This window comes from Pseudomonas sp. YuFO8 (genome assembly GCF_035065025.1).
Lineage (GTDB): Bacteria > Pseudomonadota > Gammaproteobacteria > Pseudomonadales > Pseudomonadaceae > Aquipseudomonas > Aquipseudomonas putida_AE.
The window spans coordinates 164,037-216,241 of record NZ_JAXDEQ010000006.1; the positions used below are offsets into that span (position 1 = coordinate 164,037).

44 protein-coding genes, 1 tRNA gene and 1 pseudogene (1 of these 46 only partly in view) are annotated in these 52,205 nt (G+C 61.1%); 20 read left to right on the forward strand and 26 right to left on the reverse strand.

The annotated features are described in order from the left end of the window. The 3 genes in view from SOP95_RS08165 to SOP95_RS08175 are tightly spaced (at most 52 nt apart) and all read right to left on the reverse strand, a layout consistent with a single transcriptional unit that may run on beyond the window. A protein-coding gene (locus tag SOP95_RS08165; RefSeq protein WP_274073560.1) for a tripartite tricarboxylate transporter permease crosses the window boundary here: on the reverse strand, window positions 1–1,328 show its 5' portion. 202 nt of this gene lie to the left of the window's left edge; only the first 1,328 of its 1,530 coding nucleotides appear in the window; its start codon is at window positions 1,326–1,328; the stop codon falls past the left edge of the window. Next, window positions 1,325–1,858 (reverse strand): tripartite tricarboxylate transporter TctB family protein, encoded by a 534-nt coding sequence (locus SOP95_RS08170; RefSeq protein WP_323606768.1) that lies wholly within the window; start codon window positions 1,856–1,858, stop codon window positions 1,325–1,327. Before SOP95_RS08170 ends, SOP95_RS08165 begins: the two co-directional genes overlap by 4 nt. Window positions 1,859–1,910: 52 nt before the next feature. Beyond that, window positions 1,911–2,927 (reverse strand): Bug family tripartite tricarboxylate transporter substrate binding protein, encoded by a 1,017-nt coding sequence (locus SOP95_RS08175; protein WP_274073562.1) that lies wholly within the window; start codon window positions 2,925–2,927, stop codon window positions 1,911–1,913. Window positions 2,928–3,511: 584 nt separating this feature from the next. On the opposite strand from SOP95_RS08175, the gene SOP95_RS08180 reads away from it, so the two are divergent. The 5 genes from SOP95_RS08180 to SOP95_RS08200 all read left to right on the forward strand — a co-directional run bounded on the left by SOP95_RS08180 (window position 3,512) and on the right by SOP95_RS08200 (window position 9,714). Beyond that, the gene (locus SOP95_RS08180; RefSeq protein ID WP_323606769.1) at window positions 3,512–4,468 is read left to right on the forward strand and encodes an amidohydrolase family protein; all 957 of its coding nucleotides are present in this window, start codon (window positions 3,512–3,514) and stop codon (window positions 4,466–4,468) included. After that, window positions 4,465–5,469, forward strand: coding sequence for a 4-hydroxythreonine-4-phosphate dehydrogenase PdxA (locus SOP95_RS08185; protein ID WP_323606770.1), 1,005 nt, complete (start codon window positions 4,465–4,467; stop codon window positions 5,467–5,469). The genes SOP95_RS08180 and SOP95_RS08185 overlap by 4 nt, the downstream gene beginning before the upstream one ends. Before the next feature lie 320 nt (window positions 5,470–5,789). Next, on the forward strand, window positions 5,790–6,965 hold the full coding sequence (locus SOP95_RS08190; protein WP_274073565.1) for an L-rhamnonate dehydratase: 1,176 nt from the start codon (window positions 5,790–5,792) through the stop codon (window positions 6,963–6,965). Window positions 6,966–7,016: 51 nt separating this feature from the next. Then, a complete protein-coding gene (araD1, locus tag SOP95_RS08195) occupies window positions 7,017–8,012 on the forward strand; it encodes an AraD1 family protein (protein ID WP_274073566.1) in 996 nt (331 codons plus the stop codon). A 121-nt stretch (window positions 8,013–8,133) separates the two neighbouring features. After that, complete coding sequence (locus SOP95_RS08200) at window positions 8,134–9,714, forward strand: aldehyde dehydrogenase (NADP(+)) (protein WP_274073567.1); 1,581 nt, start codon at window positions 8,134–8,136, stop codon at window positions 9,712–9,714. Window positions 9,715–9,824: 110 nt separating this feature from the next. Here SOP95_RS08200 and SOP95_RS08205 read toward each other — a convergent pair whose 3' ends face one another. Next, window positions 9,825–10,730 (reverse strand): DMT family transporter, encoded by a 906-nt coding sequence (locus SOP95_RS08205; RefSeq protein WP_274073568.1) that lies wholly within the window; start codon window positions 10,728–10,730, stop codon window positions 9,825–9,827. A gap of 157 nt (window positions 10,731–10,887) precedes the next feature. On the opposite strand from SOP95_RS08205, the gene aceK reads away from it, so the two are divergent. From aceK to SOP95_RS08220, 3 genes are all read left to right on the forward strand, one after another. Continuing rightward, complete coding sequence (aceK, locus tag SOP95_RS08210) at window positions 10,888–12,606, forward strand: bifunctional isocitrate dehydrogenase kinase/phosphatase (RefSeq protein WP_323606771.1); 1,719 nt, start codon at window positions 10,888–10,890, stop codon at window positions 12,604–12,606. A 169-nt stretch (window positions 12,607–12,775) separates the two neighbouring features. Next, the gene (gene hrpA / locus SOP95_RS08215) at window positions 12,776–16,687 is read left to right on the forward strand and encodes an ATP-dependent RNA helicase HrpA (protein WP_323606773.1); all 3,912 of its coding nucleotides are present in this window, start codon (window positions 12,776–12,778) and stop codon (window positions 16,685–16,687) included. A gap of 328 nt (window positions 16,688–17,015) precedes the next feature. After that, entirely contained in the window at window positions 17,016–18,137 is a 1,122-nt protein-coding gene (locus SOP95_RS08220) for a beta-ketoacyl-ACP synthase III (protein ID WP_274073571.1), read from the forward strand. Between the two features lie 238 nt (window positions 18,138–18,375). Here the strand turns inward: SOP95_RS08220 and SOP95_RS08225 are convergent, their stop codons facing one another. Beyond that, window positions 18,376–19,695 carry a putative porin gene (locus SOP95_RS08225; RefSeq protein WP_274073572.1) on the reverse strand — a complete coding sequence of 440 codons (1,320 nt, stop codon included), beginning with the start codon at window positions 19,693–19,695 and terminating at the stop codon, window positions 18,376–18,378. A gap of 283 nt (window positions 19,696–19,978) precedes the next feature. Between SOP95_RS08225 and SOP95_RS08230 the strand changes: the two genes are divergently transcribed. After that, entirely contained in the window at window positions 19,979–21,103 is a 1,125-nt protein-coding gene (locus SOP95_RS08230; RefSeq protein ID WP_323606774.1) for a GNAT family N-acetyltransferase, read from the forward strand. A gap of 18 nt (window positions 21,104–21,121) precedes the next feature. Here the strand turns inward: SOP95_RS08230 and aqpZ are convergent, their stop codons facing one another. From aqpZ to SOP95_RS08255, 5 genes are all read right to left on the reverse strand, one after another. Then, on the reverse strand, window positions 21,122–21,820 hold the full coding sequence (aqpZ, locus tag SOP95_RS08235) for an aquaporin Z (RefSeq protein ID WP_274073574.1): 699 nt from the start codon (window positions 21,818–21,820) through the stop codon (window positions 21,122–21,124). 173 nt (window positions 21,821–21,993) lie between these two features. Then, a complete protein-coding gene (locus tag SOP95_RS08240; RefSeq protein ID WP_323606776.1) occupies window positions 21,994–23,826 on the reverse strand; it encodes an ABC transporter ATP-binding protein in 1,833 nt (610 codons plus the stop codon). Between the two features lie 93 nt (window positions 23,827–23,919). Next, window positions 23,920–24,477: a peptidylprolyl isomerase A gene (locus tag SOP95_RS08245; protein ID WP_008060092.1), complete on the reverse strand. Its 558-nt coding sequence runs from the start codon at window positions 24,475–24,477 to the stop codon at window positions 23,920–23,922. A 3-nt stretch (window positions 24,478–24,480) separates the two neighbouring features. Continuing rightward, on the reverse strand, window positions 24,481–25,284 hold the full coding sequence (locus SOP95_RS08250; RefSeq protein WP_274073576.1) for an alpha/beta fold hydrolase: 804 nt from the start codon (window positions 25,282–25,284) through the stop codon (window positions 24,481–24,483). Window positions 25,285–25,298: 14 nt separating this feature from the next. After that, on the reverse strand, window positions 25,299–26,222 hold the full coding sequence (locus SOP95_RS08255; protein WP_110964427.1) for a LysR family transcriptional regulator: 924 nt from the start codon (window positions 26,220–26,222) through the stop codon (window positions 25,299–25,301). 50 nt (window positions 26,223–26,272) lie between these two features. Here SOP95_RS08255 and SOP95_RS08260 point away from each other — a divergent pair, with 50 nt between their 5' ends. The 3 genes from SOP95_RS08260 to SOP95_RS08270 all read left to right on the forward strand — a co-directional run bounded on the left by SOP95_RS08260 (window position 26,273) and on the right by SOP95_RS08270 (window position 28,530). Further along, entirely contained in the window at window positions 26,273–26,587 is a 315-nt protein-coding gene (locus tag SOP95_RS08260; protein ID WP_274073577.1) for a 3-phosphoglycerate kinase, read from the forward strand. Between the two features lie 150 nt (window positions 26,588–26,737). Next, entirely contained in the window at window positions 26,738–27,337 is a 600-nt protein-coding gene (locus SOP95_RS08265) for an FMN-dependent NADH-azoreductase (protein WP_323606779.1), read from the forward strand. Between the two features lie 326 nt (window positions 27,338–27,663). Further along, the gene (locus SOP95_RS08270) at window positions 27,664–28,530 is read left to right on the forward strand and encodes a carboxylate/amino acid/amine transporter (RefSeq protein WP_274073579.1); all 867 of its coding nucleotides are present in this window, start codon (window positions 27,664–27,666) and stop codon (window positions 28,528–28,530) included. Between the two features lie 74 nt (window positions 28,531–28,604). Here the strand turns inward: SOP95_RS08270 and SOP95_RS08275 are convergent. Together SOP95_RS08275 and SOP95_RS08280 are read right to left on the reverse strand one after the other, a co-directional pair. Beyond that, window positions 28,605–28,680 (reverse strand) — tRNA-Phe (locus tag SOP95_RS08275). An 84-nt stretch (window positions 28,681–28,764) separates the two neighbouring features. Then, the gene (locus SOP95_RS08280; RefSeq protein WP_323606781.1) at window positions 28,765–30,063 is read right to left on the reverse strand and encodes a mechanosensitive ion channel family protein; all 1,299 of its coding nucleotides are present in this window, start codon (window positions 30,061–30,063) and stop codon (window positions 28,765–28,767) included. A gap of 193 nt (window positions 30,064–30,256) precedes the next feature. Between SOP95_RS08280 and SOP95_RS08285 the strand changes: the two genes are divergently transcribed. Further along, entirely contained in the window at window positions 30,257–31,597 is a 1,341-nt protein-coding gene (locus SOP95_RS08285) for a DEAD/DEAH box helicase (RefSeq protein WP_046816823.1), read from the forward strand. Window positions 31,598–31,694: 97 nt separating this feature from the next. Here SOP95_RS08285 and SOP95_RS08290 read toward each other — a convergent pair whose 3' ends face one another. Together SOP95_RS08290 and SOP95_RS08295 are read right to left on the reverse strand one after the other, a co-directional pair. Continuing rightward, window positions 31,695–31,970 (reverse strand): hypothetical protein, encoded by a 276-nt coding sequence (locus tag SOP95_RS08290; RefSeq protein ID WP_274073581.1) that lies wholly within the window; start codon window positions 31,968–31,970, stop codon window positions 31,695–31,697. A 69-nt stretch (window positions 31,971–32,039) separates the two neighbouring features. Then, window positions 32,040–32,774, reverse strand: a complete 735-nt coding sequence (locus SOP95_RS08295) for a DUF899 domain-containing protein (protein WP_274073582.1) — start codon at window positions 32,772–32,774, stop codon at window positions 32,040–32,042. A gap of 176 nt (window positions 32,775–32,950) precedes the next feature. Here SOP95_RS08295 and SOP95_RS08300 point away from each other — a divergent pair, with 176 nt between their 5' ends. Then, window positions 32,951–33,340, forward strand: a complete 390-nt coding sequence (locus SOP95_RS08300; protein WP_274073583.1) for a transcriptional regulator — start codon at window positions 32,951–32,953, stop codon at window positions 33,338–33,340. Window positions 33,341–33,421: 81 nt separating this feature from the next. Here the strand turns inward: SOP95_RS08300 and SOP95_RS08305 are convergent, their stop codons facing one another. The 3 genes from SOP95_RS08305 to SOP95_RS08315 form a co-directional block, all read right to left on the reverse strand. After that, window positions 33,422–34,291 carry a DUF6279 family lipoprotein gene (locus tag SOP95_RS08305; RefSeq protein ID WP_323606782.1) on the reverse strand — a complete coding sequence of 290 codons (870 nt, stop codon included), beginning with the start codon at window positions 34,289–34,291 and terminating at the stop codon, window positions 33,422–33,424. Between the two features lie 77 nt (window positions 34,292–34,368). Next, window positions 34,369–35,091, reverse strand: coding sequence for a TorF family putative porin (locus SOP95_RS08310; RefSeq protein WP_274073585.1), 723 nt, complete (start codon window positions 35,089–35,091; stop codon window positions 34,369–34,371). A gap of 206 nt (window positions 35,092–35,297) precedes the next feature. Beyond that, window positions 35,298–35,486, reverse strand: a complete 189-nt coding sequence (locus tag SOP95_RS08315) for a hypothetical protein (protein ID WP_172668627.1) — start codon at window positions 35,484–35,486, stop codon at window positions 35,298–35,300. A gap of 348 nt (window positions 35,487–35,834) precedes the next feature. On the opposite strand from SOP95_RS08315, the gene SOP95_RS08320 reads away from it, so the two are divergent. The 3 genes from SOP95_RS08320 (at window position 35,835) to SOP95_RS08330 (ending at window position 37,940) form a co-directional block, all read left to right on the forward strand. Continuing rightward, a complete protein-coding gene (locus tag SOP95_RS08320) occupies window positions 35,835–36,671 on the forward strand; it encodes a CvfB family protein (protein ID WP_008060121.1) in 837 nt (278 codons plus the stop codon). 33 nt (window positions 36,672–36,704) lie between these two features. Continuing rightward, entirely contained in the window at window positions 36,705–37,637 is a 933-nt protein-coding gene (locus SOP95_RS08325) for a DMT family transporter (RefSeq protein ID WP_274073586.1), read from the forward strand. Between the two features lie 174 nt (window positions 37,638–37,811). Continuing rightward, window positions 37,812–37,940, forward strand: a complete 129-nt coding sequence (locus SOP95_RS08330) for a PA1414 family protein (protein WP_007914492.1) — start codon at window positions 37,812–37,814, stop codon at window positions 37,938–37,940. A 77-nt stretch (window positions 37,941–38,017) separates the two neighbouring features. On the opposite strand, the pseudogene SOP95_RS08335 reads toward SOP95_RS08330, so the two are convergent. From SOP95_RS08335 to speB, 6 genes and pseudogenes are all read right to left on the reverse strand, one after another. Further along, window positions 38,018–38,182, reverse strand: a pseudogene (locus SOP95_RS08335) (acyl carrier protein); the annotation flags it as partial. Next, window positions 38,179–38,904 carry an MBL fold metallo-hydrolase gene (locus tag SOP95_RS08340; RefSeq protein ID WP_274073587.1) on the reverse strand — a complete coding sequence of 242 codons (726 nt, stop codon included), beginning with the start codon at window positions 38,902–38,904 and terminating at the stop codon, window positions 38,179–38,181. The gene SOP95_RS08340 and the pseudogene SOP95_RS08335, both read right to left, overlap by 4 nt. An 86-nt stretch (window positions 38,905–38,990) precedes the next feature. Continuing rightward, window positions 38,991–40,370 (reverse strand): sodium:solute symporter, encoded by a 1,380-nt coding sequence (locus tag SOP95_RS08345; protein WP_274073588.1) that lies wholly within the window; start codon window positions 40,368–40,370, stop codon window positions 38,991–38,993. Window positions 40,371–40,526: 156 nt separating this feature from the next. After that, a complete protein-coding gene (locus SOP95_RS08350) occupies window positions 40,527–42,038 on the reverse strand; it encodes a purine-cytosine permease family protein (RefSeq protein WP_323606783.1) in 1,512 nt (503 codons plus the stop codon). A 54-nt stretch (window positions 42,039–42,092) separates the two neighbouring features. Then, window positions 42,093–42,515: a YybH family protein gene (locus SOP95_RS08355; protein WP_077047813.1), complete on the reverse strand. Its 423-nt coding sequence runs from the start codon at window positions 42,513–42,515 to the stop codon at window positions 42,093–42,095. 9 nt (window positions 42,516–42,524) lie between these two features. Further along, the gene (gene speB, locus SOP95_RS08360; RefSeq protein ID WP_110752643.1) at window positions 42,525–43,475 is read right to left on the reverse strand and encodes an agmatinase; all 951 of its coding nucleotides are present in this window, start codon (window positions 43,473–43,475) and stop codon (window positions 42,525–42,527) included. Window positions 43,476–43,822: 347 nt separating this feature from the next. On the opposite strand from speB, the gene SOP95_RS08365 reads away from it, so the two are divergent. After that, window positions 43,823–44,716 (forward strand): LysR family transcriptional regulator, encoded by an 894-nt coding sequence (locus SOP95_RS08365; protein WP_323606787.1) that lies wholly within the window; start codon window positions 43,823–43,825, stop codon window positions 44,714–44,716. Between the two features lie 5 nt (window positions 44,717–44,721). Continuing rightward, window positions 44,722–45,318 carry a tRNA-uridine aminocarboxypropyltransferase gene (locus tag SOP95_RS08370; RefSeq protein WP_323606789.1) on the forward strand — a complete coding sequence of 199 codons (597 nt, stop codon included), beginning with the start codon at window positions 44,722–44,724 and terminating at the stop codon, window positions 45,316–45,318. A 137-nt stretch (window positions 45,319–45,455) separates the two neighbouring features. On the opposite strand, the gene SOP95_RS08375 is transcribed toward SOP95_RS08370, so the two are convergent. The 3 genes from SOP95_RS08375 to SOP95_RS08385 all read right to left on the reverse strand — a co-directional run bounded on the left by SOP95_RS08375 (window position 45,456) and on the right by SOP95_RS08385 (window position 50,421). Next, window positions 45,456–46,820, reverse strand: a complete 1,365-nt coding sequence (locus tag SOP95_RS08375) for an HlyD family type I secretion periplasmic adaptor subunit (RefSeq protein WP_274073591.1) — start codon at window positions 46,818–46,820, stop codon at window positions 45,456–45,458. A 9-nt stretch (window positions 46,821–46,829) separates the two neighbouring features. Continuing rightward, window positions 46,830–48,989: a type I secretion system permease/ATPase gene (locus tag SOP95_RS08380; RefSeq protein ID WP_323606791.1), complete on the reverse strand. Its 2,160-nt coding sequence runs from the start codon at window positions 48,987–48,989 to the stop codon at window positions 46,830–46,832. A gap of 73 nt (window positions 48,990–49,062) precedes the next feature. Further along, window positions 49,063–50,421 (reverse strand): TolC family outer membrane protein, encoded by a 1,359-nt coding sequence (locus tag SOP95_RS08385; RefSeq protein WP_323606792.1) that lies wholly within the window; start codon window positions 50,419–50,421, stop codon window positions 49,063–49,065. A gap of 525 nt (window positions 50,422–50,946) precedes the next feature. Between SOP95_RS08385 and SOP95_RS08390 the strand changes: the two genes are divergently transcribed. After that, window positions 50,947–52,205 (forward strand): retention module-containing protein (locus tag SOP95_RS08390; protein WP_323606794.1); only part of this gene is annotated, 1,259 nt, incomplete at its 3' end.

Here is a 52,205-nt window from a genome sequence, read left to right on the forward strand (position 1 = left end):
AATACCGCCGCCAGTACCAGTGGCGCAATCGGATAGCCGAGTTTCTTGAACAGATAACCCAACGCGCCGAAACCGAGCATCAGCACCACGTCGAAGAACGAGTTGTGTACCGAGTAGGCACCGATGGCGCAGACCATGATGATGATCGGCGCGATGATCGAGAACGGAATGCGCAGGATCGAGGCGAACAGCGGCACGGTGGCCAACACCACGATCAGGCTCACCACGTTGCCCAGGTACATGCTCGCGATCAGGCCCCAGACAAAGTCATGCTGCTCGACGAACAGGGTTGGCCCAGGGTGCAGGCCCCAGATCATCAAGCCGCCGAGCATCACCGCTGCGGTGGCGGAACCGGGAATACCCAGGGTCAGCATCGGCAGCAAGGCGCTGGTGCCGGCGGCGTGGTCGGCGGTTTCCGGAGCGATCACGCCTTCGAGTTCACCCTTGCCGAAGTTGTCGCGGTTCTTCGAGAAACGCCGCGCCAGGCTATAGCTCATGAACGAAGCGGCGGTCGGCCCGCCCGGGGTAATGCCCATCCAGCAACCGACCAGGGTGCTGCGCACAATGGTCCACCAGTAGCGCGGCAACTTGGCCCAGGTGCGCAAAATCACCATCGGCGTGATGCGCGCGTGTTCGCCACGGAACACCAGGCCTTCCTCCACGGTGCAGAGGATTTCGCCGATACCGAACAGGCCGATCACCGCCACTTCGAAACTGATGCCGGTCATCAGGGTCGGCTGATCGAACGTCAACCGCAGGTTGCCGGACACGGTGTCCATGCCGACCGCCGCCATGGCGAAACCGATCATCATCGCCACCACGGTTTTCAGCGGCGGGTTCTTGCTCATGCCGATGAAGGTGCAGAACGCCAACAGGTACACCGCGAAGAACTCCGGCGAACTGAACGACATGGCGAAGGCGGCAATCTTCGTCGAGAGGAAGGTCAGCAGCAACACTCCCGCCAGTGCACCCAGCAACGCCGAACTGAACGCGGCGGTCAGGGCTTCGGCGGCACGGCCTTCGCGGGCCATCGGGTAGCCGTCGAACGTCGTCGCCACCGATGAGGGCTCACCGGGAATATTGAACAGGATCGAAGTGATCGAGCCGCCAAACAGCGCACCCCAGTACATGCACGACAGCAGGATGATCGCCGACACCGGCGACATGGTGAAGGTCAGCGGCAGCAACAGTGCCACGCCATTGGGGGCGCCGAGGCCGGGCAACACGCCGACCAGGATGCCCAGCAGCACGCCGATCACCATCAGGCCGATGTGGCCTGGGGTCAGGATCAGGTTCATGCCTTGCAACAGGGAATCGAATTCGCTCATTTGAAGTTTCTCCCGGCCAGGGCAATCCAGTCGCCCAACGGGCCGGCATCCAGCGGGACCTTGAACCACAGCGCGAAAATCAGGTAACTGGCGAGTACCGCGCCGAGGGATATACAGGCAATCATCAGTTTGCCGTAAGGCTTGGCGCGGTCCTTGTCACGCCACATGAACCAGGCGATGAAGCACGCCGAGGCGACATAGATGCCGGTCAGTGGCATGGCCGCGACGAACAGTGCAATCGGGATGAACACCGACAGCACTTGCCTGAACGCACTGCGACTGACGAATGCAACGCTCAGCGCTTGCCAGCGCACCAGGGTCAGCACAAAGTTGGCCACGCTCGCGGCGCTCAGCATCAGGCCGATGTAGAAGGGGAAGTAACCCGGCTCGGGGCCGGCATCGCCCCAGCCGATACCCTGTTCGACACTGCCGAACATCACCACCACGCCGATCAGCGCCGTGAAGAGGGTCAGGCCGAGCTCGACCCAACGGGTGCCGACCAGCGCGGGTGAATCCGAAGAATGGGACATGAAGACACCTCCAGCAGATGACGACCGCCCGCAGGCGAGCGGCCGTGACAACTTAGTTTTTCAGCCAGCCGGCTTCCTTGAAGACCGGGGTGACGCGGGCGGTGTCTTTTTCGATGTAGGCGGTCAGCGGCTCGCCCTCGAGGAAGGTCGGCACCAGCGCGTTCTGCTTGACGTAGGCCTTGAACTCCGGGGTTTCGGTGACCTTGCGCATCAGCTCGACATAGAACGCGCGTTGCTCGGCGGAAATGTCGCCAGGCATGAACACGGTGCGCGGGAAGCGGTATTGATCGATGCCCAGGCCTTGTTCGTGGCAGGTCGGTACGTCGGCCCAGGATTTGTCGCCGGCGACTTTTTCGGTGTAGGCCATGCGCTCCTTACTGAACACGCAGAGCGGTTCGACCTGATCGCCGCGCCATTGGCTGATGCTTTCGCTGGGGTTGTTGACGTTGGCGGCGATGTGCTTGCCGGCCAGCTGGGTCGCGGCCTCGCTACCGCTCTTGAACGGGATGTACACCAGTTTACTGTTGGTGGTCTGGTTCAGCAGCAGGGTCAGGGTCTGGTCGACATCCTTGGACTGGCTGCCACCCATGCGCAGTTTCGACGGGTCGGCCTTGACCGCTTCGTAGAAGCTTTTCGCATCCTTCCACGGTGCGCCTTTGTAGCTCCAGAGAATGAAGTCATCCTCGGCCACGGCGGCAATCGGCGTCAGCTCCTGCCATTGGTAGCCGAGCTTGGACACCAGCGGCAACAGGTAGATGTTGTTGGTGCCGATCACCAGCTTCTCGGCATCGCCCTTGTTCATTTTCATGTCGAGGAAAGCCTCGGCGCCGTTGCCGCCACCCTTGTTCAGGACGATGGTATTAACGTCGAGCAGTTTATGCGTGGTGATGATCGACTGGATCAGGCGACCGAGTTGGTCGGTACCGCCACCGGGGCCACCGGCAACGACGATTTCGACGTTCTTGTCCGGCTGCCAGGCGGCTTGAGCGAGCGCGGGAAGGGCGCCGGCGGCGATCAGGGTGCAGCCAAGAAACAGACGGGAAGTGCGACGGACGAATGCATTTCGCATGGGAGGGCCTCGTTTCTGTGTTTTTGTAATTGTTATGAGCGACTTGTTTGAGCGGTAAAGCCGCAAGCCTGGAGTGAGTGTGGGAAGAGGCAGCCCCCGCGTCTAGTCAAAACAATACATACACCGATAGCCTGGGGTTATAGCTAGTCAAACGAAGCAGGACTTCTGTAGGAGCAAGCTTGCTCGCGATGGACTCACGAGCGCTGCGCTAATTCAGGAAACACGCGTTTTCGTTGACGATCATCGCGAGCAAGCTCGCTCCTACAGAAAAGAAAGGTCCAACATTGAAAGATCGTTGAAAGCACGGCGTGCCATAACCCGAAGCTATCGCCTGATTTCAAGTTTTGATTAGACGGTTATCACCGGGCCTTCGATAGTGCTCATCAACACCGTGAAAAACGCGGCACAGGTTAATGTCTGCAACTGTACAACAATAAAAATTGAGGGACGCGCAATGGCTCGTCACCAGTGCGGTGTGATTATGCAAATGAGCAGTGGATTTGCCCCGGTGCCGGGATTCTTCGCGGTGTGCTCGGCAGTGTTTGTGCTGGCTACGTTGTTCATCAGTCTCGACGAGGTGCGCCATGGGTGAACTGTGGAACGGTCCCATCATCGATGCCCATCATCACTTCTGGGACCCAACGATCAACGACCATCCGTGGTTGGCGCCGGAGGCGAACATCCCGTTTCGCTACGGCGATTACTCCGCGATCAAGCGCCGTTATTTGCCCGACGATTACTTCGCCGATGCCGGCGACCAGCGAGTCGTGCAAACGGTGTATGTCGAGACCGAATGGAACCCGCAGGACCCGATTGGCGAAACCCGTTTCATCGAGCAACTGGCCGCCCGCTACGGCGTGCCGAATGCGATCGTCGCGCAAGCCTGGCTCGACCACCCGGACGCCATTGCCGTGCTGCGCGAGCAGGCCAGTCACAAGTGCGTGCGCAGCGTGCGGCATAAGCCCGGCGGACCGACGTCACCCGCGCAGTTCGGCCGGGTGCGCAGCCTGATGAGCGACGAGCACTGGCGGCGCGGTTATGCCGCGCTGGAGGGCTTGGGCCTGCACTTCGATCTGCAAACCCCCTGGTGGAACTTGCCCGAAGCTGAGCGACTGGCCCGGGATTTCCCCGGTATCACCCTGATTCTCAACCACGCCGGCTTGCCCAGCGACCGCAGCGCTGAAGGCCTGGCCGGTTGGCGCGCCGCGATGGCGCGGCTGGCGCAGTGGCCCAACGTGCAGGTCAAGATTTCCGGCCTGGGCCAGGCGGGCCGGGCGTGGCGCGCCATCGACAACGCCTGGATCGTGCGCGAAATCATCGCGATGTTCGGCACCAAGCGGGCGATGTTCGCCAGTAACTTTCCGGTGGACAGCCTGTGTGGCTCGTTCAACGACATCTACAGCGGTTTCAAATCCATCGTCGCCGATCTGCCAGTGGCCGATCAGGAGCGACTGTTCTACAGCAACGCGCAGCGCATCTACCGCTGCGAACCTTGCGCCATTGACCGGGCGCGGCCTGAATCCTTGAGGAGTGAAGCATGAACAAGACAACCATCGCGATGGTCCTGGGCGACCCCGCGGGCATCGGTCCGGAACTGATCGCACGCTTGCTCGGAGAGCCCGATGTACGCAGCCAGGCGAATGTGATCCTGATTGCCGACGAAGCGGAAATGCGGCGAGGCATGCGCATCGCCGGGCTGGAGTTTCCCTATCGCCGGGTGGAGTCGCTGGAGCAGCTGTCATTCATGGACGACACGCCGCTGTTCTACGATTTTCGCGGCGACACTGTCGGTGAATTCCCGCGCAGCGAGTCCAGTGTCATTGGTGGTCGCTACAGCCTCGACACCCTGGAAGTCGCCCTGCGCCTGACCGAGGCCGGGACCACCGACGCGATATTGTTCGGGCCGCTGAACAAGACTTCGTTGCACATGGCCGGCATGGCCCACAACGATGAGTTGCACTGGTTCGCCGAGCTGCTGGATTTCCACGGGCCGTTCTGTGAATTCAACGTGCTCGACAATCTGTGGACTTCCCGTGTGACCTCCCACGTGGCGTTGGCTGAAGTCCCGGGCCTGCTTAGCCAGGCGCGGGTGGTGGAAGCGATTCAACTGATCGACACCGCGCTCAAGCGCAACGGCCTGGAAAAACCGCGCATCGGCGTCTGTGGATTGAACCCGCACAACGGCGACAACGGCTCGTTCGGTCGCGAAGAGCTGGACATCATCGGCCCGGCCGTGCGTTCGGCCCAGGCACTGGGGATCGCGGCGGAAGGGCCGTATCCGGGGGACACGATTTTTCTCAAGGTCCAGGGTGATGCCAGCGCCTTTGACGCGGTGGTGACGATGTACCACGACCAGGGGCAGATCGCGATCAAGTTGATGGGCTTCTCCCGTGGTGTCACGGTCCAGGGCGGCCTGCCCATCCCGATCACCACGCCGGCCCACGGCACCGCGTTCGATATCGCGGGGCAGGGCAAGGCCAACGTCGGCGCGACTCGCCAGGCGTTCGAGATTGCCTGCCGGATGGGTGGCAACAGCTACTGATTTTCAAAAACACGCAATACCCCTGTAGGAGCTGGCTTGCCAGCGAAGACGGCCTGACAGACACCCCTGAGGTGCCTGTCGGGCCGCTTTCGCTGGCAAGCCAGCTCCTACAGTTTTATGTATTGCCCCGATAACTCGATCTAGGGGATTACTGCTTTTTCCTATCACCCCAGGTTATCGCCGGATACGCATAAGTGATTATCCGCACCCTCGGGCGCTGGCTACAGTCGCTCCATCGAATGCCTGGAACCGCCAACCGAGCGGCTCCACGCAGCGACACAACAATGACAAGAAGCCGGCAGCGCAAGGAAACCGTATTCATGAAAATCAAAGCGATCCGTACCCGCGTATTCGAGTGGAAAGGCAAAGTCGTCCCACCTCAAGCGCACTTCTGCACCAACGCCAGCGACATCCTGTTCGAGCGCGGCGACGCCATGGGCTCGTTCCGTTTCCACGGCTGGCTGGTGGTGGAAGTCGAGACCGACACCGGTCTTGTCGGCATCGGCAACTGCGCCCTGGCGCCTCGTGTGGCCAAGGAAATCATCGACACCTACCTGGCACCCATCGCGATTGGCGAAGACCCGTTCGACAACGAATACATCTGGCAGAAAATGTACCGCCAGAGCCACGCATGGGGCCGCAAAGGCATCGGCATGGCGGCCATCTCGGCGATCGACATCGCCATCTGGGACATCATGGGCAAGGCGGTCAACAAGCCGGTGTTCAAACTGCTCGGCGGCCGCACCAAGGAAAAGATCTGGACCTACGCCTCCAAGCTCTACGCCAACGACAACCTCGACCTGTTCCTCGAAGAGGCCCAGGGCTATCTGAACCAGGGCTTCACCGCGCTGAAAATGCGCTTCGGCTACGGCCCGAAAGACGGTCCGGCGGGCATGCGCAAGAACATCGAACAAGTGCGCGCCCTGCGTAACCTGGCCGGCCCCGACGTCGACATCATGCTCGAATGCTACATGGGCTGGACCCTGGAATACGCCCGCCGCATGTTGCCCAAACTGGCCGAGTTCGAGCCGCGCTGGCTGGAAGAACCGGTGATCGCCGACGACATCGAGGGCTACATCGAGCTGAAAAAAATGGGCATCATGCCGATCTCCGGCGGCGAGCACGAGTTCACCTCGTACGGCTTCAAGGACCTGCTGGAACGCCGTGCGATCGACGTGATCCAGTACGACACCAACCGCGTCGGCGGCATCACCGCCGCGCGCAAGATCAACGCCATGGCCGAGGCCTGGTCGGTGCCGGTGATCCCCCACGCCGGGCAGATGCACAACTACCACCTGACCATGTCCACCACGGCGTCGCCCATGGCCGAGTTCTTCCCGGTGTTCGACGTCGAAGTCGGCAACGAACTCTTCTACTACGTATTCAAGGGCGAACCGCAACCAGTCAACGGCTACATCCAACTCGACGACGACAAGCCGGGCCTGGGCCTGGAAATCTCCGATGAGTATTTGAGCGACTTCAACATCATCGAGTGACCTTGAGGCGCCGTCATCCGGCGGCGCCGTCCATGACTTTGCGGAGGCGACATGCGCCTGATTCAATTTGAAAACACTGCCGGGGAACGCCAGGTCGGGCTGGTCGACGGGGCACAGGTCCAGGTGCTTAAAGGCACCCGCAGCACCCGTGAACTGGCACTCGCGGCGATCCGCGGCCAACGCAGCCTGCAGGAAGAAGTCGCCCTGCGCGGCACCGAACCGGGCCCGGACTACGCCCAGCTGTTGCAGCAGCGCCAGGTGCTGCCACCGCTGGACCACGAGGACCCGGCCCACTGCCTGATCAGCGGCACCGGCCTGACCCACCTGGGCAGCGCCTCGGCGCGGGACAAGATGCACCAGCAGGAAGGTGCCGTCGAAACCGCCATGACCGACACCATGCGCATTTTCAAATGGGGCCTGGAGGGCGGCAAGCCCGCGGCCGGGCAGGTCGGTGCGCAGCCGGAATGGTTCTACAAGGGCGACGGCAGCATCGTCGTGCGTCCCGGCGCGGACTTCCCGGTGCCGCCCTTTGCCGAAGACGCCGGCGAAGAGCCGGAGCTGACCGGGCTCTACGTGATCGGCGACGACGGCCTGCCGTATCGCGTCGGTTATGCCCTGGGCAATGAGTTCTCCGACCATGTCATGGAGCGGCGCAACTACCTGTACCTCGCCCATTCGAAACTGCGCTGCTGCTCCTATGGCCCGGAGCTGCGCGTCGGCGAATTGCCCAGGCACCTGGAGGGCACCAGCCGCATCAAGCGCGATGGCAAGACGATCTGGGAAAAGGAGTTTCTCAGCGGCGAAGACAACATGTGCCACAGCCTGGCCAACCTCGAATTCCACCACTTCAAGTACGCGCAGTTCCTGCGTCCCGGTGATGTGCACGTGCACTACTTCGGCACCGCCACGCTGTCGTTTGCCGATGGCATCAAGACCCAGCCGGGGGACCGCTTCCAGATCAGCCTCGATGAGTTCGGAGCGCCGCTGGTGAACGGCATCGGTGAAAGTGCCCAGCCGTTGGCAATCGGTCAGGTGCGCACGCTTTAACCCCTGTAGGAGCCGGCTTGCCGGCGAAAGCGATTTTTCACGCGACGTTGATGTTTGCCGTGCCATGGCCTTCGCCGGCAAGCCGGCTCCTACAGGTCTGTAATCGATCAAGGAATCCGCAATGACCACGATACTTGGACACAACTACATCGGCGGCCGCCGCAGCGCCAACGGCAACTTGCACCTGCAAAGCCTCGACGCGACCACCGGTGAGCCTTTGCCCGGCACCTTCTTCCAGGCATCCGAAGCCGAGGTGGATGCCGCCGCCAAAGCCGCCGCCGCGGCGTACCCGATCTACCGTAATCTCAGTGCAGAAAAGCGCGCGACCTTCCTCGATGCCATCGCCGATGAAATCGATGCCCTGGGCGATGACTTCGTCGCCACCGTGTGCCGCGAAACCGCATTACCGGCCGGGCGTATCCAGGGTGAACGCGCTCGCACCAGCGGCCAGTTGCGCCTGTTCGCCAAGGTCCTGCGTCGCGGTGATTTCTACGGTGCGCGCATCGACCGGGCGTTGCCGGATCGCCAGCCATTGCCACGCCCGGACCTGCGTCAATACCGCATCGCCCTGGGCCCGGTGGCGGTGTTCGGCGCCAGCAACTTTCCGTTGGCATTCTCCACCGCCGGTGGCGATACCGCCTCGGCCCTGGCCGCCGGATGCCCGGTGGTGTTCAAGGCCCACAGCGGGCACATGGCAACCGCCGAGTGGGTGGCGGACGCAATCATCCGCGCCGCCGAGCGCACGGAAATGCCCGCGGGGGTGTTCAACATGATCTACGGCGGTGGCGTCGGTGAGTGGCTGGTCAAGCACCCGGCGATCCAGGCCGTGGGTTTCACCGGCTCGCTCAAGGGCGGCAATGCCCTGAGTCACATGGCCGCGACCCGGCCACAGCCGATCCCGGTGTTCGCCGAGATGTCGAGCATCAACCCGGTGTTCCTGCTGCCCGAGGCGCTGGCCGTCCGGGGTGAACAGATCGCGGCGCAGCTTGCCGGTTCAGTGACCCTGGGCTGTGGCCAGTTCTGCACCAACCCTGGCCTGGTCATCGGCCTGCGTTCGCCGCAGTTCAGCACCTTTCTCGAAACCTTTTGCGCGAGCATGAACCAGCAACCTGCGCAAACCATGCTCAATGCTGGCGCGCTGGCCAGTTACAGCCGAGGCCTGGGCGAGCTGCACGAACATCCGGGGCTGACCCATCTGGCGGGCAAGCCGCAGCAGGGCAGTCAGGCGCAGCCGCAAGTGTTCAAGGCCGATGTCAGCCTGTTGCTCAAGGGTGATGAACTGCTTCAGGAAGAAGTGTTCGGGCCGACCACCATCGTCGTGGAAGTCGAGAGCCGTGCGCAGTTGGCGCAGGCGCTGCAGGGGTTGCGCGGGCAACTGACCGCGACCTTGATTGGCGAGGCGGATGAGCTGCTGGAGTACCGCTGGCTGGCGGAGATGTTGCAGGAAAAGGTCGGGCGGATTTTGCTCAATGGTTATCCGACCGGGGTCGAGGTGTGCGAGGCGATGGTGCATGGCGGGCCTTATCCGGCAACGTCCGATTCGCGCGGGACCTCGGTGGGGACGTTGGCGATCGATCGCTTCCTGCGCCCGGTGTGCTTCCAGAATTACCCGGATGCGTTGTTGCCCGAGGCGTTGCAGAACGCCAATCCGCTGGGGATTCGGCGGTTGGTGGATGGGGAGGTGAGTCAGTCAACCTTGTAGTGTCTGGATGACCGCTATCGCTGGCAAGCCAGCTCCTACAGGTTTTGCGGCGTGCTCGAAACCTGTAGGAGCTGGCTTGCCAGCGAAGGCGTCATCAAGCTCACCACAAATTACCTGGCTCCCACCTCAATTGCCTTCACCGCAGGCTTCAACACCAGCCACAACGCCGCCGCAATCAACACCCCGCCATACACATGCGCCATCGACAACGGCTCACCCAGCAACAGTGCGCCCCACAACACCCCGAATGGCGGGATCAGGAAGGTCGTGGTCATCGACCTCACCGGCCCGACCGAGCTGAGCAAGCGGAAGTAAACGATGTACGCCAGCGCAGTACAGACCAGCCCCAATCCCAGCAACGACAACCAGACATCCCAGCCACCCCAGCTCGCCGGCGGCTGGCTGATCACGCTGTAGCCGAACAGCGGCAGCAGGAACAACGTCGCCCCGAGCATGCTGCCCAGCGCAGACAAACGGCTGTCGAGCCCACCGGCCTGATCCAGCCAGCGGCGTGCTAGAAAACCGGCAAAGCCATAACAGGTGGTGGCGAGCAGGCAGGCGAGGGCGCCCATCAGCAATTGCATATCGAATGCCACCGGGCCCGCGCGCGTCAGCACGCCAACGCCGAACAAGCCGAGAAATACCCCGCCGAGCTTGGCGCCGGTGAGTCGCTCATGGAAGAACAGGCCGCCGATCAACACGCCCATCAGCGGTGTGGTGGCGTTGAAAATGGCCGAGTACCCAGCCGGCAGCACCTGGGCGGCTACGGAATACAGGGTGGCCGGAATCCCCGAGTTGATCACCCCGAGCAGCATCACGGTCTTGAGTTTGCCTTTGAAATCCCAACTGATGCGCATCAGCCCGAGGATCAGCAACAGGCCGGTAGCGGCAATCGACACGCGGAAAAAGGCCGTGGGGATGGTACCAATCACCGGGGCGATGATGCGCATGAACAGAAAGCTCGCACCCCAGATGGCCGCCAGTGACAGTAAACGGACAATATCGACGGGGTTCACGCTGCTCTCCTTCCTTTATGGGGACGAGAGTGTTGCCGAGCGGCTGATCGATGGCAACCGAAAAACCGGCAAATAACCCGGGCGCAAAATTACGCTTCTCCTGCACCCGCTTCACTGGCTAAGCTCAGGGCTCACGAATTCCCGCAGAGGTCTCACCATGCCGCAGCAATGGCCAGCCGCCGATATCGCCCGAATGATCCTCGATGGCTTTGACGATTACCGCGAGCATTTCCGGCAGATCACCGACGGTGCGCGGGCCCGCTTCGAGCAGGCCCAGTGGCAGGAGACGCAGGTCGCGTCGGCCGCGCGGATCAATCTCTACGAAGAAAAAGTCAGCGAAACCGTGGAACGGCTGCGCATCGCGTTCGACAGTGACACCCTGGACGTCAGTTGCTGGCCGCTGGTCAAGAGTGCCTACATCAGCCTGATCGACCTGCGTTTCGACGATGAATTGTCCGAGACCTGGTACAACTCGATTTTCTGCGGGCTGTTCAGCCATGACCTGATCAGCGACGGCTGCATGTTCATCCACACCACGCGGCCGAGCCTGCGCCGGGCCCGCGCTGCGCAAACCCGCACCTACAAACCCCAGGGCCAGTTGGCGGGCATGCTGGCGAGCATCTTTGCCGACTATCGCTTCAGCGAGGAATACGCCGACCTGCCCGGCGACCTGCGCCGCCTTGAAGCGCAACTGCGCGAGAACCTGCCGGACTGGGTGTGCAAGGACCCGGAGCTTGGCGTCGAACTGTTTTCCTCGGTGCTCTACCGCAACAAGGGCGCCTACCTGGTGGGGCGCATCTACACCGCCGATGAGCAATGGCCGCTGGCGATCCCGCTGCTGCACCTGGAGGGGCGCGGTATCCAGATCGACGCGCTGATCACCGACGAAGCGGACGTGTCGATCATCTTCTCGTTCACCCGTTCCTATTTCATGGTCGATGTGCCGGTGCCGGCAGAGTTCATCGGTTTCCTCAAGCGCATCCTGCCGGGCAAGCACATCGCCGAGCTGTACACTTCGATCGGTTTCTACAAGCATGGCAAGTCCGAGTTTTATCGGGCGTTGATCAACCACCTGGCCAACACCGACGACCAGTTCATCATGGCCCCCGGCGTGCGCGGCATGGTCATGAGCGTGTTCACCCTGCCGGGGTTCAACACCGTGTTCAAAATCATCAAGGACCGCTTCTCCCCGTCAAAAAACGTCGACCGCGCGACTGTGATCGAGAAGTACCGGCTGGTAAAAAGCGTCGACCGCGTCGGGCGCATGGCCGACACCCAGGAGTTCGCCGATTTCCGCTTCCCGCTGAGCAAGTTCGACCCGGCGTGCCTGGAAGAACTGCTGGACGTCGCGCCGTCCACGGTGTCGGTGGAAGGCGACACGGTGCTGATCCGCCACTGCTGGACCGAACGGCGGATGACCCCGCTGAACCTGTACCTGGAAAACGCCAACGACGCGCAGGTGCGCGAGGCACTGGAGGATTACGGCCTGGCGATCAAGCAACTGGCGGCGGCGAACATCTTTCCCGGTGACATGCTGCTGAAGAACTTCGGCGTTACCCGTCACGGACGGGTGGTGTTCTACGACTATGACGAGATCTGCTTCCTGACCGAGGCCAACTTCCGCCACATCCCGCAACCGCGTACGCCGGAAGATGAAATGGCGTCCGAGCCGTGGTATTCGATCGGACCGCTGGATGTGTTCCCCGAGGAATTCCCGCCGTTTTTGTTTGCCGATTCGGGGCAGCGCAAGTTGTTCGATCAGTTGCATGGCGAGTTGTACAACGCTGACTACTGGAAAAGCCTGCAGGAGGCGATTCGGGCAGGGAAGGTGATCGATGTGTTTCCGTATCGGCGTAAAGGCCACGATACCGAGTAACCCCATCCCCCCTGTAGGAGCCGGCTTGCCGGCGAAGGCAATCCTGAGCCTTGCATCGCCAGTGCCGACGCCTTCGCCGGCAAGCCGGCTCCTACAAGGGATCTCGTTCGTCCTTCAAATCTGCGACAATCCCCGACCTGCGCCACTAGACGACTGAATTGCGTACCCGATGACCGACGAATCGCCCTCCATCGACAAACTGCTGAAAAACCTCGATCACGCCATGCTTGCCGACCGCCACCGGCTGCGGCGGCAGTTGCTTGAGCTGCGCAAGAAACCTGACGAGGCCAAGCTGGCCCAGTGGGTGGCGCGGATGCAGGCGTCCTGTGACCAGGTGCTGGCCCGCCGCGCCAGCCTGCCGGTGATTCGTTACGACGACAGCCTGCCGATCGCCGCCAAGCGCGACGAAATCAAGAAAGCGCTGGAAAAGCACCAGGTGCTGATCATCGCTGGCGAAACCGGTTCGGGTAAAACCACCCAGTTGCCGAAGATCTGCCTGGAAATCGGCCGCGGGCAACATGGCCTGATCGGCCACACCCAACCACGGCGAATCGCCGCACGTAGCGTGGCGGCCCGGGTGGCCGAAGAACTCGGCACGCCGTTGGGCGCGCTGGTCGGCTATCAGGTGCGCTTCGAGGATCAGAGCGATTCCAACACCCTGATAAAACTGATGACCGACGGCATCCTGCTGGCGGAAACCCAGAACGACCGCTATCTGGAACGCTACGACACCATCATCGTCGACGAAGCCCACGAACGCAGTCTCAACATCGACTTCCTGCTCGGCTACCTGAAAACCCTGCTGCCGCGTCGTCCGGACCTGAAAGTCATCATTACCTCGGCGACTATCGACCTGGAGCGTTTCTCCAAGCATTTCGACGATGCGCCCATTGTCGAAGTCTCCGGCCGTACCTTCCCGGTGGACACTTGGTATCGCCCGCTGACCCTGGAACAGGATGAGGAGGGCAACCGCGTCGAGGACGACCTGACGGTGGATCAGGCGATCCTCGCCACCCTCGACGAAATTGCCGCCTACGAGCGCAGCGAACGCCGTAGCCCTGGTGACGTGCTGGTGTTCCTGCCCGGCGAGCGCGAGATTCGCGACGCCGCCGACATGCTGCGCAAGGCCCAGCTCAAGCACACCGAGATCCTGCCGTTGTATGCGCGTCTGTCGCCGGCCGAGCAGCAGCGGATTTTCCAGTCGCACCCGGGCCGTCGCGTGGTGCTGGCGACCAACGTTGCGGAAACCTCGCTGACCGTGCCGGGCATCCGTTACGTGATCGACAGCGGCACCGCGCGCATCAGTCGCTACAGCTATCGCGCCAAGGTCCAGCGCCTGCCCATCGAAGCCATTTCCCAGGCCAGCGCCAACCAGCGTAAAGGCCGCTGCGGACGGGTCGAGCCGGGTATCTGCGTGCGCCTGTACAGCGAAGAAGATTTCCTCGGTCGGCCGGAATTCACCGATCCGGAAATCCTGCGCACCAACCTCGCCGCCGTTATCTTGCAGATGCTGCACCTGCGCCTTGGCGAGGTCAGCGCATTCCCGTTCATCGAGCCGCCCGATGGCAAGGCGATCAGCGACGGCTACAACCTGCTGCAAGAACTCTCGGCGGTGGACCGCAACAGTCAGTTGACCCCGCTCGGTCGGCAACTGGCGCGACTGCCGGTGGACCCGCGCATGGGCCGCATGCTGCTCGAAGCGGCCAAGCTCGGCAGCCTGCAGGAAGTGCTGATCGTCGCCAGCGCCATGTCGATCCAGGACCCGCGCGAGCGTCCGCCGGAGCGCCAGCAAGCCGCAGACCAGGCCCACGCGCAATGGAAAGATACCGACTCGGACTTCGCCGGGCTGGTCAACCTGTGGCGTGGGTTCGAAGAGCAGCGCCAGGCGCTGACCGCCAGCCCGCTGCGTAACTGGTGTCGCAAGAATTTCCTGAATTACCTGCGCCTGCGTGAGTGGCGCGACTCCCATCGCCAGTTGAGCCTCATCTGCCGCGACATGCAGCTGAGCCTTAACAAAGAGCCGGCGGATTACCCGAAACTGCACAAGGCAGTACTGGTGGGCTTGCTCAGCCAGATCGGCCAGAAAACCGAAGACGGCGATTACCTCGGCGCGCGGCAGCGGCGTTTCTGGATTCACCCGTCGTCGGGTATCGGCAAGAAACGCCCGCAGTGGCTGATGACCGCTGAGCTGGTGGAAACCACCAAGCTGTATGCGCGGATGGTGGCCAAGATCGATGCCGACTGGATCGAGCCGCTGGCCGGGCACCTGATCAAGAAAAACCACTTCGAACCCCATTGGGAGAAGAAGCGTGGCCAGGTCGTGGCCTTCGAGCAGATCACCCTGTTCGGGCTGATCGTGGTCGGCCGCCGGCCGGTGCATTACGGCCCGATCGATCCGGTGGTGTCCCGTGAACTGTTCATCCGCGAAGCGCTGGTGCGTGGCGAAATCCAGTCGAAAGCCAAGTGCCTGACGGCCAACAAGCAGTTGCTGGAACAACTCGACGAACTGGAGGCCAAGGCCCGTCGCCGGGACATTCTCGCCGACGAAGAAACCCTCTACGCCTTCTACGACGCGCGGTTGCCGGCAGAGATCCACCAGACCGCGACGTTCGACAGCTGGTATCGGATCAACAGCCAGAAAGACCCGCAGCTGCTGATCATGCGCGAAGAGGACGTGCTGGCGCGCGAAGCCAGTGAAGTCACCGCCCAGCATTACCCGGACACGCTGCACATCGGCGACCTCGAATTGGCCCTGAGCTACCACTTCGAACCGAACCACCCGCGCGACGGCGTGACCCTGCGGGTACCGGCACCACTGTTGCCGATGCTGCCGCCGGAACGCCTGGAATGGCTGGTGCCGGGGGTGATCGAAGCCAAGTGCATTGCCCTGGTGCGCAACCTGCCCAAGGCCTTGCGCAAGAATTTCGTGCCGGTGCCGGATTTCGTCAAGGCCGCGTTGCAGCGCATGACCTTCGCTGAAGGTTCATTACCCCAGGCCCTGGGTCGGGAGTTGCTGCGCATGACCGGCGCCCGGGTCAGCGATGAAGCCTGGAGCGAGGCCGCGCAGCAGGTCGAAAGCCATCTGCGGATGAACCTGGAAATCGTCGACGCCCAGGGCAAGTTCCTCGGCGAAGGGCGCGACCTGGCCGAACTGACCGCGCGTTTCGCCGAAGCCAGCCAGGCTGCCCTGGCCGTGCCGCAAACCGCGAAAAGCCAGCAGCCGGTCGAGCCGAAAGTGTTTGCCGCCGTGGCCGAGAAAACCCAGCAGAAGATCGCCGGGCTGTCGATGACGGTCTATCCGGCGCTGGTGGAAGAGGCGGGGACAGTCAAGGAAGGACGTTTCTCGACCCCGGCCGAAGCCGAGTTCCAGCATCGCCGCGCCTTGCAGCGCCTGCTGATGCAGCAACTGGCGGAGCCGGCGAAGTTCCTGCGTAGCAAGTTGCCGGGCCTGACCGAGCTGGGCCTGCTGTATCGCGACATGGGGCGTGTCGATGCATTGGTGGAAGACATTCTGTTGGCCAGCCTCGACAGCTGCATCCTCGACGGTGAAGACCCGCTGCCACGGGATGGCGCCGGATTGGCCGCGTTGGCCGAACGCAAGCGCGGGGCCTGGACCGAACATGCCGAACGCGTGGCCAGGCTGACCCTGGAAATCCTCAAGCACTGGCACGGCCTGCAAAAACGCTTCAAGGGCAAGATCGACCTGGCGCAAGCCGTGGCCCTGAACGACATCAAGCAGCAGCTCAGCCATCTGGTGTATCCGGGGTTTGTCCGGGAAACGCCGATGCAGTGGCTCAAGGAACTGCCGCGCTACCTCAAGGCCATCGAACAGCGTTTCGAAAAAATCGGCGCCCAGGTGCAACGGGATCGGGTCTGGAGCGGCGAGTTGTCCGGCCTCTGGACGCAATACCAGACCCGCGCCAACAAACACGCCCAGGAAGGCAAGCGCGACCCGCAGCTGGAGTTGTACCGCTGGTGGCTGGAGGAATACCGGGTTTCGCTGTTTGCCCAGCAGTTGGGGACTAAAGTGCCAATCTCCGACAAGCGCCTGAGCAAGCAGTGGAGTCAAGTCGAAGCCTGACCGGACCCTTGTAGGAGCTGGCTTGCCAGCGAAAGCGTCCTTGAGCCCTGCATCGCCCATGAAGACGCCATCGCCGGCAAGCCGGGCTCCTACAGGGTTTGCGTCGTTCTTTAAGCGGATTCGACATTCAGCAAAAAGGCGCCAAAATCCAAGGTTTATGGCAAACTTCGCGCCTATAAACACCGGCCCCGCGATTTTGAGCCTTCGCCGCCGCGGGCAGGCCGGAATACAGCGATGCCAGGTTTGCGTCCACGGATGGGAATAGACCCTTTGTGCATTGGTACGTTTGTACCAATGCTTTCTGCCTGAACAGATCAGAGACACGACCATGCATAACGTCGTCATCAGCGGCACCGGCCTGTACACCCCGGCCAACAGCATCTCCAACGAAGAGCTGGTGCAGTCTTTCAATGCTTATGTCGCTCAATTCAACGCTGACAACGCCCAGGCCATTGCCCGTGGTGAAGTCGAGGCGTTGACCGAGTCCAGCGCAGCCTTCATCGAAAAAGCCTCTGGCATCAAAAGCCGCTTTGTCATGGACAAGGAAGGCATTCTTGACCCGCAACGCATGGCGCCACGCTTGCCGGAGCGTTCCAACGACGAATGGTCGGTGCTCTGCCAGATGGCCATCGGCGCCGCCGAACAAGCCTTGCAACGCGCCGGCAAAACCGCCGCGGACATCGACGGCGTGATCGTCGCCTGCTCCAACCTGCAACGCGCCTATCCGGCCATTGCCATCGAAGTCCAGGAAGCGCTGGGCATCCAGGGTTTCGGTTTCGACATGAACGTGGCGTGCTCTTCGGCCACCTTCGGCATCCAGGCCGCGGCCAACAGTGTCCAGTTGGGCCAGGCCCGGGCGGTCCTGATGGTCAACCCGGAAGTCTGCACCGGTCACCTGAACTTCCGCGACCGCGACAGCCACTTCATCTTCGGCGATGCCGCCACCGCGGTAATCATCGAGCGCGCTGACCTGGCCACCTCCAGTCACCAGTTCGACATTGTCAGCACCAAACTGCTGACCAAATTTTCCAACAACATCCGCAACAACTTCGGCTTCCTCAACCGCGCCGCGGAAGAGGGCATCGGAGCCAAGGACAAGCTGTTCGTGCAGGAAGGCCGCAAGGTGTTCAAGGAAGTCTGCCCGATGGTCGCCGAGCTGATCGCTGCGCACCTGGAAGAGAACCAACTCAACGTCAATGACGTGAAACGCTTCTGGCTGCACCAGGCCAACCTCAGCATGAACCACCTGATCGTCAGGAAGCTGCTGGGACGTGAAGCCACCGAGCAGGAGGCGCCGGTGATTCTCGATACCTATGCCAACACCAGTTCGGCAGGTTCGGTGATTGCGTTCCACAAGCACCAGGATGATCTGGCTGCCGGCTCGCTGGCGGTGCTCAGCTCGTTTGGTGCGGGTTATTCGATTGGTAGCGTGCTGTTGCGCAAGCGCTGATTTTTTTCGCTGTCGCCGAAAAGATCGCAGCCTGCGGCAGCTCCTACATGGATCGATGTTCAATCGCGATATCGCGGTTGAAACCCGATCCTGTAGGAGCTGCCGAAGGCTGCGATTTTTTTTGCGCCAATAGAAACAGCCCAGCGTTGAAATATCGGAGGATGATGGGGACCGATAGATCAACGCCAGGCTGTAAAAGGGGCTCAGGCATCCATGCCGGAGTCGTGTAGCGGGGTCATCAGAACTTCGCTTCGGCATCCAGTTGCAGGGTGTTGATGTCGGAGTCTTTCAGGTTGACGCTGGCGTTGGTGTAGTCGGAAGTCGCCATGAAGTACGTCGCACCCAGGGTGAAGTTCTTGTCCAGCTCGTAGCTGACTTTCAGCTTGCTGCCGCGCGAACCGGTGAAGCCGTTGGCGAAGTCGGAGTCGGTGAAGGCACCCACCACCGCGTTCTGCTGTATATCGCGGTAGTTGTAGTCCAGGCCGAAGCCGTAGAGCTTGGTCTTGACCCCGGCCAGCCAGCCAGTGTCCTGATTGTTGCTGGCTTCGGCGTTGTGTACGTACTGGCCGTAGAGCGACAGCGGCATTGGCAGGCCGCCGATATCGATCTGGCTGAAACCTTCCCACAGGCGGAACTCTTCGCCCGGGCTGTTACCGTTGACGGCCAGAGCGCATGGCGAGGTGGTGGCGGTGCAGGTGCTGTCTTCGTCGTTGTCGTAGTTGTAGAGGCTGCCGCCGACGGTCAATTTCAGGTTGTCGGTAATGGCGAAACGCGCACCCAGCTGGCCAGCGTACAGACGCAGGTCGTGCTTGAACTGCACGCCGTCGCCATCGACGTTGTCCTTGAGGGTGTAGTGACCGGCGCTGCCGAACAGTTCGGTATTGCCCAGCGGGTACTTGTAGGTCAGGGCCAGGCCTTCAGGGTTGATGTCGCTGTCCCAGATGATGTCGCCCATGCTCACCCACGGTTGCAGCATCTTGCCGCCGATCACGTGCAGGTTCTTGATGGCGTCGGGGTGGTAGTCGACATAGCCCAGGTCCAGCCAGATCTGCTTCTTGTCGAAGTAGTTGTTCAGGTCCTGGTTGGTGGAACGAGCGTCGTCACTGCTGCCGGTGGCGATACGGATGCCGGTGTCCACTTGCGGGTTGATTTCGCTGAACGCACCCAGGCGGGCACGAATGCGCTGGCGGTCCTGGTCTTTGTTGTTGGAAACGCCGTCGTTGTGGACGTTTTCCTGACGGAAACGCACGTCGCCCTTGAATTGGGTCTTGGCGGCCCACGCCAGTTTCTGGTCGAAGGTGCTCAGCTCATTGGTTTTCTTCGCGGTCGCCGCGATCTGCTCGTTGGTCTCTTGCTGGGCCTGACGAGCGATTTGCTGGTCCTTCTGATCCCTTGCCAACTCGGCTTGCAATTCGCTGTACTGGGCGTTGGTAATCGAACCGTTAGCCCGGAGCATGTCGAGCAGTTTGGCGTCGACTGCGGCGCTGGCCGGAACACTCATGGCCAGCAACAGGCCGCCACACAAGGCCGCCGCAGTTTTCGTGGAAGCAAGACGCATATCAATCTCCGAAGATGAGAGTGGATGGCTGGACCATCCTGGGCACAACCGACCATGGGGGTGGACGGAAAACAGTGGCCGGATATAACCCGGCGCTCTAAAAACAGGCGCCAGTATCGCGATGGTTTATTACAGTGCAGTGGCAGAGTGATGGCATGTCTATGACGATGTACAGTCGTTGCGAACCCTTGATCTAGAGCGCTGTCGTCGAAATGCCCGTGTGCAATGCACACCGATAGGCGATACTCGCGAGGCTTTCACGCCATGAAGAGTGAGGATGGTGATGCCGTTGCAACGCTTGCAAAGTCTGTCCGAAATCGACCCGCACACCTGGGACGCGCTGGTACCCGAGAATCAACCATTCCTGCGTCACGGGTTTCTCGGCGCGCTGGAAGACAGCGGCAGTGTCGGGCCCCATTCCGGCTGGCAACCCGAGCATTTGCTGCACATGGAAGGGGATCGGCTGATCGCGGCATTGCCCAGCTACCGCAAATGGCATTCCTATGGCGAGTACGTGTTCGACCACGCCTGGGCCGATGCCTGCGAACGCGCGGGCATCGATTACTACCCCAAGCTGCTGACCGCAGTGCCATTCAGTCCGGTCAGCGGCCCGCGCTTGCTGGCGGCGCGGGTGGAGGATGGTTTTGAATTACTCAAGAGCCTGCCGGGTTACCTGGAGATCGAACAACTCTCCAGTGCCCACATCAACTTCAGCGACCCGTTCACCGACGCGGCACTGGCCGAACATACGGGCTGGTTGCAGCGCATCGGCTGTCAGTATCACTGGCAGAACCGTGGTTATCGGGATTTTCAGGACTTTCTCGACGTCCTGAGTTCGCGCAAACGCAAGCAGATGCGCAAGGAACGCGAGCAAGTGGCGGGGCAGGGGATCGATTTCGAATGGCTCGAAGGCCGGGAATTGACCGAGTCGCAGTGGGATTTCGTCTACGCCTGCTACGCCAATACCTACGCGGTGCGTCGGCAAAGACCCTACCTGACGCGGGCGTTTTTCAGTCTGCTGGCTGAGCGCATGCCGCAATCCATTCGCGTGGTATTGGCCAGGCAAGGGTCCCGTCCCGTGGCGATGGCGTTCAGCCTGATCGGCGGCGACAGTTTTTACGGGCGTTACTGGGGCTGCCTGGCGGAGTTCGATCGGCTGCACTTCGAGACGTGCTTTTATCAGGGGATGGACTACGCGATCGCCAATGGCTTTGCGCGTTTCGACGCCGGAGCCCAGGGTGAGCACAAGTTGATTCGCGGTTTCGAGCCGGTCATCACGCACTCCTGGCATTACTTGCGCCATCCGGGTTTGAAAGCAGCCGTGAAGGACTTTTTGCAGCAGGAACGGGTCGGGGTATTGGCCTACGCGGATGAGGCGAAGACCGCCTTGCCTTACCGGCAAGGCTGATCTTCGCGGTACTGCCGGTCAGCTGCTTTCCTTGCCGAGAAAGCGATACAGCACGCCGCCGACCACTGCGCCGAGCAGCGGCGCGACCCAGAACATCCACAGCTGCTGGATCGCCCAGCCGCCGACGATCAGCGCCGGGCCGGTGCTGCGTGCCGGGTTGACCGAGGTGTTGGTGACCGGGATCGAGATCAGGTGGATCAGGGTCAGTGCCAGGCCAATGGCGATCGGCGCGAGCCCCGCTGGCGCACGGTTGTCGGTGGCGCCAAGGATGATCAGGATGAACATGGCGGTCATCACCAGCTCACAGACAAATCCCGCCGCCATCGAGTAGCCGCCAGGGGAGTGTTCACCGAAGCCGTTGGACGCCAGGCCCGACGCCAGTTCGAAACCGGGCTTGCCGCTGGCAATGAAGTACAGCAGGGCGGCGGCGATCACCGCGCCAAGCACCTGGGCGATGATGTAGGCCGGCAGTTCACTGGCCGGAAACCGTCCGCCGACCACCAGCCCCAGCGACACCGCCGGGTTGAGGTGACAACCGGAAATGTGGCCGATGGCGAATGCCATGGTCAGCACCGTCAGGCCAAACGCCAGGGAAACCCCGAGCAAACCGATGCCGACGTCCGGGAAAGCAGCGGCCAGCACCGCACTGCCGCAACCACCCAACACCAGCCAGAAGGTACCTACCAACTCTGTAGCGGAACGTTTGAACAGAGACATGAGAGAGTGTCCTTTCGAGATTTTGCTGCCTTGTGCATCCAGCAGATGGACTGCAGAACCACCTCCAGAACCTTGGCTGAGTACAGCACTGTTTTTCCAAAGTTCCAGTGGGCATAAAAAAACCGCCAGCGCCCGGGGTAGCGGGCGTGGCGGTTTTTTAGCGGGTGCAGGGCCTAATCGATCCCGACAAAACCCCCAGTCTGGTGTTGCCACAACCGCGCATACAAACCGCCATGGGCCAGCAATTCTGCGTGGCTGCCGGTTTCGGCGATCCTGCCGTTTTCCAGCACCACCAGCCGGTCCATCCGGGCGATGGTCGAGAGCCGGTGGGCGATGGCGATCACGGTCTTGCCCTGCATCAGGGTTTCGAGGCTTTCCTGGATGGCCGCTTCGACCTCTGAATCCAGGGCCGACGTGGCCTCGTCCATGATCAGGATCGGCGCATCCTTGAGCAGCACGCGGGCGATGGCGATGCGTTGGCGCTGGCCGCCGGAAAGCTTCACCCCGCGTTCCCCGACATGGGCATCGAAACCGCTGCGGCCTTCTGCGTCCGAGAGGGTGGGAATGAAACCGTCGGCCCGGGCCTTGTGCACCGCCTCCCAGAGTTCGGCGTCGGTGGCGTCGGGTTTGCCGTAAAGCAGGTTGTCGCGGATCGAACGATGCAGCAGGGACGTGTCCTGGGTGATCATGCCGATGCGTTCGCGCAGGCTTTCCTGGCTGACGTCGGCGATGTTCTGGCCGTCGATGAGGATGCGCCCGCCCTCGACGTCGTAGAGGCGCAGCAGCAGATTGACCAAGGTCGATTTGCCCGCGCCGGACGGACCGATCAGGCCGATCTTCTCGCCGGGTTTGATCGTCAGGTTGAGCCCGCCGATGATCCCGCTCCGCTTGCCGTAGTGGAAGTCCACGTTGTCGAAGCGTACTTCGCCACGGGCCACCGCCAGCGGTTTGGCCTGGTCACGGTCGGTGACGCTGACTGGCTGCGAGATGCTTTGCAAGCCGTCCTGGACCATGCCGATGTTTTCGAAGATGCCGGTGACCACCCACATGATCCAGCCGGACATGTTGACGATGCGGATCACCAGCCCGGTGGCCAGGGCAATGGCGCCCACGCTGATCAGCGACTGCGTCCACAGCCACAAGGCCAGGCCTGTGGTGCCGACGATCAACAGGCCGTTCATGCTGGTGATGACCACGTCCATGCTGGTGACGACACGGCCGGCCAGCTGGGCTTTTTCGGTCTGCTCCTTGATCGCTTCGCGGGCGTACTGCTGCTCGAAATTGGTGTGGGCGAACAGCTTCAGGGTGGTGATGTTGGTGTAGCCGTCGACGATCCGCCCCATGAGTTTGGAGCGCGCATCGGAGGACACCACCGAACGTTCCTTGACCCGTGGCACGAAGTAATAAAGGGCGCTGATGAAGGCGACGATCCAGGTCAGCAGCGGGATCATCAGGCGCCAGTCGGCTTCGGCGAACAGCACCAGGGAGCTGATGGCGTAGATCAGCACATGCCACAGCGCGTCCACCGCCTGCACGGCTGAATCGCGCAGGGAGTTGCCGGTCTGCATGATGCGTTGGGCGATACGACCGGCGAAGTCGTTCTGGAAAAAATTCAGGCTCTGCTTGAGCACGTAGCTGTGGTTCTGCCAGCGGATCAGGCTGGTCATGCTGGGGCTCAGCGTCTGGTGCACCAGCAGGTCATGCAGGCCGACAAACACCGGGCGCAACACCAGCGCCACCACTACCATCCAGGTCAGTTCGAGACCGTGTTCCTTGAAGAAGTCGACGTTTGGCGTGCCTTGGGCCAGGTCGATGATGCGGCTCAGGTAGCTGAACAGCGCCACTTCGATCAATGCGCCGAACAGGCCGACGATCAGCAGGGCGGCGAAACTCGGCCAGACTTGCTTGAGGTAGTAGGTATAGAACGGCAGGACCCGATCTGGCGGGGCGGCTGTCGGGGCGTCGCGGAATACGTCGATCAGTTTTTCAAAGCGGCGATAAAGCATCGGTTATTCACCCGCGAACGGGCTCTCCTTCAACGGTTTGAGCGTTGCCGGGAGAAACCGGCAACGGCTCGGACATCCTTGTCCAGCTTGGTTTCAGTCGATGCGCTTGGCCGACTTGATGAACACCGGGTCTGCCGGCACATCCTTCATGCCGCTGCGCACGGTGGTTGGCGAATTGACGATGATGTCCACCACGTCCATGCCCTTGACCACCTTGCCGAATACCGCGTAACCGTCACCCTGGTCGAGGAAATCGTTGTCCTTGACGTTGATGAAGAACTGGCTGGTGGCCGAGTCAGGCACCGAGGTACGGGCCATGGACAGGGTGCCACGCACGTTGACCAGGCCGTTCTTGTGCTCGTTCTTGATCGGCGCCTTGGTTTCTTTCTGCTGCATCTGTTGAGTGAACCCGCCGCCCTGGACCATGAAGCCCGGAATCACGCGGTGGAAAATCGTGTTGTTGTAGAAGCCGCTGTCCACATACTCAAGGAAGTTCTTGGTACTGATTGGGGCCTTGACCGGGTCCAGTTCGATTTCGATCTGGCCGTTGGTGGTGTCCAGCAGAACGTGCGGCGCCTTGGCAGGCGTTGCTGCCATCAGGTTGGCGGCAAACAGAACGGAGCCAGCGGCGAGGGCGATTTTTTTCAGCATGGGTCAGTGATCCTGAGGGGTAGTGTCGACTGCGGCGAGAAACTCCAGCAGCGTCTGGTTGAAGCGTTCGGGCTGGTCCAGCGGGGTGGCGTGACGCGAATCGGCGATCACTGCCAGCCGAGCATTGGGCAGCAGTCTTACGTAGTTTTCCTTCAGCGCGACCGGCGTGTAGTCACGGTCAGCGCTGACGATGAGGGTTGGACAGGTGACCTTCGACAGTCGTTCCTGAACCCCCCAGCCAACAATGGCATCGAAGCTGGCGAGATAAGCACGTTTGTCGTTTTTTGCCCAGCGATCGGCCATCTTTTGTCGCAATTGGGCCTGCTCCGGCTTGGGAAACAATTTGCCGCCCAGGGCTTCGCCGATGGTGCGCAGGCTGAGCGCACGCATCAGGCTCCAGCGCTTGAACCACTGCCAGTAATCGTCGCGGCTGCGCAGCTTGACCTCGGGTGCGCTATTGACGATGCACAGGCTCTTGAGCAATTGCGGCTGGTCCACGCCCAATTGAAAGCCGATCATGCCGCCCATGGACAACCCTACGTAGTGGGCCGGCCCCAGGTTCAGGTGCTCGATAAGCGCCACCAGGTCGGCGCTGAACCCCGCGATGCTATAACGCTCGCGGGGTTTGTCGGAGCGCCCGTGGCCGCGCACGTCCGGCACGATCACCCGGTAGCGGGCGGCCAGCGCCGGGATCTGTTCTTCCCAGTCCAGGGTGCTGGAACCCAGGCCGTGGACCAGCAGCAACGGCGTGCCGTGCCCATATTCCTCATAGTGCAGGTTGCAACCTTCGTGTTCGAAATAGGCCATGCGTTACCTCCGTGTCAGGCTTGTTCTGGGGCGGCGAACGGTGCGTCCAGGGGGGCGGTGTCGAATGTGCGCAACAGCTCGATAAGAATCTGCGTCGCCGGGCCGAGCGGTTTGTCCTTGTTCGAATACAGGTAAAAACTCGGGTTGCGGCTGCCGCCCTGGTCCAACGGTAGCAGCTTGAGCGTGCCTTCCTTGAGTTCCCGTTCGATCATGTGCCTTGGCAACCAGGCAAATCCCAGGCCGCTGCCAACGAACGTGGCGGCGGTGGCCAGGCTACCGACGGTCCAGCGCTGTTCGGCACCGAGCCAGCCGACGTCCCGTGGCTGCTGGCGACCGGAGTCGCGGATGACCACTTGCAGCTGGCTTTCCAGATCCTGGAAATTCAGTTCGCGATTGAGCCGGTGCAGCGGGTGTTCCGGATGGGCGACCGCGACGAACTCGACGTCGCTCAACTCCGCGCCCAGGTAACCGGGAATGCTGAAACCGCTGATGGCCAGGTCGGCCACGCCTTCGAGCAGCACCTCTTCGACACCCGACAGCACCTCTTCGCGCAGGCGCACGCGGCAGCCACGGCTTTGCGGCATGAACGCGGTCAGTGCACGGACCAGGCGGGCGCTCGGATAGGCGGCATCGACCACCAGGCGCACTTCGGCTTCCCAACCTTGCTCCATGTGATGGGCCAGGTCTTCGAGCTGGCTGGCCTGTTTCACCAATTGGCGGGAACGGCGCAACAACACGCCGCCAGCCTCGGTGAGCACCGCCTTGCGACCGTCGATGCGCAGCAATGGCACGCCGAGCTGGTCCTGCATGCGCGCCACGGTGTAGCTGACCGACGATTGCGAGCGATGCAGCGCTTCGGCGGCCTGGGCGAAGCCGCCGTGGTCGACCACGGCCTGAAGCGTTCGCCATTGATCAAGGGTCACGCGGGGCGCTTTCATGATGGGCTCCTCTTGTCCTAAGCTGCGCAGTTCTTATTGGAGACTGCTGAATGAAAAAAATCTGTTGTTTATTACTGGCAATGTTGCCGTTGACTGCGTTTGCTTATCCGATCGATGTACAGAAAGAGCTCAATGGACTGAAAATCGACTACACCACCTACGCCTCCGATTACGACATGGGTTCGATCACCGTGAACAACTACGGCGACACCGCTGCCGAATGTGCGGTGGTGTTTCGCAACGGTCCTGAATCGCCAAAGACCCGCAGGATCAATCTCGACGCCGGCAAAAGCGCCGATCTTTCCGCCAAGTTCAACCGCAAGATCATCAAGCTGTACATCACCATGACCTGCAAGCCGAAATGACCTTCAGCGGAGCACGCCCATCGCTGATGCTCCGCTTATAAACGAAATTCTTGATCGGTTATAGCAGTTATTTGCGCTTTTTAATCGATATGACGCTGTTTAATCTTCACTCCATCGACCTACAGCATTCTCAGATGGAGGCTACAGCCCATGTCCCGCGTTCTGATCATCGAAAGCAGTGCCCGTCAGCAAGACTCGGTTTCCCGTCAACTGACCCAGACCTTCATCGCCCAGTGGCAAGCCGCGCATCCGAAGGACCAGATCACCGTTCGTGACCTGGCCGTCAACCCGGTGCCACATCTGGATATCAACCTGTTGGGCGGCTGGATGAAACCCGCCGATCAGCGCAGCGATATCGAGCAAGTATCCCTGGAACGCTCCAACCAGCTGACCGACGAGTTGCTCGCCGCCGACGTGCTGGTGATGGCCGCGCCGATGTACAACTTCGCCATTCCCAGCACGCTCAAGGCCTGGCTCGACCATGTGCTGCGTGCCGGCGTGACCTTCAAGTACACCCAAACCGGCCCGCAAGGCCTGCTCAGCGGCAAGCGCGCTTACGTACTGACCGCTCGCGGCGGGATCTACGCCGGCAGCACCGCGGATCACCAGGAACCCTACCTGCGCCAGGTCATGGGCTTCATCGGCATCCACGACGTGACGTTCATCCACGCCGAAGGCATGAACCTGGGCGGCGACTTCCAGGAGAAAGGCCTGAACCAGGCGAACGCCAAGCTTTCCCAAGTGGCCTGAGTCGTTAATCGCCAGATAATCACCGGATGGTCTAGTGACCTGGCGCGTTACCCTTCAAGCCTGCACGCGCATCGAACCTCCCTTTGCACTTGTTGCTCCTGAGTGCTCTGGCCCGATTGAACGCTTTAGCGAGATCGGGCTTTTTTTTGCCCAGGATTTTGTGGGAGCGGGCTTGCTCGCGAATGCGGTGTGTCATTCAGCATTTCAGTCGACTGACACACCTTATTCGCGAGCAAGCCCGCTCCCACAGGGTTTTTGTATCGTTTGACTGTTCGCGATCCCCGTCAAAAACCGCTATCTTCGCCGCCATTCAAAACGAGGCGAGCATGGGCTATCTACTTTTTGTCACGCTGATCCAGGCGTTTTCCTTCAGTCTGATCGGCGAATACCTGGCCGGTCATGTCGACAGTTACTTCGCGGTGCTGATACGCGTGCTGCTGGCGGGGCTGGTGTTCATCCCGCTGACCCGCTGGCGTTCGGTGGAACCGGCGTTCATGCGCGGCATGTTGCTGATCGGCGCATTGCAGTTTGGTGTGACCTACGTCTGCCTGTACCTGAGCTTCCGTGTGCTGACGGTGCCGGAAGTGCTGCTGTTCACCATCCTCACGCCCTTGCACGTGACCCTGATCGAAGACGCGTTGAACCGTCGTTTCAATCCCTGGGCCTTGATCGCGGCACTGGTGGCGGTGGGCGGCGCAGCGGTGATTCGCTATGACCGGATCAACCCGGACTTCTTCATGGGCTTCCTGCTGCTGCAACTGGCCAACTTCACCTACGCCGCCGGGCAGGTGCTGTACAAGCACCTGGTGGCGCGCCATCCGAGTGACCTGCCGCATTACCGGCGCTTCGGTTATTTCTACCTGGGTGCATTGGCGGTGGCGTTGCCGGCGTTCCTGATGTTCGGCAAATCCAACTTCCTGCCCGAAGCACCGCTGCAATGGGGCGTGCTGCTGTTCCTCGGCCTGGTCTCGACCGCGCTCGGGCTGTACTGGTGGAACAAGGGCGCGTGCCTGGTCAACGGCGGGACGCTGGCGGTGATGAACAACCTGCATGTGCCGGTGGGGCTGCTGATCAATCTGCTGATCTGGAATCAGCATGAAGAGCTGGGGCGGTTGTTGCTGGGGGGATCGGTAATCTTGATGGCGGTGTGGATCAGTCGGTTGGGCATTCGCCAATCCGCGGTCGCACACTGAAAAGCTGAGGGAGAGAGCCGGCGCTAAAAAAACAAAACCCCTGAGGCCATCAGGCATCAGGGGTTTGGAAATCATGGTGCCCAGAGACGGAATCGAACCGCCGACACGGGGATTTTCAATCCCCTGCTCTACCGACTGAGCTATCTGGGCCGCGGCGGCATTAAACGTTTTTACGGCTGAGGCGTCAAGCAAGAAATCACAAAAACCTAATGAATACCTAAGCTTACGACTAGATTACATGACGTGTTTTTCAGGTGTGGGGATGTGGCTCGCGCCCAACACCGCCGGTAGCAGCCCGGCGCGCAGATCCGTTCCACTGGGCTGCTGGTAAAGGCTCAAGCCAAATTCCGGCAACACCGCCAGCAGGTAATCGAAAATATCCCCCTGGATCCGCTCGTAATCGGCCCACGCGGTGGTGCGGGTAAAACAGTAGATCTCCAGTGGGATACCCTGGGCCGTGGTCTGCATCTGCCGGACCATGCAGGTCATGTTGGGCTGGATCTCCGGATGACTCTTCAAATACGCCAGTGCATAGGCGCGAAAAGTGCCGATATTGGTCATGCGGCGGCGGTTGGCTGACATCGCTGCGACATTGCCCTGGGCTTCGTTCCAGGCCTTGAGTTCGGCCTGCTTGCGGCTGATGTAGTCCGTGAGCAGATGAACCTGGGACAGCTTCAGCTCCTCGTCATCGCGGATGAACCGCACGCCACTGGCGTCGATGAACAGGCTGCGCTTGATCCGCCGGCCACCGGACTGCTGCATGCCGCGCCAGTTCTTGAAGGACTCGGACATCAGGCGCCAGGTCGGGATCGAGACAATGGTCTTGTCGAAATTCTGCACCTTGACCGTGTGCAGGGTGATGTCCACCACATCGCCGTCGGCACCGACCTGTGGCATCTCGATCCAGTCGCCGACCCGCAGCATGTCGTTGCTGGTCAGCTGCACGCTGGCGACGAACGACAGCAGGGTGTCCTTGTAGACCAACAGGATCACCGCCGACATCGCTCCCAGGCCCGACAGCAGCAACAGCGGCGAACGGTCGATCAAGGTGGCGACGATGATGATCGCGCCGAATACGTACAAGACCATTTTCGCCAGTTGCACGTAGCCTTTGATCGAGCGGGTGCGGGCGTGTTCAGTGCGGGCATAGATGTCCAGCAGGGCATTCAGCAAGGCGGAGACGGACAGCAGCAGGAACAGGATGGTGAACGCCAGCGCCACGTTGCCGAGGAACAACATCGCGGTTTTGCCCAGCTCCGGCACCAGGTGCAGGCCGAACTGGATCACCAGCGACGGAATTATCTGCGCCAGACGCTGGAACACCTTGTTGTGCCGCAAGTCGTTGATCCAGTGCAGCGCCGGCTGACGGCCAAGAATTTTGCTGGCGTGCAGGATCAGGTAGCGCGCCACTCGTCCGAGGGCCAGCGCAATGAGCAACAACACCACGAGTGCCAGGGCGGCGTGCACGATCGGATGCTGGTCGAGGGCACCCCAGAGGTCTTGGGCATTGAGCCAGAGCTGTTTGATATCCATGGGCAAAAAACGATTCTTCTGTGGGACGCGATGGGCGATTAGAGCATTTAAGACGCTTTGTATTACCGTCGGTGACAATTCGAGCAACAAAAAAACCACTGTTTACCGCCATTTGTATAAAGAAACTCGGCCTGAGCGCTCGAAACCGGTACCCTATGCAGCTGTTTTTTTGCATTTCTTCGAGGTAGCACCCGTGTTTTCCGAATTCGCCTTGCACGAACGCCTGCTCAAAGCCGTGGCCGAGCTGAAATTTGTCGAGCCAACGCCTGTGCAAGCAGCGGCTATTCCGCTGGCGCTCCAAGGTCGTGACCTGCGGGTGACAGCGCAAACCGGTAGCGGCAAGACCGCTGCATTCGTTTTGCCGATCCTCAACCGCTTGATCGGCCCGGCCAAGATCCGCGTCAGCATCAAGACCCTGATCCTGCTGCCGACCCGCGAGCTGGCCCAGCAAACCCTGAAGGAAGTTGAACGCTTCGCGCAGTTCACCTTCATCAAGTCCGGCCTGATCACCGGCGGCGAAGACTTCAAGGTCCAGGCTGCCATGCTGCGCAAGGTGCCGGACATCCTGATCGGTACCCCGGGCCGGATGATCGAGCAACTGAATGCCGGCAACCTCGACCTCAAGGAAGTCGAAGTGCTGGTGCTCGATGAAGCCGACCGCATGCTCGACATGGGTTTCGCCGAAGACGTACAGCGCCTGGTGGACGAGTGCACCAACCGCCAGCAGACCATGCTGTTCTCCGCCACCACGGGCGGTTCCGGCCTGCGCGAGATGATCGCCAAGGTCCTGAACAACCCTGAGCACCTGCAGCTCAACGCGGTCAGCCAGCTGAACGAAACCACCCGCCAGCAAATCATCACCGCTGACCACAACCAGCACAAAGAACAGATCGTCAACTGGCTGCTGGCCAACGAGACCTACCAGAAGGCCATCGTCTTCACCAACACCCGGGCCATGGCCGATCGCATCTACGGTCGCCTGGTGGCCCAGGAATACAAGGCGTTCGTGCTGCACGGCGAGAAAGACCAGAAGGATCGCAAACTGGCGATCGACCGTCTGAAGCAGGGCGGGGTAAAAATCCTGGTCGCTACCGACGTCGCCGCTCGCGGCCTGGACGTGGACGGCCTGGATCTGGTGATCAACTTCGACATGCCGCGCAGTGGCGACGAATACGTGCACCGCATTGGCCGTACCGGTCGTGCCGGCAACGATGGCCTGGCCATCTCGCTGATCTGCCACGGCGACTGGAACCTGATGTCGAGCATCGAACGCTACCTCAAGCAAAGCTTCGAGCGCCGCACCATCAAGGAAGTCAAAGGCACCTACGGCGGGCCGAAAAAGGTCAAGGCCTCCGGCAAGGCCGTTGGCGTGAAGAAGAAAAAGACCGACGCCAAGGGCGACAAGAAAAAAGTCGCCGCCAAGACCCCGACCAAACGCAAGAGCGTCAACCGCCCGAAGAGCGACTCTCTGGTGAGCAAGGACGGCATGGCCCCGCTCAAGCGCCGCAAGCCGGAAGCGCCGGCCGCTGAATAAGGCCCCGTAAAAATCAAAAGATCGCAGCCTGCGGCAGCTCCTACACGGGACCACCTGTAGGAGCTGCCGAAGGCTGCGATCTTTTGATCTTGTCTTTTTAGCTCTCGGCTTTCTTCTCTGCCGTCCCGAGCTCCTTCAATCGCTGATCGATCAACTGGCACTTGTCCGGCAAATCCTTGGAGGCCGTTCCAAGGTCCATCTTCTGCAGCTCGTCGTTGATTTCCTTGGCCTTGGCCGGGTTCTGTTCGGTGAGCCTGGTGACTTCCTTGGCCAGCTGCTCGCGCTTGAGGGTGGCCTCCTCGGGAGTGCAGGCCCACACGGGCAGGGCGCAGGCTAGGGTGGTGGCGAGGGTGAGTTTCAGCAGGATCTTCATCTGTCGGGCCTCAGTTCCGGTTAAGGCGGGTTAACCGGTTGAGGGCTGGAACAGGGAAAAAGTTCACCCTCATCCGCCATGGCAGCAGCTCTTGGGCGCCTGATCCTCATACCGGTCATGGTGCCGCACCCAATCCATGATTTCGTCTTCATTGCGCCCCTTGGGCGTCAGGTCCAGGTAGTTGTAGGTACCGACCAGCAGATCCAGGCCCCGTGCATACGTCGAGTAAGTATGGAAAATCTCGCCGGCCTCATTTCGATAAAACACGCTGAGACCGGGAAGTTCTTCTTCGCTGCCATCGGTTTTTTCGTAGTTGTAGGTGGCCTTGCCGGCGGCGACGTCTTCGGGGCGAGCCGTCACACCGAAGTCATAATTGAAATCGCAGCCTTCGGACGACACCCAGTCGAATGTCCAGCCCATGCGCCGTTTGAACGCCTGGAACTCGGCGAACGGTGCATGGGAGACCGCCACCACTGCGACGTCGTGGTGCGCCAGGTGCTGGTTGGCGCCGTCGATGTGGTCGGACAGGAACGAGCAACCCGGGCAGCCCTCATCCCAGCCTTCAGCGAACATGAAATGGTAAATGACCAACTGGCTGCGGCCACCAAACAGATCGGCGAGTTTCAGTTCGCCGTCGGGGCCCTGGAAGTGGTAGTCCTTGTCGATTTTTACCCAGGGCAGGGCGCGGCGCTCGGCGCTGAGTCTGTCGCGTTCCCTGGTGAAGGCCTTTTCGTGGGCCAGATGTTGCTTGCGGGCGGCGAGCCAGTCTTCCCGGGACACGACCGGGTGATTCTGAATGTTCATCGGGCTTTCTCCTGCGTGAGGCGGGGAGGTGACTTACACAGCCTAGTCGTTTGACTTGCCGGTAATTCGACATGCCGCCGGTCGGTAGCGCTAAAAAGGTGGGCTGAACGGCTACCCCGCACTCGTGTCACAACCTATGAAGGCCCTCTCTCACGGGTACCGGAGGTTGAAACGGGATGACGACTTATAACTGGGATTTGATTGAACGCTTGCTGCACGAAGTCCAGAACGGTGCGAGCAGCTTCACGCCACGGCCCTACGCCGAGCAGTACGCCGCAGAAAAAGCATCGGAAGGCGAGCAGACGGAAAACCTGGATCACTTGAAGGCAGTGGCCGGCGAGTACGAAAAGCTGCTGCTGGAGCGAGGTTATATCGAACCTCGGCCGGAAGAGCAGGGTGGCACCGGTTCGAATTACATTCTGACGATCCGGGGTTCGAGGTTGTTGAGCCTGATCGACAGCAGTATTCCGGGCAATGACCATCCGCGGCAGGTTCTCGATGATCAGGAAGATGCGCTGGACGAACTGACGTTCGATGAAGTGGCTTCGAAGGCGCAGATTGCCTGAATAAAAAGATCGCAGCCTGCGGCAGCTCCTACATGGATCGAGTGATTCTGTAGCTGCCGCAGGCTGCGATCTTTTGATCTTTCAACCCTGCTTAGCCGCTTTCAGGCACTTCAAATCACTGAAATCCTTCCTCACGCCCTCGATTTTCGTCAGCAAGCGTTGACGTTGTTGCGGCGTACTTTCCGCCATCAAATCCACAAACAGCGCCCGCGCCTGGGCTTCGGTCCTGGCAAAAGCCTCGCGGTAAGCCGGTGTCCACAAGCTCTCGCGATTGACCAGAAGCGTCTCGATCCGCTGTGGGAATTGTGCGGTATGGCGCTGCGCCACGGCGGCACTGAATTGTTTCTGCCAGTGGATGCGGTTGGCGATCCATTGCGTATTCTGGTCGCCCAAGGCATTCGACCAGGCCATGACCCGCTGGTGTTGAGAGGCGTTGAGCGGTCCGAGCCATTCATTCAGGCGTTTTTCCATGCGCGCGCCACGCTGTTTGATCTGCTGCTCCAACGACGGTTTCAGGTATTGCTCCTGGCGCTTGCGCTGGTCCTTGGCGAAGGCCTCGTTCATTTCCGCGACCTGATTGTCATCCAGGCCCTGCAGCAATTCGATGGCCGATGGTGTGATTTCCCGGGCCGTCTCGGCAATCGCCGCTTCGGCTTCCGCGGTGCGCGCCTGCAGCGCGGCATCGGTCACCTGATTGGTCTCGATCATTGACTGCAAGCGGTCCAGCCAGTCGAGATACCCCGGCATTTGCGTGGTGCAATGCCAATCCAGGTGTTCCTTCAGGCGTTCGCTCAGCCAATTCTTTTGCTCACCGTTCATGTCCAGGTAGTCGCTGAGCGTCCAGGGAATGATCACGTCGAGGTTGCGATAGGCCAGGCCCATGCGGCTGCACGCGCCGAGGGCAAGGGTGAACATGAGCACAAAGGCGATGTTTTTGATCCAGCAAGACATGGGCGAATCCTTGCGAAAGCCTGGCTTCTGCAACTGTTTTTCATCTGAACGCAGAATCAACCCGGCAGTTCAGCCCGTCAGTAGAACGCGCGTTCGGCCTTGAGGGTGAGAAGCGCGTCGCACTGGCTATTTTGCCCGGTATAGGCTGAACAATAGCTGCCGCTGAGGCTGGAGTCGCTGTAGATCAGGTCGAGGTCGATGCCCATGAACGGTCGGGACAGTTTGACCGACCAGTCGGTGAAGCTGCCGACGTAACCGCCGTCTACCGCGACCGGCGTGTTCAGCTGATGGGTGGTGTATTTCATGCTCACCCCGATGCCGAACGGCTGGTTGCCGCGCAGGTCGGCAAACAGGGTGCTGTTCTGTTTGTCCGGGTCGTTGCTCAATGCTGCACCGAATCGGCTGCCCAGCAGGGTCAGGCCACCGAACACTTCCTGGCTGTCGAGGGTATCGACTTCGGGGTAGCTGTAATGGATGACGCCCACTTCGTAGCCAAGGACCTGGTCGAAGGGTTGCTTGAAGCCGGCGTAAGAGTCGATCTCGAGGTTTTTTCCCGGGCTGATGCCCATGCTCGGCGACCATTGGCCAAAGTAGAAGCCGCTGTCATGGGTCAGGTCCAGGCCGCCATGAAACGAGCCGACGGCCGATGGCTTGACGAGGCCCTGGGCCATGCTGCGGCTGGGGCTGGTTCCGAGCTTGAGGTCGAAATCCCCCAGCTCGCGCTGAAAGATTTGCCCATGCACCGCCGGACACGCCAGCAGGCCGGCAAGCAGCAAGGATAAACAAGAAGGTATGCGCATGCGTCACTCCATGAACAGCGAGCGCAAGCTTGGGCCTGCTGAAACGCTTGATCCAGACGCGTGCAAGGATACCGACGAATGACAGGCAGCGTGGCCCGTTCGTCGATTTCTACAAGATTGGAGGTTTTGCAGCGGGGGTGTAGCGGGGTTCCAGTCCAAGCGCTTCGAAGCTCAAAGCGCTTAGGGACCAGGTGCAGCGCAGGGTATTACTTCTTGCCGAGCGTGATCTGCTTGGACGGGCCGAATGTCTGGCCGCTGACACCTTTGGCAATTTGCTGGATTTCACCACCGGATTTGAGAAACGCAGCGATCTGGCTGTTGATCGACTCGCTGGTTTCGACGGCTGGAGCTGGCTTTGCTTTGCTGTTGGATGCTTTTACACGCATGGCGGCCATTAACCTGTAGAAAATTAACTTGGCCAGGCATCGTACAGGATTGACTGCCTATTTGCTTGGTAAATATCCGCTTGAGGACATTGGGTGGTGGTGCGACAAAATGCAAGTTGTTATTTGCGATATTGCCCTAAGCCGCTGTTTTAACTAAGAACCTGGCTTGGAAAACAGCGTTCCATCCAGCGTGGGCGGCAGGGAAACTGACGGATCAGTCAGACGAGCGGCCGATCAGTGAGCGCAAAACCGAGAAAAATTAAGGCTTTGCGGGGAATTTCTGGCTCCACCGGGCTGACCGCCGAACCTGACCGCTAAAACCGGGTAGAATGGCGCCACGCAATGAGGGTATTGGACATGGCTTTAGTCGGGCGTTACAACAGTTTGCAAGTAGTTAAACACACTAACTTCGGTTTATATCTGGACGGTGGCGCGGATGGCGAAATCCTGTTGCCGAATCGTTATATTCCAAAGGATATTCCCAGCGAAGATGAAGACTGGCTCAACGTTTTTGTTTATCTGGATAGCGATGACAAACTTATCGCAACTACTGAAAAGCCGAAAGTTCAAGTCGGTGAATTCGCCAGCTTGAAAGTTGTTGAAGTCAACAGCATTGGCGTGTTCCTGGATTGGGGGCTGCCCAAAGACCTGTTGCTGCCGTACTCGGAAGAAAAGCGCCAGATGCAGGCCGGTGAATACGCCGTGGTGCATGTCTACCTCGACAAGCACACCCGCCGCATAACCGCGACGGCGCGTCTGGACCGGTACCTGGACAAGACGCCCGCCAACTACACCCCGGGGCAGGAAGTTGACCTGCTGGTGGCCGAAGCGACCGACATGGGCTTCAAGGCGATCATCAACAACAAGCACTGGGGCCTGATTCACAAGAACGAAATCTTCAAGTTCATGCGCGCCGGCAAAGAAGAGAAGGGCTTCATCAAGGAAGTTCGCAGCGACGGCAAGATCAGCCTGAGCCTGCAACCGGTGGGCGTCGAAGCGGCCAGCAGCCTGAACTCGAAGATCCTCGCCAAGTTGCGCGAGAACAACGGTAGCCTGGCCGTCAGCGACAAGAGCGATCCGACCCTGATCAGCAGCATGTTCGGCGTCAGCAAGGGCAACTTCAAGAAGGCCATTGGTGCGTTGTACAAGAACGGCCAGATTGTCATTCATGCCGATCGTATTGAACTGAGCTGACCGTCCAATGTTCCGTGTTGCCGAGGTAGAACGGTGAGCGCCACCCGGCGCAGCGCCGATGGATTTGCCCTGCAAGTGATGGTGGGGTTGTGCCTGGTCTGGGGTATTCAGCAGGTGATGATCAAATGGGCGGCGCCCGATATTGCGCCGGTCATGCAGGCAGCCGGACGTTCGGGCCTGTCCGCGCTGCTTGTGGGGTTGTTGATCTGCTGGAAGGGCGGCTGGGATCAGGTGGGCGCCACCTGGCGCGGCGGGCTGTTGGCCGGGGCCCTGTTTGGCCTGGAGTTCCTGTTCATTTCCGAAGGCCTGCAGCTGACCACGGCGGCGCACATGTCGGTGTTCCTCTACACCGCACCGATTTTCACCGCGCTTGGCGTGCACTGGTTGTTGCCCAGCGAGCGTTTGCGCCCCGTGCAATGGCTGGGCATTTTCCTCGCCTTCGTCGGGATCGGCATTGCCTTTGCCGGTGGAGTGTCCTGGGATAACCTCGATCGCCGCATGTTGCTCGGCGATGCGCTGGGCGTCCTGGCAGGAGCTTGCTGGGGGGCGACCACCGTGGTGGTGCGTGCATCGCGCCTGTCTGAGGCGCCGGTGACCCTGACCCTGTTTTACCAACTGATCGTCGGTTTCGTCGGCCTGTTGCTGATTGCGCTGCTCAGTGGCCAGATCACCCACGTCAACCTGACCCGCGTGGCGGTGGCCAGCGTGCTGTTCCAGGGCATCGTGGTGTCGTTCTTCAGCTACCTGGTCTGGTTCTGGCTGCTGCGCCGTTACCTGGCGGCCAACCTGGCGGTGTTTTCCTTCATGACGCCCTTGTTCGGCGTGACGTTCGGGGTTGTCCTGCTGGGGGAGGCGCTGAGCCTCAATTTCGTCATCGGTGCCGTGCTGGTGCTGCTGGGGATAACCTTTGTCAGCGCCGAACAGTGGGTGCGTCGCCGTTTGCGCAGGGCGCTCGGGCAGTCTTGAGTATGCCGGTCGTCATCTGCAACGCGCCTGGCTGAACGCTTGTCGTCGGATTGTGATCCATTCAGTAACAGATCGTTGCTATGTTTGGCGAGCATTGCTCGGCACTTCGGACTATTATCAGTGCGAAGCGACTACAGAATTCCGGTCGCCCGGCACTACCCTGAAGGGGGCATCATGAAAGAGAAAATCCAAAACTGGCTGCACGACCTGGGTGTTGCGCTCGGTTTGATTGAACCGCCTCTGCAACCTGTGCCTATTCGTACCGACGACGAACAACGCCGTCGCCAGCAGCGTCGCCGGTAAACGCGACGCCGTTTTGCAGCAGCAGCCAAAGGCTGCTGCTCGATAAGCAATGAGTGCTTCCAGGGAGATCGGCCAGGTCAACGCCGTCCGATCTCCATCAAGAACCGGCTCAAGTCGTTCGCCGTCCTGGCGGTCTTGAGCATCCGGTTTTCCTCGACGGTGAACGCCGTCAAGCCGAGTTCGTCTTCCAGATGGAAGATCAGGTCTTCGGTATCCGCTTTGTCCAACCCCAACGACTTCAGGCGTGCGAGCGTTGCCACTGGTCAATCATGTGGCGCAGGTGCTCCCCGGAAAAACTGCCGAAATGCCCGCCATGCACCGTACGGATCGGCAGGGCGCGCAAGCGCTGCAGACTGTGTGCGTAGTCGTCGAGGTTGGAGTGGTAGGCGTCTTCGATCAACGGCCCGTCGTAGATGATGTCGCCGCTGAACAGGGTCTCGGTGGCCGCTTCGTACAGGCTGATGCCGCCCGGCGAGTGCCCCGGCGTGTGCAGCACTTGCAGCACCCGGTTGCCCAGGTCCAGTACATCGCCTTCCTCGATGGTCCCGGTGGCCGGTGCGGCCTTGACCCGATATTCGGCGTAGCACAATGGGCAATCGGGGTGCGCTTCGAACATGTCGTCGCCGACGAAAGCCTTGCTCAAGTCATTTTCGCCGTCCGGTGCGGCCAGGATGTCCGCCTCCGCTGGATGCACCAGGCGCTCGACGAATTCGTGGTGCCCGGCAATGTGGTCGAAATGGCAGTGACTGGCCACCGCCACCAGCGGCCGCTCGGTGATCCACGGCAGTTGTTCGCGCAGGCTGACCAGTCCCGAGCCGCTGTCGAGCAGCAGGTCTTTGTCGCGGCCTTGGATGTGCCAGAGGTTGCAGCGATAGAAGGGGCGAATCCAGGGTTCGTGAATCAGGCGGATGCCGTCACTGAGCTGTTTGACTTCGAACCACTGATCGCGGCTGACGATCTTCATGGGGCAGTTTCCTTCAGGCGAAAAAAAACGAGTGTGGCAACCGACGCCACACTCGTCGAAGAAAGCATCAAGTCGTTATGTTCAGCTTAGGCGGCGCTGGCCAGTGTCATCGGGCGACGAGACAGCAGGCTGACCACCACGAAGCTCACCAGGCCTACGCCGAGGCTGTAGTAGATCGGCGTGTTGGCATCCAGGCCGTCCTTGAACATGAACACCAGCGCGGTAGCGAAGCCCAGGCCCATGCTGGCGATGGCGCCGGCGGTGGTGGCGCGTTTCCAGAAGATCGCACCGATCAGCGGCACCAGCATGCCGCCCACCAATAGGTTGTAGGCCAGGGTCAGGGCGCTGATCACGTCGTTCACCACCAGGGCGATACCCAGCACCACAATGCCGGTGAGCATGGTGACCAGGCGGTTCAGGCCCAGGCTCGACTGTTTACCGCCGCGCAGTTTTGGCAGCAGGTCTTCGGTCAGGGTGGTGGCGGCGGCGAGCAGGCCGGCGCTGGCGGTGGACATCATGGCAGCCAGTGCTGCAGCGATCACCAGGCCACGGATACCGTCCGGCAGGGACAGCTTCACGATGGCGGCGAAAGCGTTGTTGACGTTGTCCAGGTCCGGGATCAGTACGTGAGCGGCCATGCCGATCAGGGCACAGGCCAGGCCGTAGATGATGCAATAGATACCGGCAGCGGTACCGGCAACCTGGGCGACTTTGGCGGTCTTGACGGTGAACACCCGTTGCCAGATGTCCTGACCGATCAGGATGCCGAAGAAGTAGATCATGAAGTAGGTGATGATGGTGTCCCAGCCGATGGTGGTGAAGCTGAAGCTTGCCGCCGGCAGTTTCAACACCAGCTCATCCCAACCACCTACACGGTACATGCAGATTGGCAGGAGGATGAACATCAGGCCGACGGTCTTGATGACGAACTGGACGATGTCGGTCAGGGTCAGCGACCACATGCCGCCAATGGCCGAATAGATCACCACGACGCCACCGCCGAGCAGTACCGAGACCCAGAATGGCAGGCCGAACAGCACTTGCAGCACGGTGCCGATGGCCAGGATCGAGGTCACGCCGATCATCAGCGCGTACGCCAGCATGATCACCGCGCTCGCGGAGCGGGCCATCGGGTTGTAGCGTTTTTCCAGGACCTGGGTAACGGTGTAGATCTTCAGCTTGAGCAATGGCTTGGCGAGGAACAGGTTCAGCGCCACGATCCCGCAACCCAGGGCCGCGCACAGCCAGAAACCGGAGATGCCATGCACGTAGCCCAGGCGCACAGTGCCCACGGTGGACGCACCGCCCAGGACGGTGGCGGCCATGGTGCCCATGTACAGGCTCGGACCGAGGTTGCGACCGGCGACCAAAAAGTCTTCGTTGGTCTTGGCCTTGCGCATGCCGTAATAGCCGAGTATCAGCATCGCAGCGGCGTAGATGAGTACGACGAATAAATCCAAAGCCATGATGGCGTGTCTCCGATTGTCTTTTTTATGTGAGGCTGAAAATCAATCCCCTGTGGGAGCGGGCTTGCTCGCGAAGGCGGCGGCACATTCAAAATTAATGTGATTGACCGATCGCTTTCGCGAGCAAGCCCGCTCCCACAGGGGTAATGCGTTTACTCAGGCGACCTGTCGCATCGCCGGTTTAACGAGCGGGTCCGTGCTCTTGCTGCGTGGATCATTCGGGCCGAACACCGCGCGGGGTTCCGGGAACAGGCTCAGCAGCGCCAGGTACACCAGCGAAGCCAGGCCCAGGGTGACCGGCAGGCTGACGTCGATACCGCCGGCCAATTCGCCCAGTGGTCCGACGAACTGCCCCGGCAGGTTCACGAAGCACAAGCCGACGGCCGCGCTCGGGATCCAGGCGCCCAGGCCACGCCAGTTCCAGCCGTGGGTGAACCAGTAGCGGCCACCTTTCTCGCCGCGGGTGAACACTTGCAGGTCATCCGGGCAGTAGAAGCCGCGACGCACCAACAGGCCGATGATCATGATCACCATCCATGGGGTGGTGCAGGTGATGATCAGCACGGCGAAGGTCGACACGCTCTGCACCAGGTTCGCCGCGAAGCGTCCGATGAAGATGAAGGCAATCGACATCACCCCGATCAGCAGCGTTGCCTTGACCCGCGACAGTACCCGTGGGAACACGCTGGACATGTCCAGCCCGGTGCCATAGAGCGAGGTGGTGCCGGTGGACATGCCGCCGATCACCGCAATCAGGCACACCGGCAGGAAGAACCAGCTCGGCGAAACCGCCAGCAGGCCGCCCACATAATTGTTGGCCGCGATGTAGTCCGGTGCCTTGATCGCTACGATGGTGGCGGTGGTCAGGCCGAACAGGAACGGGATGAAGGTCGCGATCTGCGAAATCACCACCGCCGCCATGATCCGGCGCTTGGAGGTGTCACGCGGAATGTAGCGCGACCAGTCGCCGAGGAACGCACCGAACGAGATCGGGTTGCTCATGGCCACCAGTGCGGCGCCGATGAAGGCCGCCCAGAAACCCGGTTGCCCCATGTTCACAGTGCCGGCGTAGTTCGCATCGAAAGGCCCTGCAAACGCGAAGACGCCCAGCAGGAACAGCAGGCTGGCGCTCCACACCGCGATCTTGTTGACCCACAGCAGGAAACGGAAGCCGTAGATGCACACGGTCAGCACCAGGATCGCGAACAGACCGTAGGCCAGGCCCAGGGTCAAGTCGGTTTCCGGCAGGCCGATCAGGCGTTTGGCGCCACCGATCAGCGCATCCCCCGAACTCCACACCGAGAGCGAGAAGAAGGCGATGGCGGTCAACAGCGACAGGAACGAACCGACGATCCGCCCGTGCACGCCGAAGTGTGCACCGGAAGACACGGCGTTGTTGGTGCCGTTGATCGGACCGAACAGGCCCATCGGCGCGAGGATCAGCGAACCCAGCAACACGCCCAGCACGATCGCCAGCACGCCCGCCTGGAAAGACAGGCCGAACAGTACCGGGAAGCTGCCGAGCACGGCGGTGGCAAAGGTGTTGGAACCCCCGAAGATCATCCGGAACAGGTCCGTGGGGCCGGCGGTGCGTTCGTTGTCCGGGATCTGTTCGACCCCGTGGGTTTCAATCTGCGTAAGGCTTTGGTCGTTGTTGTTGTTATTCATGATCTGCTCCGATCATAAAGGCGCGCTCATCGTGTGTGAGCGTCACCTGTTTGGCTAAGGGGTTGGCAGCCCTTCCGGCATCGCGGACAAATGTTCGTGGCAGGCCAGCCATAGGCCTTGTTGTTCTTGGCCAGACGCTTGTTTCTTGAAAACAATCGTCTCGCGCTCCTGGCTGAAGTGTTGCTCCCCTTGCATGCGCAGCTCGGTGGCCACGTCATGGATGAAAATCGCCACGTCACCCTGCAGGCTGACGAAGGCGTTGCTCGAGGTGCACGAAAGCACCTCGAAGCCGTCCTCGGCACGCCAGCTGTCCCACAACGCCTGGTAGGCATCGCGCGACAGCAGCGGCTGTTCGAGGGTGTAGAAGACGAAGCTGGCGTCGGCACTGAACGCGCCGAAGTAGGCTTCGCGATCGTTACGGGCGAAGGCGGACACCAGGTCGGCGGCCGCTTTCAAGACCTGATCACGTTCGTTCATAACCGACCCTCAGCGATGGACCACGCCAGGCAGTACGCAGAGCATTTCGTACAGCAGGTTGGCGGCCAGCAGCGAGGTGTTACCGGTGGTGTCGTAAGCGGGCGAGACTTCTACCAGATCGCAACCGATCAGGTCCAGGCCTTGGCAGCCGCGAACGATCTCGATGGCCTGAATGGTCGTCAGACCACCGATTTCCGGGGTGCCGGTACCCGGTGCCCAGGCCGGATCGATACCGTCGATGTCGAAGCTCAGGTACACCGGACCGCCGCCGACCTTCTCGCGTACTTCGGCCATCAGTGGCGCCAGGGATTTGTGCCAGCACTCTTCGGCCTGGACCACACGGAAGCCCTGGTTGCGGCTCCAGTTGAAGTCGTCAGCGGTGTAGCCCTGGGCGCGCAGGCCGATCTGGACCACACGGTCCGGGTCGATCAGGCCTTCTTCGACGGCGCGACGGAAGGTGGTGCCGTGGGCGATTTTCTCGCCGAACATGTGATCGTTGACATCGGCGTGGGCGTCGATGTGCACCAGGCCGACCTTGCCGTGCTTTTTATGGATGGCACGCAGGATCGGCAGGGTGATGGTGTGGTCGCCGCCCAGGGTCAGGGGGATCACATCGTGTTCGAGGATGTTGTCGTAGGATTCTTCGATGATCCGCACGGCATCCAGCAGGTTGAAGGTGTTGATCGCCACGTCGCCGATATCGGCAACCGACAGCGAGTCGAACGGTGCAGCGCCAGTGGCCATGTTGTACGGGCGGATCATCACCGATTCGGCGCGGATTTCGCGAGGTCCGAAACGAGTGCCAGGGCGCAGGGAGGTACCGATGTCCAGCGGCACGCCGACAAAAGCAGCGTCCAGACCTGCAGCGGTGGGTACATGGGGGAGTCGCATCATGGTGGCGATGCCGCCGAAGCGCGGCATTTCGTTGCCGCCCAGTGGTTGGTGAAGAATCTTGTCCACGGGTAGGGCCTCATCGTCGTTGTTTTATTTATTGGGTTTCGCCGTTCACGGAAGGCACGGGCGAACCTTGTGGCGGCGATTCTGCGAAATGTAGTGGCCGGGAAGAATCGCTACGGGCAAATACTTAGTTCAGATTTTTCTAAACTAATGGCGGGAGCGGCGATAGACTTCCCGGCTTGAGAGATGTGTTGTCTGGGCGGGCTGATCGCCAGCAAGCCGGCTCCTACAGATTTGCGTTACGTCGGACCTGATCGCTGAACCTGTAGGAGCCGGCTTGCTGGCGATCGGTTGCGCAGCAACCGCCCATCCGACAACGCGGACTCACCTGAACAGGTTACGGAGCCCCCATGGCCAACGCTTTACCCGACCTCAAACTTTTGCGCATTTTCGTCAGCGTGGTGCGCCATCAGGGCTTCGCCAACGCCCAGCAAGAGCTCAACCTCTCGACGTCGGCCATCAGTACCTACATGAGCCAGCTCGAAGCCGCCCTGGGCCTGGTCCTGTGCCATCGCGGCCGTGGCGGGTTCAGCCTGACCAGCAAGGGTGAACTTTTTCATCAGGAAACCCTGCGCCTGTTAGCCGAGCTTGAAGGTTTCGAACAATATGCCGCCGCGCTCAAGGGCGAATTGCGCGGCACCCTGAACCTGGGGGTGATCGACTCCACGGTCAGCGACAAGGCCCTGCCGTTCGCCGAAGCCATCGGCGCCTACAGCCAGGAGCACCCGGCGGTGCACTTGCACCTGTCGGTGATGAGCCCCTATGAACTGCAATTGGGTGTGCAGGACAACCGCCTGGACCTGGCCATCGGCGCGTTTTCCACGCGCATGAGCGGCCTGGTGTACATGCCGCTGTACCGCGAACAGCACTGGTTGTATTGCAGCACCCGGCATCCGCTGTTCAATGAGCGGCGCATCCCCGAGCAAGTCATCACCCAGCAGCGCATGGTCGGTCGCGGCTACTGGAGCCAGGCCGAACTGGCCCGTCATGGTTTCAAGCACAGCGCCGCAACCGTGGAGAGTATGGAGGCGCAGCTGATTCTGGTGCTGTCCGGCGCCTACATCGGTTACCTGCCGGAACACTACGCCCAGGCCTGGGCCGACAAGGGCGACCTGCGCGTGCTGCTGCCGGCCACCTTCGGTTACCAGGCGCCGTTTTCGATGATCGTGCGCCGGGGCCGCAGCCGCGAGCCGCTGATCCAGACCTTTCGCGACCTGCTCAAAGCACAACTCAACCAGGCGTGAAGAAGATGCCGAGAATTCAATGTCCCCGCTGCCTGCGCCCGCAAAGCCATTGCCTGTGCCCGCTGATCCCCAGCCTCGACAGCCGCACCCGGGTGTTGCTGTTGCAACACCCCAGCGAAGTGAACCATGCCCTGAACACCGCGCGGTTGGCGGCGCTTGGGTTGAAGAATGCCGAGTTGATCGTCGGTGAGGTGTTCGAGGATCTACCGACGTTGTTGAACCAGCCGGGCTATCGGGCGCGGTTGCTGTTTCCCGGGGACGACGCGCAGCCGATGCAGGCCTGTGCCGCCAGCGATGAGCCGCTGTTGCTGGTGGTACCGGATGGTACCTGGCGCAAGGCGCGCAAGATGCTGCATCTGAATCCGTTGCTGGCGGCATTGCCGAGGGTGACGCTGGCGGAGGGCGGGGTGTCCCGTTATCGATTGCGCAAGGCGCCGGGGCCTGGGGCGTTGTCGACGGTGGAGGCGATTGTGCAGGCGCTGGAAACCCTGGAAGCGCCAACCCGCTTTGCGCCGTTGCTCAGACCATTTGAAGCGTTGATCGAGGGGCAGATTGCGGCGATGGGGGAGGAGGTTTTTCAGCGTAATCATGCTGACAGGTAAGGGTTGATTGTGCCGGCCTCATCGCGAGCAGGCTCGCTCCCACATTTGACCGAGTTCCTTCAGGACAAACGCGATCAAGGGTGGGAGCTAGCCTGCTAGCGATGACGGTATAACAGCCACCAAAAACTCCAGCCAGACTACCGCTCTCGCATCGCCTCGGTCCGCGCTTTCAACACCGGTTTCAGCAGATAATCCAACACCGTCTTCTCCCCGGTAATGATATCCACCGTCGCCACCATCCCCGGAATGATCAGCAACGGTTTCACATCCCCACCCAAGTGGTTTTTGTCGGTGCGCACCTGGATCAGGTAGAAACTGTTGCCCTTGTCGTCGGTGATGGTGTCGGCGCCGATCAGCTCCAGCTTGGCACTCAAGCCGCCATAGATGGTGTAGTCATAGGCACTGAACTTGACCATGGCTTTCTGGCCCGGATGCAGGAAGGCCACGTCCTGTGGCCGGACCTTGGCCTCGATCAGCAGGTTGTCTTCCAGCGGCACGATTTCCACCATGTCGCTGCCCGGCTGGACCACGCCGCCGATGGTGTTGACCTTCAGCATCTTGATGATGCCCTTGACCGGCGAGAGCACCGTGGTACGGGTCACGCGGTCGTCGATGGCAATGCTCGAGGCTGTGATTTTCGACAGGTCGGTGCGTTTCTCGTTCAGCTCTTTGGCCGCCTCCGAGCGGAATGTCTGTTCGGATTCATCAATCTTGCTCCTGATCTCGGCAATCGCCGATTCCGCCCGGGGAATGGCCAGGGTGGTGGCGTTCAGCGAACCACGGATTTCCACCGCGCTGCGCTTGAGCCGCAGGATCTCCACCGGCGACACGGCGCCGGTCTTGACCAGGGGCTCGGACATGGCCATTTCCTGATTGACCAGCGCCAGGCTGGAGCCGTATTGCCCGGCTTTGGAGCGAAACTCCGCCAGTTCCTGGGTTTTTTGCCGCAGTTGTTCGGTCAGCGTGCGTTGTTCGCTGGCCAGTCGACGTTGCCGCTGTTCGTACAGCGAGCGTTCGTCTTCGGCCACTTGCGGCGCCTTGGCAATCACTTCTTCCGACAGCTTGAAGGGCCGGCCTTCGGCTTCGGCCGACAGGCGTTCGACCTGCGCGGTCAGTGCGTAGCGATCGACCTCGCTTTCGCCCTTGTTCGACAGGTAGCGCGTGTCATCCAGGCGCAGCAAGGTGTCGCCCTTGTTCACCATCTGCCCTTCACGCACGAAGATCTCGGTGACGATGCCGCCCTCGAGGTTCTGGATCACCTGGACCTTGCTCGACGGAATCGCCTTGCCTTCGCCCATGGTGACTTCCTGCAGCACCGCGAACCTGGCCCAGGCCAACGCGCTGATCAGCAACGCGGCGGCCAGCCACACGGTAATCCGCGACCAGCGTGGGGAATCCTGCAACGCGGCGCCGGCCGTTTCCGGCATGAACTCGGCTTCGGCACTCTTGCTGAAGCTGTCGAAGTAGCCACGTGCTTTCGAAGAATCCGATGAAGCGGACATAGGCAACTCCTAGACGGCCGCAGAGCCGACACGGCCCTTGCGCAGTGCATCGATGACCGCTTCTTTCGGGCCGTCGGCTACGATCCGCCCGTTGTCCAGCACGACCAGGCGATCGACCAGGCTGAGCATCGAGGTGCGATGGGTCACCAGCAGCAGGGTCTTGCCCTGGACCCAGGTGTGGAGTTTTTGCCGCAGGGCGTCTTCGCTGCTGTTGTCCATCGCACTGGTGGGTTCGTCGAGCAGCATGATCGGCGGGTCGAGCAGCAACGCCCGGGCCAGCAACACGGCCTGGCGTTGACCACCGGAGAGCAATTGCCCGCGCTCGCCGACAGGACGGTCGAAGCCTTGCGGGTGTTGCCGGGCCAGTTCGGTGACGCCGGTCAGTTCGGCCACTTCGAGCATGCGCGCGTCACTGATGTAGCGCGCCCCCAGGGTCAGGTTGTCGCGCAGGCTGCCGGCCAGCAGCGGCAGGTCATGGGCGACGTAGCCGATCTGATGGCGCAGGTCCGCGACGTCCAGTTGCCGCAGGTCCAGGCCATCGAGCAGCAATTGGCCCTGGGCCGGTTCGTAGAAGCCCATCACCAGGCGCGCCAGGGTGCTTTTGCCCGAGCCGCTGCGACCGATGATGCCGATCCGTTCGCCGGGTTTCACGCTGAAGCTGACATTGGCTAGCGCCGGGGCATTCTGGCCGTTGTAGTGGAAGGTCGCGCCGACCACATCCAGCGCGCCTTGCAGTTGCGTGCGTTCCAGCGGCCTTTGATTGGCATCGCGTTCTTGCGGCAGGGACATCAGTGCGTCGGTGCTTTTCATGGTCAGTTGCGCTTGCTGGTAGCGCGTGATCAGGCCGGCGATCTGTCCCAGTGGTGCCAGTACCCGGCTGCCGAGCATGTAGGTCGCCACCAGTGCGCCGACGCTGAGGTTACCGGCGATGATGCTGTAGACCCCGGCGACGATGGTCGCCATGCCGGAAAACTGCTGGATGAACAGCGTGCCATTGGTGGCCAGTGCCGAGAGGTTGCGCGCATGGCTGTCGAGGCGGGTGAGGGCGCCGTGGGTGCTTTCCCATTTGTGCTGGCGCTCGCTTTCGGCGCTGCAGGCCTTGAGGGTTTCCAGGCCGCCGAGGGTTTCGATCAGCAGGGCCTGGCGTTCGGCGCCCAGGCTCAGGCTTTTCTGCACGGTGTCGCGCAAGCGCGCCTGGATGATCATGGCGAAAATGATCGTGATCGGAAACGCCAGGACCGGAATCACCACCAGCCAGCCGCCCAGCAGGCCGATCACCACCAGCATCAGCAGGGCAAAGGGCAGGTCGATCAGGCTGGTGAGGGTCACGGCGGTGAGAAACTCGCGCAGCCCCTGGAAGTCGTGAATGCTCTGGGCAAAGCCACCGATGGTCACAGGCTTGGCCTTCATCGCCATGCCGGTGATGCGTTCGAACAGGGTCGCCGAGAGAATCACGTCGGTCTTCCTGCCGGCGGTGTCCAGCAAGTGCGCGCGCACCACCCGCAGCACCAGTTCGAAACCGGTACCGATCAGCAGGCCGATGGCCAGCACCCACAGGGTCGAGGTGGCCTGGTTCGGCACCACGCGGTCGTAGGTCTGCATCACGAACAGCGGCACCATCAGGCCCAGCAGGTTGATCAGGAAGCTCGCCAGGATCGCGTCGCTGTACAGCCATTTCGACAGCTTCAACGTGTCGCGAAACCAGGCCTCTACCCGCGGCACCAGGGGGGAACGGAGGTCTTCGAGTTCATGCCGGGGCCGGGCGAACAGCGCCTGGCCACTATAGTGTTCGGCAAGCTCTTGTGTGGTGGTCCATTGCTCGCCGCCATCGGCTTCGCTGGGCAGGACCAGGACCCGGCCATCCTCGCCAAAGCGGCGCAGCACGGTGGTGCGGCCGTTGTTGAGCAACAGCAGCACCGGCAGGTTGAGCGCGCTGATGTCTTTCAGGTCGCGGCGCAGCAGGCGTGCCTGCAATCCCGCCCGGGCCGCTGCGCGGGGCAGCAGGTCCAGGCTCAGGCGTTGGTGTGCCATTGGGAGCCCGGCACTGAGGCTGGCGCGACTGACCGTCGCGCCGTGGAGTTTGCAGAGGATCAACAGACCGTCCAGAAGCGGGTCATCGAAGCTCAGGCGTGGATCGACACCGGTGTTGGCGGTTTCCATGCTGGTCACATTGATCGCTCCCGTTGCGCTACGGCATCTGGCATGGGTATCTGCACATCCCCCTGTTCACATCTCCTTGTGTTCATCTGAGTTCAGGCAGGCGAGCTTCGCTTTTCACTTCCGCCTGGGCGACGGCGTCGGCCGGCAGCACCACGTGTTGCTTGCTCAGCAACTGGCCCATGTTCGCCAGCACGCGGTACATCGAATACTCCTCGGTGTAGCGGACCTCGGTGTAGCGGCGGTTGGCGTTGTACAGCTCGTTTTCGCTGTCCAGCAGGTCGAGCAGGGTACGTTGGCCGAGGCCGAACTGATCCTGATACGCCACGCGCACGCGTCGGCTGGTCTCGGCGTACTCGCGGGCGGTCGGCGTTTGTTTCTTGGCGTTGACCATGGCGTTCCAGGCCAGGTTGATGTTTTCGTTGAGCTGGCGCAGGGCGTTGTTGCGGATGTCCATCGCCTGATTGATCTTGTGGGCATTGGACTGCAGGCGCGCCTTGTCGCTGCCGCCGCGGAACAGGTTGTAGTTCATCACCACGCCGACCCGCCATTCGTTGTCATGGCCTTCTTCGCCGGCGATGTTGTTGTTCGCGCCCACCGCGGCTTCGGCGTCGAAGCGTGGGTAGAACGGCGACTTGGCGACTTCGTACTGGCTCTCGGCCGATTGCACGTCGGCCTGGGCGGATTTCAGGTACGGGTTGTTGTCGACCATGCTTTGCTGGGCATCGGTCAGCGAGGCGGGCACTTCACCACGGATCGACGGCGGTGCTTCGAGTTCATCGGGCAGGCGCCCGACTACGGCGGCGAAGTTCGACTCGGCGTCGGCCAGATCGACTTCGGCGGTGTCGAGGTTGTTTTCCGCCAGGGCTCGACGGGCGCTGGACTGGTCGGCGTCGGCGTTGCTGCCGACCCCGCGCTCGGTGCGCAGGCCGATCTGATCGTTGACGCGCAAGTGCGCTTGCAGGTTGTTCTTGGCCAATGTCACCAGCTCGCGGCGCTTGAGCACTTCGAGGTAGACCTCGGTGGTGCGCAGGGCCAGGTCCTGGGCGGTGCCCTGGGCGTAATACGCCCGGGAGTTGACGACGCCCTTGGTCCGCTCGACTTCGTTGGCGGTGTTGAACCCGTCGAAGAGCATCTGCCGCAGACGCAGTTCAGACTGGGTGTAGTTGAGGATTTCGGTGTGGTGATTGCCCAGCGCCCGGGTGTTGGTGTTGTCGCTGTACCCGCGCCCGTACGCGGCATTCAGGTCCACCGATGGATAAAAACCGCCCTTGGCGACTTTAACATCTTCATCAGCCGACAGACGGCTGTCCACCCGCGATGCCAGCTCCGGGTGGGTCGCGATAGTGCTCTGGATCGCTTCGGTCAGTGACATGGCATGCGCTTGGGAACTGCAGGCAATTGCCAGCAAAACCGCGCTGCAGAGGGGGTTTAAAAGGCGCATGGTCCATCTCCCTGAATCCTAGTGGTACTTTATGCGTCGCCAATTATTTGACGACATTTATAGGTCAAACCGTTTCATGCTTGTAACAAGAGAGCTAAGAACATTTTCAGGCGGACCTAAGAAGTTTTTCTCATAACACTTATGCCAAAAAAAACTTATGTACTCTGCCAAATCCAGCACATTGTTCACTGCGAAAGCCCTTGATTTATGTGCCTTATGGCGCTCATCACGGCTTGAGGAAAGTTCAAGTCCACTTATCGACAAAGAGCGGAGAAGTGCTGGAGGGGAGGGATGCGAGGCAGACTGGGGTGACGGTTTTTTGTCGCCAAGGTGATTCAGGACTGTTACGCAATGCTGGCGGATGACGTTATTTTCGACAGGTAGCCCAATGCCATTGATTGCAAAGGGGTTATCCGGTTCGCGAACAGCGGCGGCAATTCGCCAGGCAACCTGCTTGAGCCCATGTGCATGTTCTCCGCATTCAGACAGGGTGCCGACAAAGCGTTGGCAGCGGAGGGAATGCACATGGCTACGCTCATCGGTATCGTCAGCAAGGTTATCGGTCAGGTCTTCGCGGTAGCGGGTGATGGCGCCCGTCGAGTGCTGGTCGAGGGGGACCGGTTGTTTGCCGGCGATCAACTGGTGACCGGGGCCGAAGGCGCGGTGGCGGTGCATCTGCAGAACGGCCAGGAATTGACGCTGGGCCGTGGCAGTAGCCTGCAAATGACTGACCAGTTGCTGGCGCAAACTTCGCCCCATGTGGATACCGCTGAAGCGACGACTCCTAGCCAGGCGCAGTTGACCGATGTCGAGCAACTGCAAAAAGCCATTGCCGCCGGTGACGACCCGACCCAGACCGCTGAAGCCACGGCGGCCGGCCCGGGTTCGACCGGACCTGCTGGGGGCGCACTGGGCGGGGGCCACAGTTTTGTCATGCTTGAGGAAGTGGGGGGGCATGTCGATCCGACCATCGGTTTCCCAACCGCCGGGTTCAACGGTATTCCGGAGTTTCCGCGGGAGCGGCATGACGGCGATCGCAACCCTGATGATGGCGCCTCTGCACCGCTGATTACGCCGCCGGTCATTACACCGCCTGTGGTGGTAGTACCACCCTTGGTAACACCACCTGAAGTCACGCCGCCGGTAGTCACACCACCGGAAGTCATACCCCCTGTCGTCACCCCGCCCGAGAACAATCCGGTCAGCCTCACCGGGCTGTCGGTGGCGGGCGGTGAACTGACCGTCAAGGAAGCCAACCTGGCCGAAGGTTCGGCGAGCAATCCCGACGCGCTGACCCAGAGCGGCACCTTCACCGTCACGGCACCTGACGGCCTGACCAGCCTGAGCATCGGCGGGATCAGCGTGATCAGCGCTGGCGTGGCCAACGGTTTTCCGCAATCGATCACCACGCCGCTGGGCAGCACCCTGACCATCACCGGCTACAACCCGACCACGGGCGTGGTGAGTTACAGCTACACCCTCAACGGCAGCGAAAACCATTCGACCGGCGACGGCACCCAACTCAGCGAACATTTCACCGTGGTGGCCGGTGATAGCAACGGCGACACCGCCACCGGCACTCTGGACGTCAACATCACCGATGACCTGCCCAACGCGATCGATGACAACAATCTCAGCACCGCCTCGGAAACCCGACTCACCCTCGAAGGCAACGTCCTGGGCAACGACGTGCAAGGCGCCGACCGCGTAGCGACCGGCCCCAACAGTGGCCCGATCACCCCCGGCACCTTCGTCGGCACCTACGGCACCCTGGTGCTCAACGC

Coding starts and splice junctions, on each gene's coding strand:
- SOP95_RS08170 (WP_323606768.1), bottom strand. CDS start 1,858: ATGTCCCATTCTTCGGATTCACCCGCGCTGGTCGGCACCCGTTGGGTC.
- SOP95_RS08175 (WP_274073562.1), bottom strand. CDS start 2,927: ATGCGAAATGCATTCGTCCGTCGCACTTCCCGTCTGTTTCTTGGCTGC.
- SOP95_RS08180 (WP_323606769.1), top strand. CDS start 3,512: ATGGGTGAACTGTGGAACGGTCCCATCATCGATGCCCATCATCACTTC.
- SOP95_RS08185 (WP_323606770.1), top strand. CDS start 4,465: ATGAACAAGACAACCATCGCGATGGTCCTGGGCGACCCCGCGGGCATC.
- SOP95_RS08190 (WP_274073565.1), top strand. CDS start 5,790: ATGAAAATCAAAGCGATCCGTACCCGCGTATTCGAGTGGAAAGGCAAA.
- araD1 (WP_274073566.1), top strand. CDS start 7,017: ATGCGCCTGATTCAATTTGAAAACACTGCCGGGGAACGCCAGGTCGGG.
- SOP95_RS08200 (WP_274073567.1), top strand. CDS start 8,134: ATGACCACGATACTTGGACACAACTACATCGGCGGCCGCCGCAGCGCC.
- aceK (WP_323606771.1), top strand. CDS start 10,888: ATGCCGCAGCAATGGCCAGCCGCCGATATCGCCCGAATGATCCTCGAT.
- hrpA (WP_323606773.1), top strand. CDS start 12,776: ATGACCGACGAATCGCCCTCCATCGACAAACTGCTGAAAAACCTCGAT.
- SOP95_RS08220 (WP_274073571.1), top strand. CDS start 17,016: ATGCATAACGTCGTCATCAGCGGCACCGGCCTGTACACCCCGGCCAAC.
- SOP95_RS08225 (WP_274073572.1), bottom strand. CDS start 19,695: ATGCGTCTTGCTTCCACGAAAACTGCGGCGGCCTTGTGTGGCGGCCTG.
- SOP95_RS08230 (WP_323606774.1), top strand. CDS start 19,979: ATGCCGTTGCAACGCTTGCAAAGTCTGTCCGAAATCGACCCGCACACC.
- aqpZ (WP_274073574.1), bottom strand. CDS start 21,820: ATGTCTCTGTTCAAACGTTCCGCTACAGAGTTGGTAGGTACCTTCTGG.
- SOP95_RS08240 (WP_323606776.1), bottom strand. CDS start 23,826: ATGCTTTATCGCCGCTTTGAAAAACTGATCGACGTATTCCGCGACGCC.
- SOP95_RS08245 (WP_008060092.1), bottom strand. CDS start 24,477: ATGCTGAAAAAAATCGCCCTCGCCGCTGGCTCCGTTCTGTTTGCCGCC.
- SOP95_RS08250 (WP_274073576.1), bottom strand. CDS start 25,284: ATGGCCTATTTCGAACACGAAGGTTGCAACCTGCACTATGAGGAATAT.
- SOP95_RS08255 (WP_110964427.1), bottom strand. CDS start 26,222: ATGAAAGCGCCCCGCGTGACCCTTGATCAATGGCGAACGCTTCAGGCC.
- SOP95_RS08260 (WP_274073577.1), top strand. CDS start 26,273: ATGAAAAAAATCTGTTGTTTATTACTGGCAATGTTGCCGTTGACTGCG.
- SOP95_RS08265 (WP_323606779.1), top strand. CDS start 26,738: ATGTCCCGCGTTCTGATCATCGAAAGCAGTGCCCGTCAGCAAGACTCG.
- SOP95_RS08270 (WP_274073579.1), top strand. CDS start 27,664: ATGGGCTATCTACTTTTTGTCACGCTGATCCAGGCGTTTTCCTTCAGT.
- SOP95_RS08280 (WP_323606781.1), bottom strand. CDS start 30,063: ATGGATATCAAACAGCTCTGGCTCAATGCCCAAGACCTCTGGGGTGCC.
- SOP95_RS08290 (WP_274073581.1), bottom strand. CDS start 31,970: ATGAAGATCCTGCTGAAACTCACCCTCGCCACCACCCTAGCCTGCGCC.
- SOP95_RS08295 (WP_274073582.1), bottom strand. CDS start 32,774: ATGAACATTCAGAATCACCCGGTCGTGTCCCGGGAAGACTGGCTCGCC.
- SOP95_RS08300 (WP_274073583.1), top strand. CDS start 32,951: ATGACGACTTATAACTGGGATTTGATTGAACGCTTGCTGCACGAAGTC.
- SOP95_RS08305 (WP_323606782.1), bottom strand. CDS start 34,291: ATGTCTTGCTGGATCAAAAACATCGCCTTTGTGCTCATGTTCACCCTT.
- SOP95_RS08310 (WP_274073585.1), bottom strand. CDS start 35,091: ATGCGCATACCTTCTTGTTTATCCTTGCTGCTTGCCGGCCTGCTGGCG.
- SOP95_RS08315 (WP_172668627.1), bottom strand. CDS start 35,486: ATGGCCGCCATGCGTGTAAAAGCATCCAACAGCAAAGCAAAGCCAGCT.
- SOP95_RS08320 (WP_008060121.1), top strand. CDS start 35,835: ATGGCTTTAGTCGGGCGTTACAACAGTTTGCAAGTAGTTAAACACACT.
- SOP95_RS08330 (WP_007914492.1), top strand. CDS start 37,812: ATGAAAGAGAAAATCCAAAACTGGCTGCACGACCTGGGTGTTGCGCTC.
- SOP95_RS08340 (WP_274073587.1), bottom strand. CDS start 38,904: ATGAAGATCGTCAGCCGCGATCAGTGGTTCGAAGTCAAACAGCTCAGT.
- SOP95_RS08345 (WP_274073588.1), bottom strand. CDS start 40,370: ATGGCTTTGGATTTATTCGTCGTACTCATCTACGCCGCTGCGATGCTG.
- SOP95_RS08350 (WP_323606783.1), bottom strand. CDS start 42,038: ATGAATAACAACAACAACGACCAAAGCCTTACGCAGATTGAAACCCAC.
- SOP95_RS08355 (WP_077047813.1), bottom strand. CDS start 42,515: ATGAACGAACGTGATCAGGTCTTGAAAGCGGCCGCCGACCTGGTGTCC.
- SOP95_RS08365 (WP_323606787.1), top strand. CDS start 43,823: ATGGCCAACGCTTTACCCGACCTCAAACTTTTGCGCATTTTCGTCAGC.
- SOP95_RS08370 (WP_323606789.1), top strand. CDS start 44,722: ATGCCGAGAATTCAATGTCCCCGCTGCCTGCGCCCGCAAAGCCATTGC.
- SOP95_RS08375 (WP_274073591.1), bottom strand. CDS start 46,820: ATGTCCGCTTCATCGGATTCTTCGAAAGCACGTGGCTACTTCGACAGC.
- SOP95_RS08385 (WP_323606792.1), bottom strand. CDS start 50,421: ATGCGCCTTTTAAACCCCCTCTGCAGCGCGGTTTTGCTGGCAATTGCC.